At 72.6% G+C, this 56,596-nt stretch carries 50 protein-coding genes and 1 pseudogene (1 of these 51 cut by a window edge); 22 read left to right on the top strand and 29 right to left on the bottom strand.

The window, feature by feature from the left end; all coding sequences use genetic code 11:
* Positions 1–229 carry the 5' portion of a glycosyl hydrolase 53 family protein gene (locus ACIHFD_RS27670; protein WP_397369305.1) on the bottom strand. The gene continues 806 nt to the left of window position 1, outside the view, so only the first 229 of its 1,035 coding nucleotides appear in the window; it begins with the start codon at positions 227–229; the stop codon falls past the left edge of the window.
* Between the two features lie 161 nt (positions 230–390).
* Positions 391–1,326, bottom strand: coding sequence for a hypothetical protein (locus ACIHFD_RS27665; protein ID WP_397369304.1), 936 nt, complete (start codon positions 1,324–1,326; stop codon positions 391–393).
* Between the two features lie 179 nt (positions 1,327–1,505).
* Here ACIHFD_RS27665 and ACIHFD_RS27660 point away from each other — a divergent pair, with 179 nt between their 5' ends.
* Positions 1,506–2,663, top strand: a complete 1,158-nt coding sequence (locus tag ACIHFD_RS27660) for an alkaline phosphatase PhoX (protein WP_397369303.1) — start codon at positions 1,506–1,508, stop codon at positions 2,661–2,663.
* Positions 2,664–2,713: 50 nt separating this feature from the next.
* On the opposite strand, the gene ACIHFD_RS27655 is transcribed toward ACIHFD_RS27660, so the two are convergent.
* Positions 2,714–4,039: a phytase gene (locus ACIHFD_RS27655; RefSeq protein WP_397369302.1), complete on the bottom strand. Its 1,326-nt coding sequence runs from the start codon at positions 4,037–4,039 to the stop codon at positions 2,714–2,716.
* Between the two features lie 116 nt (positions 4,040–4,155).
* Complete coding sequence (locus ACIHFD_RS27650; protein ID WP_397369301.1) at positions 4,156–4,806, bottom strand: TetR/AcrR family transcriptional regulator; 651 nt, start codon at positions 4,804–4,806, stop codon at positions 4,156–4,158.
* 163 nt (positions 4,807–4,969) lie between these two features.
* On the opposite strand from ACIHFD_RS27650, the pseudogene ACIHFD_RS27645 reads away from it, so the two are divergent.
* From ACIHFD_RS27645 to ACIHFD_RS27635, 3 genes and pseudogenes are all read left to right on the top strand, one after another.
* Positions 4,970–6,421, top strand: a pseudogene (locus tag ACIHFD_RS27645) (MFS transporter); the annotation flags it as partial.
* A 231-nt stretch (positions 6,422–6,652) separates the two neighbouring features.
* Positions 6,653–7,264, top strand: a complete 612-nt coding sequence (locus tag ACIHFD_RS27640) for a collagen binding domain-containing protein (RefSeq protein ID WP_397369463.1) — start codon at positions 6,653–6,655, stop codon at positions 7,262–7,264.
* 63 nt (positions 7,265–7,327) lie between these two features.
* Positions 7,328–8,305, top strand: a complete 978-nt coding sequence (locus tag ACIHFD_RS27635; RefSeq protein ID WP_397369300.1) for a YceI family protein — start codon at positions 7,328–7,330, stop codon at positions 8,303–8,305.
* 98 nt (positions 8,306–8,403) lie between these two features.
* On the opposite strand, the gene ACIHFD_RS27630 is transcribed toward ACIHFD_RS27635, so the two are convergent.
* The 3 genes from ACIHFD_RS27630 to ACIHFD_RS27620 form a co-directional block, all read right to left on the bottom strand.
* Positions 8,404–9,369 carry an NAD-dependent epimerase/dehydratase family protein gene (locus ACIHFD_RS27630; protein WP_397369299.1) on the bottom strand — a complete coding sequence of 322 codons (966 nt, stop codon included), beginning with the start codon at positions 9,367–9,369 and terminating at the stop codon, positions 8,404–8,406.
* Positions 9,369–9,803, bottom strand: coding sequence for a MerR family transcriptional regulator (locus tag ACIHFD_RS27625; RefSeq protein ID WP_397369298.1), 435 nt, complete (start codon positions 9,801–9,803; stop codon positions 9,369–9,371). The genes ACIHFD_RS27630 and ACIHFD_RS27625 overlap by 1 nt, the downstream gene beginning before the upstream one ends.
* Before the next feature lie 160 nt (positions 9,804–9,963).
* On the bottom strand, positions 9,964–10,542 hold the full coding sequence (locus ACIHFD_RS27620) for a helix-turn-helix domain-containing protein (protein ID WP_397369297.1): 579 nt from the start codon (positions 10,540–10,542) through the stop codon (positions 9,964–9,966).
* Positions 10,543–10,642: 100 nt separating this feature from the next.
* Between ACIHFD_RS27620 and ACIHFD_RS27615 the strand changes: the two genes are divergently transcribed.
* On the top strand, positions 10,643–11,539 hold the full coding sequence (locus tag ACIHFD_RS27615) for an SDR family oxidoreductase (protein ID WP_397369296.1): 897 nt from the start codon (positions 10,643–10,645) through the stop codon (positions 11,537–11,539).
* Positions 11,540–11,595: 56 nt separating this feature from the next.
* On the opposite strand, the gene ACIHFD_RS27610 is transcribed toward ACIHFD_RS27615, so the two are convergent.
* The 7 genes from ACIHFD_RS27610 to ACIHFD_RS27580 form a co-directional block, all read right to left on the bottom strand.
* The gene (locus ACIHFD_RS27610) at positions 11,596–12,207 is read right to left on the bottom strand and encodes a hypothetical protein (protein ID WP_397369295.1); all 612 of its coding nucleotides are present in this window, start codon (positions 12,205–12,207) and stop codon (positions 11,596–11,598) included.
* Positions 12,208–12,219: 12 nt separating this feature from the next.
* Positions 12,220–13,686 carry a multicopper oxidase family protein gene (locus tag ACIHFD_RS27605; RefSeq protein ID WP_397369294.1) on the bottom strand — a complete coding sequence of 489 codons (1,467 nt, stop codon included), beginning with the start codon at positions 13,684–13,686 and terminating at the stop codon, positions 12,220–12,222.
* Between the two features lie 5 nt (positions 13,687–13,691).
* On the bottom strand, positions 13,692–14,144 hold the full coding sequence (locus ACIHFD_RS27600; RefSeq protein ID WP_355195477.1) for a hypothetical protein: 453 nt from the start codon (positions 14,142–14,144) through the stop codon (positions 13,692–13,694).
* Positions 14,141–14,677, bottom strand: a complete 537-nt coding sequence (locus ACIHFD_RS27595; protein WP_397369293.1) for a hypothetical protein — start codon at positions 14,675–14,677, stop codon at positions 14,141–14,143. The genes ACIHFD_RS27600 and ACIHFD_RS27595 overlap by 4 nt, the downstream gene beginning before the upstream one ends.
* A 76-nt stretch (positions 14,678–14,753) precedes the next feature.
* Positions 14,754–15,395 carry a response regulator gene (locus ACIHFD_RS27590; RefSeq protein ID WP_397369292.1) on the bottom strand — a complete coding sequence of 214 codons (642 nt, stop codon included), beginning with the start codon at positions 15,393–15,395 and terminating at the stop codon, positions 14,754–14,756.
* Positions 15,370–17,694 carry a GAF domain-containing sensor histidine kinase gene (locus tag ACIHFD_RS27585; protein ID WP_397369462.1) on the bottom strand — a complete coding sequence of 775 codons (2,325 nt, stop codon included), beginning with the start codon at positions 17,692–17,694 and terminating at the stop codon, positions 15,370–15,372. Before ACIHFD_RS27585 ends, ACIHFD_RS27590 begins: the two co-directional genes overlap by 26 nt.
* 91 nt (positions 17,695–17,785) lie before the next feature.
* The gene (locus ACIHFD_RS27580; RefSeq protein ID WP_397369291.1) at positions 17,786–18,271 is read right to left on the bottom strand and encodes a DUF1772 domain-containing protein; all 486 of its coding nucleotides are present in this window, start codon (positions 18,269–18,271) and stop codon (positions 17,786–17,788) included.
* A 306-nt stretch (positions 18,272–18,577) separates the two neighbouring features.
* On the opposite strand from ACIHFD_RS27580, the gene ACIHFD_RS27575 reads away from it, so the two are divergent.
* Positions 18,578–21,661, top strand: coding sequence for a BTAD domain-containing putative transcriptional regulator (locus tag ACIHFD_RS27575; RefSeq protein WP_397369290.1), 3,084 nt, complete (start codon positions 18,578–18,580; stop codon positions 21,659–21,661).
* Positions 21,662–21,668: 7 nt separating this feature from the next.
* Here ACIHFD_RS27575 and sulP read toward each other — a convergent pair whose 3' ends face one another.
* A complete protein-coding gene (sulP, locus tag ACIHFD_RS27570; RefSeq protein ID WP_397369289.1) occupies positions 21,669–23,333 on the bottom strand; it encodes a sulfate permease in 1,665 nt (554 codons plus the stop codon).
* Positions 23,334–23,406: 73 nt separating this feature from the next.
* Here sulP and ppk2 point away from each other — a divergent pair, with 73 nt between their 5' ends.
* Positions 23,407–24,201: a polyphosphate kinase 2 gene (gene ppk2 / locus ACIHFD_RS27565; RefSeq protein ID WP_350738001.1), complete on the top strand. Its 795-nt coding sequence runs from the start codon at positions 23,407–23,409 to the stop codon at positions 24,199–24,201.
* On the opposite strand, the gene ACIHFD_RS27560 is transcribed toward ppk2, so the two are convergent.
* On the bottom strand, positions 24,202–25,176 hold the full coding sequence (locus tag ACIHFD_RS27560) for a GlxA family transcriptional regulator (RefSeq protein ID WP_397369288.1): 975 nt from the start codon (positions 25,174–25,176) through the stop codon (positions 24,202–24,204).
* 122 nt (positions 25,177–25,298) lie between these two features.
* Between ACIHFD_RS27560 and ACIHFD_RS27555 the strand changes: the two genes are divergently transcribed.
* The gene (locus ACIHFD_RS27555; RefSeq protein WP_397369287.1) at positions 25,299–26,105 is read left to right on the top strand and encodes an ion transporter; all 807 of its coding nucleotides are present in this window, start codon (positions 25,299–25,301) and stop codon (positions 26,103–26,105) included.
* A gap of 18 nt (positions 26,106–26,123) precedes the next feature.
* On the opposite strand, the gene ACIHFD_RS27550 is transcribed toward ACIHFD_RS27555, so the two are convergent.
* Positions 26,124–26,396 carry a GlsB/YeaQ/YmgE family stress response membrane protein gene (locus ACIHFD_RS27550; protein WP_397369286.1) on the bottom strand — a complete coding sequence of 91 codons (273 nt, stop codon included), beginning with the start codon at positions 26,394–26,396 and terminating at the stop codon, positions 26,124–26,126.
* 300 nt (positions 26,397–26,696) lie between these two features.
* Between ACIHFD_RS27550 and ACIHFD_RS27545 the strand changes: the two genes are divergently transcribed.
* Both ACIHFD_RS27545 and ACIHFD_RS27540 read left to right on the top strand, forming a co-directional pair.
* On the top strand, positions 26,697–27,188 hold the full coding sequence (locus ACIHFD_RS27545; protein ID WP_397369285.1) for a DUF305 domain-containing protein: 492 nt from the start codon (positions 26,697–26,699) through the stop codon (positions 27,186–27,188).
* 243 nt (positions 27,189–27,431) lie between these two features.
* Positions 27,432–28,238 (top strand): isocitrate lyase/phosphoenolpyruvate mutase family protein, encoded by an 807-nt coding sequence (locus ACIHFD_RS27540; protein WP_397369284.1) that lies wholly within the window; start codon positions 27,432–27,434, stop codon positions 28,236–28,238.
* Between the two features lie 21 nt (positions 28,239–28,259).
* Here the strand turns inward: ACIHFD_RS27540 and ACIHFD_RS27535 are convergent, their stop codons facing one another.
* The 3 genes from ACIHFD_RS27535 to ACIHFD_RS27525 all read right to left on the bottom strand — a co-directional run bounded on the left by ACIHFD_RS27535 (position 28,260) and on the right by ACIHFD_RS27525 (position 31,884).
* Positions 28,260–29,924, bottom strand: a complete 1,665-nt coding sequence (locus ACIHFD_RS27535) for a VanW family protein (RefSeq protein ID WP_397369283.1) — start codon at positions 29,922–29,924, stop codon at positions 28,260–28,262.
* A 193-nt stretch (positions 29,925–30,117) separates the two neighbouring features.
* On the bottom strand, positions 30,118–30,528 hold the full coding sequence (locus ACIHFD_RS27530; RefSeq protein ID WP_397369282.1) for a hypothetical protein: 411 nt from the start codon (positions 30,526–30,528) through the stop codon (positions 30,118–30,120).
* A 240-nt stretch (positions 30,529–30,768) separates the two neighbouring features.
* Complete coding sequence (locus tag ACIHFD_RS27525) at positions 30,769–31,884, bottom strand: arabinogalactan endo-beta-1,4-galactanase (RefSeq protein WP_397369281.1); 1,116 nt, start codon at positions 31,882–31,884, stop codon at positions 30,769–30,771.
* A 269-nt stretch (positions 31,885–32,153) separates the two neighbouring features.
* Between ACIHFD_RS27525 and ACIHFD_RS27520 the strand changes: the two genes are divergently transcribed.
* From ACIHFD_RS27520 to ACIHFD_RS27505, 4 genes are read left to right on the top strand one after another with little or no spacing between them, the layout of a single operon-like run.
* A complete protein-coding gene (locus tag ACIHFD_RS27520) occupies positions 32,154–33,206 on the top strand; it encodes a Rieske 2Fe-2S domain-containing protein (protein ID WP_397369280.1) in 1,053 nt (350 codons plus the stop codon).
* A 20-nt stretch (positions 33,207–33,226) separates the two neighbouring features.
* Positions 33,227–33,457 carry a hypothetical protein gene (locus tag ACIHFD_RS27515; protein WP_397369279.1) on the top strand — a complete coding sequence of 77 codons (231 nt, stop codon included), beginning with the start codon at positions 33,227–33,229 and terminating at the stop codon, positions 33,455–33,457.
* The gene (locus ACIHFD_RS27510; RefSeq protein WP_397369278.1) at positions 33,454–34,401 is read left to right on the top strand and encodes a PDR/VanB family oxidoreductase; all 948 of its coding nucleotides are present in this window, start codon (positions 33,454–33,456) and stop codon (positions 34,399–34,401) included. Before ACIHFD_RS27515 ends, ACIHFD_RS27510 begins: the two co-directional genes overlap by 4 nt.
* Positions 34,402–34,415: 14 nt before the next feature.
* Positions 34,416–35,198 carry an IclR family transcriptional regulator gene (locus ACIHFD_RS27505; RefSeq protein WP_397369277.1) on the top strand — a complete coding sequence of 261 codons (783 nt, stop codon included), beginning with the start codon at positions 34,416–34,418 and terminating at the stop codon, positions 35,196–35,198.
* A gap of 62 nt (positions 35,199–35,260) precedes the next feature.
* Here the strand turns inward: ACIHFD_RS27505 and ACIHFD_RS27500 are convergent, their stop codons facing one another.
* Positions 35,261–36,115 (bottom strand): aldo/keto reductase, encoded by an 855-nt coding sequence (locus tag ACIHFD_RS27500; RefSeq protein ID WP_397369276.1) that lies wholly within the window; start codon positions 36,113–36,115, stop codon positions 35,261–35,263.
* A gap of 45 nt (positions 36,116–36,160) precedes the next feature.
* A complete protein-coding gene (locus ACIHFD_RS27495) occupies positions 36,161–37,006 on the bottom strand; it encodes a PP2C family protein-serine/threonine phosphatase (RefSeq protein WP_350742927.1) in 846 nt (281 codons plus the stop codon).
* A 250-nt stretch (positions 37,007–37,256) separates the two neighbouring features.
* Between ACIHFD_RS27495 and ACIHFD_RS27490 the strand changes: the two genes are divergently transcribed.
* A complete protein-coding gene (locus ACIHFD_RS27490) occupies positions 37,257–38,060 on the top strand; it encodes an SAM-dependent methyltransferase (protein WP_397369275.1) in 804 nt (267 codons plus the stop codon).
* Between the two features lie 2 nt (positions 38,061–38,062).
* Complete coding sequence (locus ACIHFD_RS27485; protein WP_397369274.1) at positions 38,063–38,551, top strand: hypothetical protein; 489 nt, start codon at positions 38,063–38,065, stop codon at positions 38,549–38,551.
* Positions 38,552–38,588: 37 nt separating this feature from the next.
* Here the strand turns inward: ACIHFD_RS27485 and ACIHFD_RS27480 are convergent, their stop codons facing one another.
* Positions 38,589–42,563 carry a S8 family serine peptidase gene (locus ACIHFD_RS27480; protein ID WP_397369273.1) on the bottom strand — a complete coding sequence of 1,325 codons (3,975 nt, stop codon included), beginning with the start codon at positions 42,561–42,563 and terminating at the stop codon, positions 38,589–38,591.
* A gap of 154 nt (positions 42,564–42,717) precedes the next feature.
* Here ACIHFD_RS27480 and ACIHFD_RS27475 point away from each other — a divergent pair, with 154 nt between their 5' ends.
* The gene (locus ACIHFD_RS27475) at positions 42,718–43,692 is read left to right on the top strand and encodes a helix-turn-helix domain-containing protein (protein ID WP_364249047.1); all 975 of its coding nucleotides are present in this window, start codon (positions 42,718–42,720) and stop codon (positions 43,690–43,692) included.
* Between the two features lie 9 nt (positions 43,693–43,701).
* Here ACIHFD_RS27475 and ACIHFD_RS27470 read toward each other — a convergent pair whose 3' ends face one another.
* Positions 43,702–44,238 carry a GNAT family N-acetyltransferase gene (locus tag ACIHFD_RS27470; RefSeq protein WP_350742917.1) on the bottom strand — a complete coding sequence of 179 codons (537 nt, stop codon included), beginning with the start codon at positions 44,236–44,238 and terminating at the stop codon, positions 43,702–43,704.
* Positions 44,239–44,289: 51 nt separating this feature from the next.
* Positions 44,290–47,778 (bottom strand): protein kinase, encoded by a 3,489-nt coding sequence (locus ACIHFD_RS27465; protein WP_397369272.1) that lies wholly within the window; start codon positions 47,776–47,778, stop codon positions 44,290–44,292.
* A gap of 90 nt (positions 47,779–47,868) precedes the next feature.
* Between ACIHFD_RS27465 and ACIHFD_RS27460 the strand changes: the two genes are divergently transcribed.
* On the top strand, positions 47,869–48,975 hold the full coding sequence (locus ACIHFD_RS27460) for a sensor histidine kinase (protein ID WP_397369271.1): 1,107 nt from the start codon (positions 47,869–47,871) through the stop codon (positions 48,973–48,975).
* Complete coding sequence (locus ACIHFD_RS27455) at positions 48,915–49,553, top strand: response regulator (RefSeq protein ID WP_397369270.1); 639 nt, start codon at positions 48,915–48,917, stop codon at positions 49,551–49,553. The genes ACIHFD_RS27460 and ACIHFD_RS27455 overlap by 61 nt, the downstream gene beginning before the upstream one ends.
* Positions 49,554–49,579: 26 nt before the next feature.
* On the opposite strand, the gene ACIHFD_RS27450 is transcribed toward ACIHFD_RS27455, so the two are convergent.
* The 4 genes from ACIHFD_RS27450 to ACIHFD_RS27435 form a co-directional block, all read right to left on the bottom strand.
* Positions 49,580–50,563, bottom strand: a complete 984-nt coding sequence (locus ACIHFD_RS27450) for an FkbM family methyltransferase (protein ID WP_397369269.1) — start codon at positions 50,561–50,563, stop codon at positions 49,580–49,582.
* A 51-nt stretch (positions 50,564–50,614) separates the two neighbouring features.
* Complete coding sequence (locus ACIHFD_RS27445) at positions 50,615–51,385, bottom strand: DUF2267 domain-containing protein (protein ID WP_350742909.1); 771 nt, start codon at positions 51,383–51,385, stop codon at positions 50,615–50,617.
* 83 nt (positions 51,386–51,468) lie between these two features.
* On the bottom strand, positions 51,469–51,699 hold the full coding sequence (locus ACIHFD_RS27440) for a three-helix bundle dimerization domain-containing protein (protein WP_397369268.1): 231 nt from the start codon (positions 51,697–51,699) through the stop codon (positions 51,469–51,471).
* Between the two features lie 90 nt (positions 51,700–51,789).
* The gene (locus ACIHFD_RS27435) at positions 51,790–52,149 is read right to left on the bottom strand and encodes a luciferase family protein (RefSeq protein WP_350742907.1); all 360 of its coding nucleotides are present in this window, start codon (positions 52,147–52,149) and stop codon (positions 51,790–51,792) included.
* Positions 52,150–52,373: 224 nt separating this feature from the next.
* Between ACIHFD_RS27435 and ACIHFD_RS27430 the strand changes: the two genes are divergently transcribed.
* The 3 genes from ACIHFD_RS27430 to ACIHFD_RS27420 all read left to right on the top strand — a co-directional run bounded on the left by ACIHFD_RS27430 (position 52,374) and on the right by ACIHFD_RS27420 (position 56,554).
* A complete protein-coding gene (locus tag ACIHFD_RS27430; protein ID WP_397369267.1) occupies positions 52,374–53,777 on the top strand; it encodes an alkaline phosphatase PhoX in 1,404 nt (467 codons plus the stop codon).
* A 251-nt stretch (positions 53,778–54,028) separates the two neighbouring features.
* On the top strand, positions 54,029–55,447 hold the full coding sequence (locus tag ACIHFD_RS27425) for an amidase (protein ID WP_397369266.1): 1,419 nt from the start codon (positions 54,029–54,031) through the stop codon (positions 55,445–55,447).
* A gap of 84 nt (positions 55,448–55,531) precedes the next feature.
* The gene (locus ACIHFD_RS27420) at positions 55,532–56,554 is read left to right on the top strand and encodes a hypothetical protein (RefSeq protein ID WP_397369265.1); all 1,023 of its coding nucleotides are present in this window, start codon (positions 55,532–55,534) and stop codon (positions 56,552–56,554) included.
* Positions 56,555–56,596 lie beyond the last annotated feature (42 nt).

The raw sequence follows: 56,596 nt of genomic DNA, 5'->3' as shown, positions 1-56,596 counted from the left end.
CGTACCCCTTGAGGATGGTGAACAGGTCCTGGGCGGTACCGGCGCCGTTGCGCCAGCTCCGGCCCTGCGCCTCCATCTGCGGCATCCAGCTGATGTCGGCGCCCTTGACGAAGGTCGCCGCCTGAGCCTCCGGCGTTCCCGTGCCCGCGCCCAGTGCGAGCGCGCCGGCGCCGAGGAGGACCGCCCGCCTGCTCAGCCCAGCGGGTACGGACGTGCGCATGTCTGCCATGACCGACTTCCCCTTCCTAGGGTTAAAGCGGTTTAACCGTAAGAATCCAGTCTGGGAGCGTCAAGGTCGGCTGTCAGTGACGTGGTGGGAGCGGGGAGACGGGCCTGCTGGGCCGGGGATGCCCGCTGAAAGTTTCATGCCGCGTGAAAGCGTTTCCGCGCTCACAGAGCCCGGACGCGGACGTCCCGGAGCGCGCTCCGCACGAAGCTCTCGTCGCCCGAGGCGGCCAGGTAGAAGCCCGCGCGGCAGGCGCTGCCCGAGATGGCGTGGCGCGGGTCGAGGACGACGGACGCCGGGCCCTGCCGTTCGCAGTCGGGGTCGTGTCGGCCGACGGGGGCCAGCACCAGCATGCGGCGGCTCAGCCCGCCGAGCCACAGCTGCGGGCCGACGAGCACGCCGTCGCGGATCTCGCCGGGGCGCGACAGGCGCAGCGGCCCGCCGGCCGACAGGGTGAGGAAGCCGTCGGGGGTGAGTGTGCCGCGCAGGTTCTGCGCCCAGGCCCGCCGCTGCTCGAAGGTCATCCCGGCCCGCTCGTCCTGCAACGCGACCCGCCAGTCGCCGAACGCGAACAGCAGGACCGGGCCGGCGGTGTCCACCCCGAGTGGCCCGGGCCAGAGCGTGACGTCACCGGTGAGGCGGCGGATCATCGGCCGGCCGGCGGCGGTCTCGGCCTCGCCGTACAGCGGGGCGGTCAGGGAGCGGAACTCCCCGCCCCTCCCGGCGCCGGTGAGGGTGCCGCTGGTGTACGGCCGGGCCCCCAGCGAGGCCAGGTTCAGGCCGGCCGGGTAGGTCACCTCCGCCCGCGACGCGTCGGGGAACGTGACCCGCAACGTCCTGGTCCCGCCCGTCCCGCTCGCCTCCGGGTAGACGGCGTTGGGATTCACGGTGACCGCCTCGCGCACCGGCTTCGGTTCCGGCGGCTCCGGCGCGGGGCGGCTCGTGTCCCGGCTCGTGAGAATCCCGATGAGCGACCCGATGAGCGACCCGATGAGCGACCCGATGAGCGACACCGCCGCGAGAGCGACCAGCACCGCGATCCCTGCCCGGCGTGGCCTGCGCGGGCCCTGCTCGATGATGTCGACCCGGCCCGCGGTCATCGGCCTTCCTCTGTCGTACGGCTGTCCCCACTCAGTTCAGACCATCGGCGGGTGCGACGCCACGCCGGGCACGGGAATGTGATCCAGCGCACTATTCCCGTTAACTTCTCTGACGGGCGAATGTCGGTTTGATCGACATACTGTCGGCGAGGCCGCACCCCCTCAAGGAGGTTTCGTCGATGGAACGCCGTAATTTCCTGCGCGCGACCGTGCTCGGCGCGGGCACCGTCGCCTTCTCCGGCAGTCTGTGGCAGGGCGCCGCCCTGGCCGCACCGGCGCAGAACGCCCCCGGTCCCTACGGCCCGCTGCAGGCCGCCGACGCCAACGGCATCCAGCTTCCGGCCGGCTTCACCAGCCAGGTGATCGCCCGCTCCGGCCAGTCCGTCCCGGGCACGTCCTACACCTGGCACAACGCCCCTGACGGAGGCGCCTGCTTCGCCGACGGCAGTGGCTGGATCTACGTCTCCAACTCCGAGATCAACCCCGGCGGCGGCGCCTCGGCCATCCGTTTCGACTCCGGCGGAGCCGTCACCTCGGCGAACCGGATCCTGTCCGGCACCCGGCAGAACTGCGCGGGCGGGAAGACGCCCTGGAACACGTGGCTGTCGTGCGAGGAGGTCAGCCTGGGCTTCGTCTACGAGACCTACCCGTTCGACGGCACCGCCGTGCAGCGGCCCGCGATGGGCCGCTTCAAGCACGAGGCCGCCGCGGCCGACCCCGTACGGCAGGTGATCTACCTCACCGAAGACGAGACCAACGGGCGTTTCTACCGGTTCGTCCCCACGACGTGGGGCGACCTGTCCTCCGGCACCCTCCAGGTGCTGGTGGCGGGATCGGCCACGTCGGGCTCGTTCACCTGGGCGAACGTCCCGGACCCGGACGGCTCGCCGACGGCGACGCGCAGCCAGGTGTCCGGCTCCAAGTCGTTCAACGGCGGCGAGGGCTGCCACTACGCCGACGACACGGTCTGGTTCACCACGAAGGGCGACAACCGGGTGTGGCAGGTCAACCTGACCGGCAACACCTACGAACTCGCCTATGACGACAGCCTCGTCAGCCCCGGCACCCCGCCGCTCACCGGCGTCGACAACGTCACCGGCTCCACCTACGGCGACCTGTACGTGGCCGAGGACGGCGGCAACATGGAGATCTGCCTGATCACTCCCGACGACAAGATCTCCGCGTTCCTGCGGATCAGTGGCCAGAGCTCGTCGGAGATCACCGGCCCGGCCTTCAACCCCGCGGGCAACCGGCTGTACTTCTCCTCCCAGCGCGGCACCTCGGGGTCGTCGTCCGGCGGCATCACCTACTGCGTGACCGGCCCGTTCCGGACCTGACCCGGAAAAGGCGGAATGGGTCGCCGGAGTGATCCGGCGACCCATTCATGTCAGCCGCGCGGGTTCCAGCCGGTGACGTCGACGTCCAGCCCGAGGCGGCGAGCGATGTCATCCCACTTCACATACTTGAAGTCGGTGTTCTCGCGCACCTCGCCCTCCGGATCCGTCGCCTCGGGGGTGTTGGCGCCGTCGTGGGTGACGAACAGGCCCTTGGGGAACCGGCGGCCGAGCGGCACGTTGATGACCATCGTCCCGTCGCTGCCCTGCACACCGTCGATGCCGCCGCTCTCGCCGACGCGGAAGGAGCCGAGGTAGGCGTTGTCACCTCTGCGGTCATAGACGGCGAAGGTGTCGCTGCCCTGGCTGGAGGCGATCAGGTAGCCCTTGCCGTCCTTGCCGTAATAGATGGTCAGGCCCTCGGCATCCGCCGTCAGGTTGTCGCCGCCGTATCCGGGGTCGGCTCCGGGGGCACACTCCTCGGTGGCGGGGTCGTAGGTGGCCGGTACGCCGTACTCGCGGACACGGTCGACCAGCTTCGGTGAACCGGTGAGATCGCCGGAGATGCGCCAGATGCCGACGTCCTCCTGGGCCGCGTAGAGCGTGCCGGTCTGGGCATCGACGACCATGCCTTCGATCTGCGGGCCCACGCCCGGCTCGTCGCACGGGCTCCAGCTCTGGCCGTTCGGAAGGGTGAAGCTCGACGGGAGATCGATGGTCCGGAGCGTCGTGTAGCCGATCTTGCCGCCGGGGGCGTCGGTGAGCTTCAGCAGCGCGAGCCGCGTGGTGTGCCGGCGGCTGACCAGGACGTAGGTGCCCGAACCCCGCTTCCACGTCGCGAGGCCGTACACGGTCTCGGCGTCGTTCACCTCCGCCTGGGTCGCGTTGAAGACGAACGGCGCGGCGGGGTCGGTGACGTCGGTGAGCGGCTGCCGGTTCTGGCCCGCCTTCGCCGGATTGATCCGGTAGACGCGCAGCTTGTCGGAACCACGGTCGGAGGCGACGAAGACGTCCGACCGGCCCGCCTTGGACGCGTGCCCGTAGACGACGTCCACGTTGTTCAGCCGGCCCGGCTCGTCGTCCTGACCCGGCGCGGCCGGTGCGGGCAGGTGCTGGAGCTGCCTGCCGTCCAGGTCATAGAGGTACAGACCGCCCTCCTTGGCGGTGGTCGCGATCAGGCTCTCCGCCGGAGAGGTGGGGTGGACCCAGATCGCCGGGTCGTCGCCGTTGGCATTGCCGCCGGCCTCGTCGTCGAACAGCGGCGGGGTCTCGACCCGCGGCTCGACGGCGGGCAGGTCTTGCGCGGTCGCCGGTGGGACCAGGGCACCGAGCAGGCCGATCGTCAGCGCTGCGGACGCCAGCGAGGTCAGGGGGCGCATCGACTTCTCCTCATCAAGGAACCTTGCTGCCTTGATCCTCATGAGCGAAGCCGACCGGACCATGAACCGAACCGGAACTTCCGCCCAAATCGAGGCGCGAGTCGCAGGGGCGCCCGTCAGGGCTCGCGGGTGACGGGCGCGAGCCACATCCCGACGAGCGCGTCGATCAGGCCGGTCGCGGCGTCGTGCCAGGTGGAACGGGGGGTGGGGGCGCCTTCGGCGAGCGCGCGTTCGCGGTCGGCGCACGTGAGCACGATCAGCTGGCGGGCCATGTCGCCGCGCTCGGCCCGCACCTCGGCGGGCAGCTCGGGCAGGCACCGGTTGAACCCCTCGACGGTCTGCCGCAGCGAGGGGGAGGAGCGGGTCTCGTCACCCATGATCGCGCGGAGCGCGGGGTCGGTCATCACCTGGGCGACGAAGCGGGCGTACCAGGTGGGGGAGCCTAGGTCCGCCAGATGCTCGGTGACCGGGCGCACCATGCAGGCGACCCAGTCGCGCACGTCGGCGGAGTCGCCGAGCTCGGCCACCATCCGCTCGCGGATCCGCTCGACCGGCTCGGCGTGCTTGCGGGCGATCGCGCGTACGAGGTGGGTCTTGGTGCCGAAGTGGTAGCCGACGGCGGCGTTGTTGCCCTGCCCGGCGGCCTCGCTGACCTGACGGTTGGAGACGGCGAGCACGCCGTGCTCGGCGAACAACTGCTCCGCCGCCGCGAGAATCCGCTCGCGGGTCACTCCGGCGCGCTCGGCGCGTACGGTCTTGCCGGTCATCGGCACCACCGTACCGGAACGTCACGCCTGCTCACGAGGACCTCCTTCGGGGGCCTGACCGTCGGTTGTGTTCAGTAAATCGACGCTGTTAGCCTTAAGTCAAGCGACTGATTTACTAATACCTCGTCGTTTGCTTCCCTCAACCCCGCAACGGAGACCTCGCATGGCCAACATCCCCGCCCGCCGCGCCCACGCGGCCGACCCCCCGCGGTCGAGCACCTTCGTGGTGGTGCTCGCCTTCGCCGGGATCGTGGTGTCGTTGATGCAGACCCTGGTGATCCCGCTGGTTCCCGAGCTGCCCAAGCTCCTGGGAGCCCCGGCGTCCGACACCACCTGGGCGATCACCGCCACCCTGCTCGCCAGCGCGGTCGCCACACCGGTGGTGGGACGGCTGGGCGACATGTTCGGCAAGCGGCGCATGCTCCTGCTCAGCCTGATCCTGCTCGTCGCCGGGTCGGTCGTGTGCGCCTTCAGCGACTCCCTGACGCCCATGATCGTCGGGCGGGCCCTGCAGGGCCTGGCCTCCGGCGTGATCCCGCTCGGCATCAGCATCATGCGGGACGAGCTGCCCGCCGAACGGCTCGGCTCCGCGACCGCGCTCATGAGCGCCTCGCTCGGCGTGGGCGGCGCCCTGGGCCTGCCCGCCGCCGCCCTCATCGCCGAGAACGCCGACTGGCACGTGCTGTTCTGGACCGCGGCCGGGCTCGGCGCCGTGGCCCTGGTCCTGGTGCTGGCCCTCGTGCCCGAGTCCGCGGTGCGCAGCGGCGGGCGCTTCGACCTGGTCGGCGCCGTCGGGCTGTCGGCCGCGCTGGTGTGCCTGCTCCTGGCGATCTCCAAGGGCGCCAGTTGGGGCTGGGGCGACCCGCTCACGATCGGCCTGTTCGCCGCGGCGGTCGTGGTGCTGCTGCTGTGGGGCTGGTGGGAGCTGAGCACCCGCGAGCCGATGGTGGACCTGCGCACCACCGCGCGGCGTCAGGTGCTGTTCACCAACCTCGCCTCCACCATGATGGGCTTCTCGATGTTCGCCATGTCCCTGGTGCTGCCGCAGTTGCTGCAGCTGCCGGAGGCCACCGGCTACGGACTGGGCCAGTCGATGCTGGCGGTGGGCCTGGTGATGGCGCCGTCCGGCCTGGTGATGATGGTGCTGGCGCCGCTGTCGGCCCGCCTGTCCGCGGCCAGGGGACCCAAGGTCACCCTGATGATCGGCGCCGTCATCGTCGCCGCCGGTTACGCGCTCAACATCGGGCTGATGTCCGAGATCTGGCACCTCGTCCTGGTCTCCTGCATCATCGGGGCCGGCATCGGATTCGCCTACGCCTCCATGCCCGCCCTCGTCATGGGGGCCGTGCCGGTGTCCGAGACGGCCGCCGCCAACAGCCTCAACACCCTCATGCGCGCCGTCGGCACCTCCGTCTCCAGCGCCGTGGCGGGCGTCGTCCTGTCGCAGATGACCACCACGTTCGGCCCCGTCGCCCTCCCCTCCGAGGACGGCTTCCGCGTCGTCATGGGCATCGGCGCCGGAGCCGCCCTCCTCGCCTTCGTCCTGGCCGCCTTCCTCCCGCGCCGGAGCGCCGCCGCCCCCACCACGGCGCACGCCGCCGCCCCGGCGCCTTCCGCGCACGGTTCCGCGCACGGGCCAGCGCACGTGGATGAGCCCGCGTACGCGCCGGTGGGCACCGCCTGGACGGACGCGCCGGACGGCGGCGTCGAGATCCGCGGCATCGTCAGCGGCGACGACGGCCACGCGGTCGGCCACGCCACGCTGACGCTGATCGACTCGCGTGGCCACCAGCTCTCCCGGGCCGTGACCCTGGCCGACGGCGGGTACGCCATCTGGACGCCCGGCATGGGCACCTACGTCCTGATCGCGTCGGCCGCCGAGCGCGACCCGCAGGTGGCCACCCTCGTCGTGGGCGACCGGCCGGTCGACTTCAACCTGATCCTCACCGGCTCGAACAGGCTGACCGGAGTGGTGCGCGACCTGGAGGGCAAGCCGGTGTCCGGGGCGGTCGTCGTGCTGACCGACGTCCGCGGCGAGGTCGTCACCACGGGTGCGACCGACGGGGAGGGCTCCTACAGCCTGTCCGGCGTGACCTCGGGCGGCTACACGCTCGCGGTCAGCGCGGACTCCTTCCGCCCGGCCGCCGTCCCGGTCGAGGTCGCCGGCGCCGGCCAGACCAGGCAGGACGTCGAGCTGCGGCCCGGCGCCCGGATCCGCGGCACCGTACGGGTGGGCGACGGCGGCCCGCTGAACGACGCGCGGGTGACGCTGCTGGACGCGGCCGGGAACGTGGTCGGCACCACGACGACCGGCGAGGACGGCGCGTACGCCTTCGCCGACCTGACCGGCGGCCAGTACACGCTCATCGCCACCGGATACCCGCCCGTGGCCGACACCGTGAGCATCAACGGCCGCGACGACGACGACCGCGACCTGTGGCTGGTCCACGCCGACTGACACCCGACACCGCGACGACTGCTCGAAGGGACGAGCAAGGAAAGCAGGGAGAGCAGGAGCACCATGTACACCAGCCAAGAGCAGGCCGGGCGGAACGCCACGGCGAGCCGGCAGACCGAGCGGAGCGCTCCGGCAGGTCGGCAGGACGAGCGGAGCCCTCAGAGCGCCCCGGCGGGCCGGCAGGGCGAGCGGGGCACTCCGGGGGACCGGCAGAACGCCCTGGCCGCCCGCCGGGGCCTGCACGCCCTGATCCGCACCAAGGACGGGTGGGCCGTGCAGCACGCGATCGTCACGGTGACCGACCTGACCGGGCAGCAGGTCGCGCGGGCCGAGGCCGACGCCGAGGGCGTCGTGTCGACCGGCCCGCTGACGCCCGGCGTCTACACGGCCGTCGCCACCGCGGCCGGATATACACCAGCCGCGATGACGGCCATCGCGACCGGGTCCGGCGCCGCCGAGCTGGGCACGGTGGTGCTGGCCCGGCAGGGCGGCGTCGACCTGCCCCCACCCGGGATCTGGACGCTCGACCCGGCCCACTGCACGATCGCGGCGACCGCCCAGCATCTGGGGCTCAGCACCGTACGGGGACGGTTCACCCAGTTCGCCGGGCGGATCGAGGTCGGCACGGACCCGGAGACCTCGTCGGTGGCCGCCGACATCGTGGCCGCCTCGATCGAGACGGGGAACGGCACCCGCGACGACCATCTCCGCTCGGCCGACTTCCTGAACGCCGCCGCGTACCGGATGATCTCCTACCGCAGCACCGGGCTCACGCCCGCGGGCCCCGACCGGTGGATCGTGCACGGGACGCTGACGCTCGCCGGGGTGCAGCGGCCCGTCGACCTCGACCTGGCCTACCTCGGCACCGGCCCCGACCCGTGGGGCGGCCTGCGGGCGGCGTTCCGGGCCGAGACGGAGCTGCGCCGCGAGGACTTCGCGATGACGTACAACCAGGTCGTGCGGGCCGGGGTCAACCTGATCGGGTCGACGCTGAAGGTGGAGCTGGACATCCAGGCCGTGCAGGGGGCGTCCCTGCCCTAGGCGAGAGTTTCCCGGGACCGGCGGTACCAGGCAGGCAGCCAGACGACGGACGGGCTCGCGGACCGTGCGGAACCCCCGGCGATGGTCGGTTCCGTCGCCTACACCAGGCCGAGGTCGCGCAGGCTCTGCGCCGTCTGCACAATCGTCGTCTCGGCGGGCCGCGGACGCCAGCCGAGCTCGCTGCGGGCCCGGTCGTTGTGGATGATCGGCCGGGGCGGGTCCTCCCCCGGCACCTCCTGCGTGGGTACGCGTGCGCCCGCCGGGCCGAGCCCTCGGCGCAGGATCTGGGCCACCTCCAGGAAGCTCAGCGTCGCGCCGTCGGCGACGGCCAGGAAGCGCTTGCCCGCGGCTTTGGGCTCCGCCATGGCGCGAAGGTGCAGGTCGGCCACGTCGCGCACGTCGACGACGCCGAAGCGCTGGCGGGGCGCGAGGCTCATCGTTCCGTCGAGCATCGCCTTGATCAGCTGCGTCGAGGAGCGCAGGCCGGTCGTGAGGGTGGGCCCGAAGATAGCGGTCGGGTTGACCACGACGAGTTCGGTGTCGCCGCCGTCGCGCTCCATCAGGGCCCATGCGGCCCGCTCGGCGATCGCCTTGGAACGCGGGTATGGCGCCAGGCCCGGCGTGTCGGGATCGGTCCAATCGTCTTCGGTGAACTCGGCGCCCGGCTTGGGCGTGTATCCGACCGCGGCGAAGGACGAGGTGAGCACGACGCGCCGGGCACCCGCGTCGCGCGCGGCACGCAGCACCCGCAACGTGCCCTCCCGGGCGGGGACGATCAGCTCGTCAGGGTTCTCGGGCTGGGTGACCGGGATGGGCGAGGCGACATGATGAACCTCCTCGCAGCCGGCCACCGCGGCGGGCCAGCCGTCGTCGGCCATCAGGTCGGCGGTGACGATCTCCAGGCCGGCGTCGTCGGCGTCGCCGCGGCGCACCGCCGCACGCAGCTCGGCCTCCTGAGCCGTCCGGCGCACCGTGGCGCGTACCGGTCTCCCGGCCCGCAGCAGTGCGGCGATCAGGTGCGTCCCCACGTAGCCGGCCCCGCCGGTGACCAGGACCCGGCTCATCACAGCACCCCCAAGCGACCGGCCGCGTCGATGGAACGCCGCATCGCCTCGGACTCCGCGGCCGTGTCGCCGCGGTCGCGAGCGTCCCACAGCGCCGCCTTCTCTCGCAGATAGGCCAGCCGGGCATGTTGGGCGACGATCTCGGCCTCGATGCGCTCCGCGTGACGCAGCAGCAGATCGCGCTGTTCGGCCGCCGCCACCCGCCCGCGGGTGCGGTTCGCCAGGTAGGTGCGCATGTCTTCGATGCTCACGCCGACCGCGCGAAGGCAGGCCAGCGCCTCGATCACGTGAAGATCCTCGTCGCGGTAACGCCTGTGCCCGCTGGTCTCGTCACGGTCGATCGGGCCGACCAGCCCGACCTCCTCGTAGTAGCGCAGGGTCGGCTCGCTCAGCCCGCTGCGCCGGGACATCTCATGGATGGTCAGAACTGCCATGCGGTCAGCGAAACACACCTCAAGCGCTTGAGGTCAAACGCGGGGTCTGTGCCGTCCGGACCGGTGACGTCCAGGTACAGCGCCCGGGCGCCGCCACCGATCTCAGCGGGTGCCGCCCGGTCCGGCGCACTGAGCGGAGAGCGACCGCGTCAACATCGGGTCACACGGTCTCGGCACGGGTCAGGTCGCTGATGGCGGCGAGACCTTCGCGTTGCAGGTCGAGCAGATCGCGGGTCTCATCGGGTGCGATCCACCGGGCGAAGGCCGTTTTGAACACCAGAACGCCCAGCTCGCCGGCCAGGGAAGCGGTCACCTGGGCGATGCCGCGGGCGGCGAGCGCGGCGGTCACGGCGTGGGAGAGCTTGGCCAGCTTGAGCAGCTCGCGCTCCCGCAACTGCTCGTTCGCCGTGATGATCCCGTTCCGCATGCGGGAGAAATCCCGGCCCCGTCCGTCCTGTAGGACCCGGCCTCCGGCATCGAGCGCCGCGGCGAGCAGGCCGGCCATGGACGCGTCCGCCGGGGCGTCGGCGATCGCGCCCACGAAGGCGGCTTCGAGCTGCTCCCCGCCGGCGAACAGCACCTCGCGCTTGTCCGCGAAATGCCGGAAGAACGTCCGCTCGGTCACCCCGGCCCGCCCGGCGATCCCGGCCACGGTCGTCGCCTCGAAGCCGTCCTCGGCGAACAGCTCCATCGCCGCCCGCTGCAGACGATCCGACGCTCCAGGTGCCCAACGTGCCATGTCCGGATCGTAGCCCGAACCGAGGTGATGACAGAGCCTGACATCACGGCTATGCTGGTGATGTCAGCCCCTGACATCATTCTTGGAAGCGAGCCCAACCATGCACGTTTTCGTCACCGGAGCATCCGGATTCATCGGCCGCGCCGTCGTCGCCGAGCTCATCGCCGCCGGTCACGAGGTGACCGGACTGGCCCGTACCGAGGCATCGGCATCCGTCATCAAGGACCTCGGGGCGGACGTCCACCCCGGCGACCTCGACGACCTCGACGAGATCCGCCAGGGCGCGAACGCGGCCGACGGCGTCGTCCACCTCGCGAACAAGCACGACTTCGCCCACCCCGAGATCTCCAACCGCGCCGAGCGGGCCGCGGTCCAGACCATCAGCGACACGCTCGCCGGGTCCGATCGGCCGTTCGTGCTCGCGGCCGGCCTCGCTCTGCCCGGCCTCGGACGCCCGTCGACAGAGCGGGATCCCAATCCCGCCGTCGGCCCGGACTCACCGCGCGGCGGTGCCGAGAACCTCGCCCTCACCTACGCCGACCGTGGCGTACGGGTGATTTCCGCCCGCTTCGCCCCGACCGTCCACGGCGAAGGCGACCACGGCTTCATCTCCATCATCGCCCAGGCCGCCCGACGGCGCGGAGCCTCCGTCTACCCCGGCGAGGGGCACAACCGCTGGCCCGCCGTCCACCGCTCCGATGCCGCGCGCCTGGTCCGGTTGGGGCTCGAGGACGCCCCCGCCGGCACGATCCTGCACGCCGCCGCAGAAGAGGGCGTGCCCGTCCGGCGGATCGCCGAAGCGCTCGCCGACCGCCTCGGCGTGCCGGCGAAGCCCGCCCCGGCGGAGCAGATCGCCGACGAGATCCCGTTCATCGGCGGGTTTCTGGCCGCCGACTTCCCAACAACGAGCACGATCACGCGCGAACTGCTCGGCTGGCGGCCCACCGGCGCCACCCTCCTGGAGGACATCGCCGCAGGCCACTACGACCAACCCTGAACCGACCGTGATCACGGGCGACGCGGTGCCGGCCGCGCCGCCCGCTCCCACCGGCATCACCGGCGCAGGCCCACGAGCAGCGTCCACGCGGGGAACATCGTCCAGACGACGGCGCCCGGGATCCCGCCGGCGGCCCAGGCCCACGACACGTCGAAGACGACCGTGACGAGGAAGCCGACGCCGAACGCCCCGACGGCGACCGGCAGCCCGATCACGATGGCGCGGCCGAGGCGGGTCACGGCCGGGGGCAGGGTGCCGGTGCGCGCCCCCGCGGCGCTGATCGCGCCCGCCCAGCACATGCCGGCGACGGCGCTCAGGCTCACCGGGACGACCTGGTACTCGAACGGCATCAGGCCCGTGAGCAGCAGCGCCTGCAGCACGACGACCAGGACGGCGGCGACCAGGCCGATCCTGGTCCACCCGCGGGCGCGGGCGTCGCCGGCCATGAGGCGGCCCAGGCCGCGGACCACCGGCACGAGCGCCAGGTACTGGAGCAGGACGAGGACGTCGTTGGCCGGGCCGAGCCAGCTGTCGCCGGGGTCGTCGGCCCAGGGCCGCGCGACGACGTAGAACAGGACCAGGAACGCGTCCGCGACCAGGCCCGTGACCCCGCCGGCCACCGCCTGCCGGCGCAGCGACGCGGGCAGCGGGTGCGGGTCCGTCTTCACCGGTGTTCTCCTTCACTCTCGCGAGTTGCCCGCCGGGTCGCCGATGAGGAACGGGGTGGTGACGTTCTCGTACATGAGGTGGACGAGCAACCCCTCACGCGCGTGCGGCAGGTTGTGGCAGTGATCGACCCAGATGCCGGGGTTGTCGGCGAGGAAGGCGATGTCGTAGGACTCGCCGTCCTCGACGTTCAGGGAGTCGACCCACCAGGGGGTCCCGGTGGCGGGCACGCCGTCGCGGGCCAGCACCACCGCGCGATGGCCGTGCAGGTGCATGGGGTGCACCTCGCCGCTGTCGTTGACGATCGTCATGCGGACGACGTCGCCGTCGGCGACCGTGAACATCGGCACGTCCGGATACATATGGCCGTTGACGGTCCAGTACAGCCCGGGGACGCCGTCGAGGAAGCCCGGCCGGCGGCCCATCTCGTAGCGGAAGGCGCGGTCGGGGTGCGCCGGGTCGAAGCCGAGGGGCGCGGGGGTGCCGTAGGTCAGCAGGTCCAGGGTGGCGGCCGGGCGGGCGCTCGCCGGGACGTCGGACGGGCGGCCGAGCACCACCGACAGCGGCCCGCCGATCTGCACCCGTACGGAGCCGCCGCCGGACGGCATGGTCACCTCGAGGTCGGCCCGGCCGCCCGCCGTCACGAGGACGGCGGCGTGCTCGACCGCCGTGGGGCCGTGCAGATCGGTGCCGTCCACGGCGACCAGGCGCCAGGCGGCGCCGGTGACCCACACCGGGGTGGGGCCGTTGTCGGTGTTGATCACGCGTACCCGCGCCGTGGCACCGGGCGGGGCCGGGACGGTGGCGTCGGACTCGGACCCGTTGACGGTGCGGATCCCGTGGTAGAGGTGCGACAGGGCGACGACGTCGAGCGCGGCCTGCGGGCGCGCGGGCCGCACGACCAGGGCGCCGAAGAGGCCGCCCGCGACCTGCTCGTGCGACAGCTGGTGGGAGTGGTACCAGAACGTCCCGGCCCGGCGGACGACGAACCGGTAGACGAAGTCCCGGCCGATCCGGACCGCGTCCTGGGTGACCCCGGCGACGCCGTCCTGGCCGCCCGGGACGTCCACGCCGTGCCAGTGCAGGGTGACCCCGCCGGGCACCGACGCGTTGACCAGCCGCACCTGTACGAGCTGGCCCGCCACGGCCGTGATCTGCGGGCCGGGGGAGCGGCCGTTGAAGGTGTACCCGTCGATCTCGCGGCCCGACGCCAGCCGCACGCGCTGCTCGCGCGCGGTCAGCGTCACCTCGACGTCCGGCCTGCGCGCCGGGTCGGCGACGAGGGTGGTGATGTCGTGGGTGGCGGCGTTCCGGTGGTGGTGCGGCGCGACCGCCTGCCGGCCGCCGTCGGCGTACCCCATGTCCATGACGGAGTACGACCGCGGCAGCCGGCTCGCCTGCCACAGCCAGCCCAGCGGGACGACGACGGCCAGCGTCGCGGCGCAGGCCGCGACCAGCCGCACGCGACGGGTGAGGACCATGACCCTCACACCGCCGCCGAGGCGGGCGCCTCGGCGGCGACGGGCCGGGCGCGCCGGGCCGCGTGCAGGGCGACCGCGAACAGCGCCATCGCGTTGAGCCCGTGCAGGCCGCCCACCCACGGCAGGTCGTGGCCCGAGTAGCCGAGCATCGCCTGGACGGCGACGAGGAGCAGCACGAACGCGGCGAACTTGACCCCACCCGGGATCCGGGCGAAGAACGAGACGATCAGGAGGAGGAGGGCGACGACCGGAATGACGAGCCCGCCGTTGATGCCGTGCACGATGAGGCCGACGACCTCCGGGAAGGCCAGGTCGTCGCTCTCCATGACGGCCTTGTCGAACACGTTGCCGGCCGAGACCCACTTGCCGAGCCCGGCGATGGCCAGGACGATCGCCGCCGCCTGGACGGCGACCTCGACGGCGACGGCGTACGCCAAGACCTTGTAGACGATTCTCATGGTTCCTGTCCTTTCGACGGGGAGCGGAGCGCCTTGACGAGCAGGGCGGCGCCGAGCGGGGCGGCGCCGAGGAGGTAGGGGACGGCGAGGTCGGCGGTGAGCGCGCCGAGCAGGGCGGCCACCGCCGCGATCCCGCCGATGACCGGGTGCGCCAGCCCGGCCCGGCCCGCCACGTACGACAGTCCCGCGAGGGCGGAGGCCGCGCCGACGGCCAGCGCGGGCGGCAGGACCGGGCCGGCGACGTGGAGCGCCGCCTCGACCGTCGCCGCCGAGGCGACCAGGCCCAGCAGCGCCAGGACCACGGCGGCCGGCGCGCGGCCGGCGTGGCGAGGTCCCCAGGCGGACAGGTCGCGGTACACGAGCGAGACGGCCACGACGGCGAGCCACGCACCGGTGACGCGGACGAACCCGAGGGCCGGCCCGCCCGCCAGGCGTCCGGCCGGGCACAGGGCCGGCTCGCCCGCCAGGCACCCGGCCAGGCAGACCGCCGACGACGCCATCAGGCACAGCCCGCCGGCCACCCGCGTCCTCATGACCGCCAGCGTCGGCGCCACCGCGTCCCGGCGTCACGGGGCAGATGTCCCAGCCGGCCCGGGAGGCCGGGCCCCGCTATCGGGGTTCGCCGCCGAGTCCCGCTTCGCGGGCCCGGACGATGGCCGCGGACCGGTCGGTGACGTGCAGCTTCGTCAGGACGTTCGAGACGTAGTTGCGTACGGTCTTGCCGCTCACGCCGAGCCGCTGGGCGATCGCCATGTTGTCCAGGCCGCGGGCGACGAGCCCCAGGACCTCGTGCTCGCGCTCGGTGAGCTGCGGGAACGGCGACGCCACCGCGGCCCGGGCGAAGTGGGCCAGGATCCGCGCGGCCACGCCGGCGCCGAAGACCGCCTCGCCACGGGCGACCGCGCGTACCGCGGCCACGATCTCCTCGGGCCCGGCGCCCTTGAGCGCGTACCCGTGGGCGCCCGCGCGCAGGGCGGCCAGGACGTTCTCGTCGTCGTCGTACATGGTCAGGATCAGCGAACGGGTGGGCAGGCCGGCGGCGCGCATCCGGGCGGTGACCGTGAGGCCGTCGCCGCCGGGCATGTTCACGTCGAGCACGGCGACGTCGGGCCGGTGCTCGACGGCCAGGCGCAGGGCGTCCGCGCCGGTGGCGGCCACGGCCAGCACGGCCATCCCGGCCTCGGCGTCGAGCAGGGCCCGCAGGCCCGACACGAAGACGGGGTGGTCATCGGCGAGGATCACCCTGATCATGGTCCCCTCCCAGGCTCGTCGGCAGAAAGGCGCGGATGTGGGTGCCGCCGCCGGGCGGGGAGCGCATCGACCAGGCCCCGCCCACTTCGGCGGCCCGTTCCCGCATGGAGCGGATCCCCACGCCGGCCGTCCGATCGGGGTCGAGCCCGCGGCCGTTGTCCCGCACGGTCACCTCCACGCCGCCGTCCGACGGCGTGACCGTGGCCGTGCAGTGGGTCGCCTCGCTGTGGCGGACCGCGTTCGTGATCGCCTCGACGGCGATCCGGTAGGCCGCCGTCTCGACCGCGGCCGGCAGCGCGGGCAGCGGTTCGGCGCCGACGACCTCGATGGACATGGCGCCCGACAGGGCCGCCGCCCGCGCCCGGATCGCGCCGACGACGCCGAGCTCGTCCAGCGCGGGCGGGCGCAGCGCCTCGACCAGGCGCCGCACATCGGTCAGCGACGCGGCGGCCTCCGCGGAGATCTCGTCGAGCAGCGGACGCGCCGCCGAGCCGGCCGGTACGTCCCGCGCGGCGAGGCCGGCCTTGATCCGGATCGCGGCCAGGGTCGGGCCGAGACCGTCGTGCAGGTCGCGGCGTAAGCGGCGGCGCTCGTCCTCGCGCGAGGCCACGACCTCGGCGCGGGACCTGACCAGGTCGTCATGCAGCCGCACGGCCTGCACCGCGGTGCCCACCTGCTGCGCCAGGGAGGCGATCAGGCCGAGGTCGACGGGGTCGAGCGGGTCGTCGCTGCCGCGGGCCGAGACCCGCAGGTGCCCGATGAGCGTCCCGTGGTAGCGCAGCGGCTCGACGTGCACCTCGCCGACGGGGACGCCGTACTGCGTGGCCAGGTGACCGGCGCCGGAGCCGTCCACCAGGTCGATGGCCGCGTGCGGGACACGCAGCGACCGGGCCACGGTCTCGACGATCGCGGGCAGCACGTCGGCGGGCAGCAGCACCGCCTGCAACCGGGTGCCGAGGCGGGTCAGCGCCGCGGACGGGTCGCGGCGGTCGCCGTACATCACCCGGTTGACCGTGCTCTGCGCCAGCGCGCGCAGCGGCGCCAGCGCGAGCGCCGCACCGGCCGCGGTGAGCGCGGCGGCCACCGGCTGCGACAACCCCAGCCCGCTGACCAGCAGCGCCACGACGGCCGCGTACCCGGCGACCAGGATCGCGACCACGCTGGCGTACACGAGCGACCGGTTCGCCAGCCGCTCGATGTCGAACAGACGATGGCGGCGCAGCGCCACCCCGATCCCGGCCACGAACGGCAGCCCCGACAGCCCGAGGGCTCCCGGCGGCAGGGGACGCGCCGCGGCGAGCAGCTCGGGAAGGTGCCAGCCGGCCAGGCTCAGCAGCGTCGCGACCGCGCCGCCCGCCACCAGCCAGCGCATCCTGGCGCGCATCAGCGGATCGGGGTTGCGGCGGTAGGCGGCGAGGCCCCACACCGTGCTGGTGACCAGGACGGCCGCCACGACCGCAGTCTGGCCGCCGTGCACCAGACCCAGCCAGCCGAGTGCGTTGGGCACCAGTGGCGCGGCGAGCGCGCTCCAGAGTGCCATCGCGGCCGGCGGCGCGGCGTACGCGAAGGCCATGGCCCGGCGGCTGCGGGCCGGCAGCGGCCGGGGCGCGGTGAACGCGATCGTGAAGGCCAGCAGCCCTCCCCAGGAGATCGAGTACGCCACGACCGTGTTGAGGTGGAACAGCCACAGCTGGGCGCCGCCGGTGGCCAGGGCCAGGACGGGCAGCCCGGCGGTGACGGTGAGCGTGCTGCCCAGCAGGCCCGCCGCGAGCACGAGCAGCGGAGCCGTCGCGGGCTCCTCGGGCCGCCGCAGGTACAGCGCGACGGCCAGCCCGGCCAGCGTGAGCACGAAGACGAGGTCGCCCCAGCCCTCCATGAGCAGCGGGTACGGATCGGGGCGGCCGACCCGGACCGTCACCGTCGTCGGCCGCTCGCGGACCACGTCGTAGACCAGGGTCGTGCCCGGCCGCGGACGGGGCACGAGGCCCAGACCGTCGGCGAGCCGATGCCCGGCCACACCGGTCACCAGATCGCCGGTCCGCAGCCCCACCCCGCCGGACGCGCCCGGCGCGCTCACGGGGGCGCCGGGGACGCCCACCGGAATGCCACCGTCTGCCGGGGTGCCCGGGACGTTCACCACCACGCCGTCGGCGCGCCAGCCCAGCGGCACCACGCTGCCGTCCGACGGCGCGTCCAGCCCGGCGGCGGTCGCCACCACGCCCAGCAGCACCAGGAGGATCGCCACTCCCGCCGGAATCCGGCGCGACCACCCTGACGGGCCCGGCCACAGTCGCCACATGGACACGCACACATCGTGACCGACACCCCGGCCGGAAAACCATCACCCGGACGCCTACGGTTTGGATGGAAAGGCGTGTCAGGGGCCGGCTCTATTTCCCGGACAACGTGAGAGCCCAGGCGAGCAGGCCGAACGCGGTCGTGGAGGCGACCACGCGGACGAGGTTCCAGCTCCGCCACCGCATCTCGCCGAACGCCTCGCGCGCCACGGCCACGTCGATGCGGCCGGGATCCCCCGCCGCCTTGAGCGCGTCGTTGAGCGGCACGTTGACCACCAGGGTGATGACGAAGGTGATCACGTACAGGACGAGCGCGGCGACGATCCACGGCAGGGCCGGGCGGCCGAGATGGGCCACCGCGGCGAGGAGCGTGAACAGCAGAGCGCCCAGGAAGCCGCCTCCCATGAACCACGGGTTGATGATCGCCCGGTCGAGCGCCTGGAACGCGCCCACGAAGGTGCGGTCGTCGGTCCGCTCGAGGCCCGGCATGACCGTGTGCGCGTACAGGGCGAAGGCCCCCGCCGCGAGGCCCATCGACAGGGTGGCGGCCATCAGCGCCGTGATCCGCAAGCCTTCCACAGAGTCCTCCCAGCGGGCTCAGCGATGTCGTCCGGTCCTCACGATCCCATCGGCTCCTTTCGTGGACCTGTCCTGAACCTGTCGCGCGGGCCACGCCGAAACCCGGCGAAAGGAGGCGGTCCGCGCGACGCAAGGTTTGTGCAAGAACGATGGCATCGCCGGTGGCTACCGTAGTTCGTAGCGGCACGTGCCGATGGACCGGTTGCGGCACGACGACGCCCCACCCGCCCGTGCTGTCGTCCATCACTTCGCGACGTCAGGATGAATGTGGACATAAGGTCGAATGCCGGATTTCGGTTCGGGATTTTGGGCCCGCTCGAAGTCGTACGTGACGGCCGGCCGATCTCCCTTCCGGCGGCCAAGCAGCGGATCGTGCTCGCCACGCTGCTCCTGCGCGCCAACCGGAACGTCTCGCCGGACGAGCTGATCGAGCGGCTGTGGGCCGACGACGTTCCCCACAACGCCCGCAGCGCGTTGTACACCCACGTGGCGCGGTTGCGGCGCGCGCTGGGCGAGGACCCGGGCGGTGACGGCTCCCACCGGCTGATCCGCACGTCCGACGACGGCTACGTCATCGATGTGCCGCCCGAGGCGCTGGACCTGTCGCGGTTCCGGGCGCTGGTCGCGCGCGCCGGCGCCGGCACGGACGCCGCCGGCGCGGCGGATCTCCTCGGCCGCGCGCTGGGGCTGTGGCGCGGCCCCGTGCTGGCCGGCGTTCCTTCGGAGTCGCTGCACCGTGACGAGGTGCCGCCGGTCGTGGAGGAGCGGTTGCGGGTCGTCGACCGGTGGTTCCAGCTCGGCCTGCGGCTCGGCCGTGACGACGAGATGGTCAAGGTGCTCAAGGAGGCGACCGCGGAGCATCCGTTCCACGAGCGGCTGTGGGCGCAGCTCCTGGTCGCGCTGCATCGGTCCGGCCGCCGGGCGGAGGCGCTGGAGACGTACCGGAGCGTCGTCGCCCTCCTGCGCGACGAGCTGGGCGTCGACCCCGGCCAGGAGCTGGTCCGCCTGCACTCCGCCATCCTGGCCGGCGACCCCGACGCGGCGCGCGTGCTCGATGACGGCCACCTCCCGCCGGCCTCCCAGTCGGACGACCCGCCGCCGGGCCCGGTACGCCCGCGGCAGCTCCCCTCCGACCTCGCCTCCTTCACCGGGCGCCGCGACGAGCTCGCGGCCCTGAACGCCCTCCTCGATCGCGAGGACGCTCACGCGTCGCCGCCGATCGTGATCGCCGCCGTCAGCGGCATGGGCGGAGTGGGCAAGACGGCGCTGGCCGTGCACTGGGCGCACTCGGTCGCCGACCGGTTCCCCGACGGCGTGCTCCATCTCAACCTGCGCGGCTTCGGCCCGGGCACGCCCGTCGAGCCCCATGCCGCGCTGGAGCTGCTGCTCAACGCGCTGGGCGTGGTCGGGCAGCGGGTTCCCAAGGAGACGGACGCCCGCTCGGCGCTGCTGCGCAGCGTGCTGGCCGGGCGGCGGGTCCTGATGCTGCTCGACAACGCCCGCGACGCGGCCCAGGTGCGTCCGCTGCTGCCGGGCTCGCGCTCGTTCGTGCTGGTCACCAGCCGCAACCAGCTGCGCGGCCTGGCCGTACGGGAGGGGGCGCGGCCCCTCGTGCTCGGCCGGTTCTCGCCCGGCGAGTCGACCGCCCTGCTGGCCGCGATCCTTGGCCCGGAACGGATCGGCGCCGAGCCGTGGGCCGCCGCCGAGCTGGCTCGGTCGTGCGTCCACCTGCCGCTGGCGCTGACGATCGCGGCCGAGCACGCGATGTACCGCCCGGACAGCCCGTTGCAGAGCCTGGCCGAGGAGGTGCGGGCCCAGCGGACCCGGCTGGACGCGCTGGACACCTCCGACGACCACGAGGCGAGCGTGCGGGCGGTGCTCTCCTGGTCGTACCTGGCGCTGGAGCCGCCGGCGGCCCGGATGTTCCGCCTGCTGAGCCTGCACCCCGGTCCCGACGTCGGCCCGGGGGCGGCGGCCGCGCTGGCGGGCGTCCCGGTCGCCGAGGCGCGGCGGCTGCTCGACGTCCTGGCCGACCGGTCGCTGCTGGAGAGACCCAGCGGTGAACAGGGCCGTGAACAGGGCCGTGAACAGGGCCGGGAACGGCACCGCTTCCACGACCTGCTCCACGCGTACGCCGCCGAGCAGAGCGCCCTCGCCGACGGCGCGGCCGAACGGACGGCCGCCGTCCGTCGCGTGCTGAACTGGTACCTCCACACGGCGAGCCGCGCCGCTGACCTGGTCGAACCCACCAGGAGACGCTTCCCCGACGTGATCGACCGCGCCCCCGCCGAGCCGCCCGCGCTGGAGGGCCCGGAAGGCGCGCTGATGTGGGTGGAGGAGGAACGGGCCGGCCTCGTGGCGGCCGTCGCGCTGTCGGCCGAGCACGGCTGGGACGACTTCACCTGGCGGCTGGCGCATGCGCTCTGGCGGTTCTTCCTCATCACCGGGCACGTCCGCGACTGGATCGACACGCATCTCCGGGCGCTCGACGCCGCGCGCGACACCGGCGATCCCCGCGTCCTGGCCGAGACGATGAAGAACCTCGGCTTCGCGTACTGGCGGGCCGGGCACCTCTCCGAGGCGCTGGATCACCACGGCCGGGCGCTCGTCCTCGACCAGGAGAGCGGCGACGGCTGGGGCGAGGCCAAGACGCGCAACCATCTGGGGTTCATCCACGACCGCGCGGGCCACTTCGCCGAGGCGCTGCGCCAGCAGCAGCGCTCCCTCGCCCGCTACCGGGAGGCGGGCGACCTGTGCGGCCAGGGCCGCGCGCTCGTCGGCATCGGCAACGCCTACCGCCAGCTCGGGCACCACAGCGCGAGCATGGTCCACCTCAAGAGGGCGCTCGCCATCACCTGCGAGATCGGCGACCGCTGGGGCGAGAGCCTGGCCCTCACCGCCATCGGCTTCACCCGCCTGACCGGCGGCTACGGCGCGGAAGCCACCCGCCCTCTCTACCGGGCCCTCACCATCTCCCGGGAGATGGGCGACCGCTGGGGGGAGAGCATGGCCCTCATCGTGATCGGCCTCGGCCTGCTGATCAACGGCGAGTACGGGGACCCGTCCCACCCGCTGTGCCAGGCGCTCGCCATCTCCCGCGAGATCGGCGACCGCTGGAGCGAAAGCCTCGCGCTCACCGCCATGGGGTTCGCCAGCCTGGCCTCGGGGCGGAACGCGGAGACCACGCGCTACCTCCGGCGCGCTCTCACCGTCAGCCACGAGATCAGATGCATCGCCGGCGCCGACGACCTGCTCCACGAGGCGTTCCGCACCGCCATGCCGCGGGCCGGCCACCAGACGCTCGTCTCCACGCTGTCCTTCCACACCCGCCTGCAGCTCAGGCTGGCCGCCGTGGACGCCCCTCGCGCGCTCGGCCCCTCCCCGCGATGAGCGCTGATCAGGGCGTTTCGCGCTCCCACTGCCGGTAGGCGGCGACCGCGGTCGGGAGCGTGGGGAAGAGCCGCTGCTCGCCGACCGTGGCGGTCAGGCCGTAGGCGTCCAGGTACGTGCGCAGGTCCTGCTTGACCCTGGCCATGGCGAAGACGATGCCGCGCCGCTCCAGCTCCTGGCGCAGGGAGTCGACGGCGTCCAGGGCGGTGATGTCCACCTCGACGTTGGCCTCGGTGTTCAGGACGAACCAGCGGACGGGGGTGTCCTGCTGGTCGACGGCGGCCAGGGCGCGGCGGTGGAAGTCCTGGGCGTTGGCGAAGAACAGCGGCGAGTCGTAGCGGTAGATCACCAGGCCGGGAATGGTGCGGGCGGCCGGATAGTCGTCGATGTCGTGCATGCCCGCCAGGCCCGGCACCACGCCCAGGATCGCGTCATGCGGGCGGGCCACCCGGGCGAGCATCTCGGCGACCGACAGGGCCACGGCGAGCAGGATGCCGTACAGGATGTCGAAGATCAGGACCCCGGCGAAGGCGCCGAGGGCGAGCACGAGCTCGGTGCGGCGGAAGCGGGCCAGCCGCACGAAGTCGGGCGGTGAGACGAGCCGGGTGGCGGCGTACACGACGATCGCGCCGAGGGCGGCGGTGGGGAAGTCGGCCAGCAGCGGCCCGGCGAACATGAGCACCGCGACGACGGCGACCAGGCAGATGAGCGAGTACAGCTGGGTGCGGGCGCCGGCCGCGTCGGCGAGGGCGGTGCGGCTGCCGCTGCTGCTGACGGGGAAGCCGTGCAGCGCGGCCGCGCCCAGGTTGGCCGCGCCCAGCGCGAGGAGCTCCTGGTTGGCGTCGACCTCCTGGTGGTGGCGGGCGGCGAAGGAGCGGGCGGTCAGCATGTTGTCGCTGTAGCCGACGAGGAAGACGCCGACGGCGGGCAGCAGCAGGTTCTCCAGCGGGGGCAGCGAGGGGGCGGGCAGCCCGGCGGGGATCGCGCCGACCACCTTGATGCCCCGCGCCTCCAGGTGGAACACCGCCACGCTCAGCGTGGCCAGCAGCACGGCGAGCAGGGGCGCCGGGGCCGCGGGCAGCCGCCACTGCAGCAGGAACAGGAAGGCGAGCACCGCGGCCGCCATGATGACGGTGCCGGGATGAGCGCGGGGCAGCAGATGGACGAACGACGACACCTGCTCGATGAGGGACTCTCCCGTCACCGGGGCGCCGATGAGCTTGCCGAGCTGGCTCGCGATCATGATGACGGCCACGCCGGCGAGGTAGCCGACGAGGATCGGCCTGGACAGCAGGTCCGCGACGAAGCCCAGCCGCAGCAGCCGGCAGCCCAGGCAGAGCAGCCCGACGATGAGGGCCAGCGAGGCGGCCAGGGAGGCGTATCCGGCCGGGTTCCCGGCGGCCAGGGGGCCGATGGCGGTGGCGGTCATCAGCGCGGTGGTCGACTCGGGCCCGACCGACAGCTGGCGGGAGGAGCCCAGCAGTGCGTACAGGGCCAGCGGGGCGAGGATCGCCCACAGCCCGGTCACCGGCGGCAGCCCGGCCACGGTGGCGTAGGCCATGACCTGGGGGACGAGGTAGGCGGCGACGGTCAGCCCGGCGAGCAGGTCGCCACGCAGCCATTCGCGCCGGTAGGCGGTCAGGGTGGCCAGGCCGGGCAGGAAACGGATCACGCCCGAGGATGGCGCATGATGGCACGCGGGCGCCAGCATCACGCGCCCTGACCGGTGGAGGGAGTCCGAAGGCATGAGTTCTGACGGGTTGCGGCGCAAGCCTTACGAGAAGCGGCTGCTCCAGTTGCAGGGTGAGCTGGTGAAGCTGCAGGAGTGGGTGAAGGCGGAGGGGCAGCGGGTGGTCGTGGTCTTCGAGGGGAGGGACGCGGCGGGCAAAGGGGGCACGATCAAGCGGGTCGCCGAATATCTCAACCCGCGCGTGGCCAGGATCGCGGCGCTGCCCGCGCCCACCGAGCGGGAGCGGACGCAGTGGTACTTCCAGCGGTACGTGGAGCACCTGCCGGCCGCGGGGCAGATCGTGCTGTTCGACCGGAGCTGGTACAACCGGGCCGGGGTGGAGCGGGTCATGGGGTTCTGCACGCAGGAGGAGTACACCCGCTTCCTGCACCAGTGCCCGATCTTCGAGCGGTTGCTGGTGGAGGACGGGATCCTGCTGCGCAAGTACTGGTTCTCGGTGAGCGACGACGAGCAGGAGCGGCGGTTCCGGTCGCGGCTGGAGGATCCGATGCGGCGGTGGAAGCTGTCGGAGATGGACCTGGAGTCGATCACGCGGTGGGAGGAGTACTCGCGGGCCAAGGACGAGATGATGATCCACACGCACATCCCCGAGGCGCCGTGGTACGAGGTGGAGAGCGCAGACAAGCGGCGGGCCAGGATCAACATGATCTCCCACCTGCTGTCCACGATCCCGTACGAGGAGGTGCGGCGGGCGCCCCTGAAGATCCCGTCGCGGCCCGCCCCCAGCGGCTACCGGAGGCTGCCGCGGGTGGAGACGCCGGTCCCGGACGTGACCGGAGACCTCACCTGATCAGGGGCCGGGCTCGCGTCCGACGGCCCTGGAGCGGAACTGCGACGGCGAGACGCCGGCCCACGCCACGAACGCCTGCCGTAAGGACTCGGCGGAGGTGAACCCGCACCGGCGGGCGATGGCCGCGACCGGCTCGCGCGATCCGGCCAGCAGCTGGGAGGCCGCCTCCAGCCGCGCGTCGCGGACCAGCCGCGACGGGGTCCGGCCCACGTGCTCGACGAACAGCCTGCTCAGATGCCGCTCGCTCACCCCGGCGAGCGCGGCCAGCCGGGGCACGCTCAGGTCGCCGGTGAGGTTGCTGATCACGTGGTCGATGACCCGCCGGACCAGGGCCTGGTCGGAGCGCGGGATCCGGTTGAACAGGCTCACCTGCGCCTGGTTGCCGGGGCGCTTCAGGTAGGCGACCATGCCCATGGCCACGCGGCGGGCGAGCTCGGCCCCGTGGTCCTCCTCGATGAAGGCCAGCGTGAGGTCGAGGGCGGCGGTGACCCCGCCCGAGGTCGCGACCGCGCCGTCCCGGATGAAGATCGGCGCCGGGTCGACGTCGACCCGCGGGTAGCGCGCGGCGAGCTGCCCCGCGTAGTGCCAGTGCGTGGTGGCCCGGCGGTGGTCGAGCAGCCCGGTGGCGGCCAGCACCGTCGCCCCGGTGCACACCGACGCGACCCGCCGCGACAGCCCGGCGAGCCGCAGGACCTGGCTGACGAACCGGGGGTTGGCGGCGGCGGCCGCGTGTCCCCTCCCGCCGGAGACGACCAGGGTGTCGATCGGACCGTCCATCCGGTCGATCCGGTGCTGCCCGGACAGCTCGAGCCCGGAGTCGCAGCGCACGGGCCGGCCCATCGGCGTCGCGAACACCACCTCGTACGCCGGGTCGGCGCCCTGCTCGTTGGCGTGGTCGAACCCGGTCGTCACGGACGCCACGTCAACCAGCTCGATGCCGTCGTAACCGATCATGACGATCAGCCGTGCCACCATGGCCACATCGTACGGGTGCGCCGCTCGCCACGGCGATCCCGGACCTCCGGCCCAGCCGGCGCGGGCGCCGCGGCCCACTACGATGATCAATAATTGTGGTCGTCACCCGGGGGCGGTAGAAGTTGTCAGGGCCAGAACGCGTTCGTGCCGTCCTGGAGAGCAAGCTCGTGCAGCGCGGCGTCATCGCCGTGATCGTCATCAACGCGATCACCATCGGATGCGAGACGAGCGCGGACCTGATGGCGCAGGTCGGCGGGCTGCTGCACGCCGTCGACCGGATCGCGCTGGCGATCTTCACGGTCGAGATCGCCGCCCGCCTGTACGCCTACCGCAAGTCGTTCTTCGCCGACCCGTGGAACTGGTTCGACGCCGCGATCGTGGGCATCGCGCTCGTCCCGGCCTCCGGGCCCACGTCGGTGCTACGGTCGCTGCGCATCCTGCGGGCACTGCGGCTGGTCTCGGCGGTGCCCAGCATGCGGCGCGTGGTGGGCGCGCTGCTGACCGCCATGCCCGGGATGGCCTCCATCATCGGCCTGCTGGTGCTGATGATCTACATCGCGGCGGTGATCTCCACGAAGCTGTTCGGGGAGCTCGTGCCCGACCGCTTCGCCGACCTGCCGCGCTCGCTGTTCACCCTGTTTCAGATCATGACCGGCGACGACTGGGGCAACGTCGCGCAGGAGGTGATGGAGCACAAGCCGTGGGCGTGGGTCTTCTTCATCGTCTACATCCTGATGTCCACCTTCGTCGCGCTGAACCTGTTCATCGCGGTGGTGGTCAACGCCATGCACGAGACGGAGCCGTCCCCCGCGGAGACCCGCGCGCAGGCGGAGCTGGAAGAGGTGAAGCAGGAGCTGGCGGCGGTCAACGCCAAGCTCGACCAGCTGCTGACGCGCGAGCCCACGCCCGCGGGCGGCAAGGGCCCCTGACGGGGACGGCTGCCGCCGCTACCTTCGCCGCTTGCCGCCGTAGAGGCCGACCGTCAGCGAGACGCCGAGGGCCGCCAGGGCGACCTGGATGGCGAGCTCGATCCAGTCGACGCCGCCGGTCTCGGCGACGCCCAGAACGGAGGCGATCGCGGTGCCGACGAGCGCCGCGACGACGCCGATCGCGATCGTCAGCCAGACGGGGATGCGCTGCCGCCCCGGGATGACCAGCCGCCCGAGGGCGCCGATCACGATGCCGATGATGAGTCCGGAAATGATGCCGGTGATCGCCATGCTGAACTCCCCGACGCTCGGTGGTCCGTCTGCCCCGCACAACGAACGCGCTCCACGGCCGGTTCCTGACGCTCCCAGCACGGTAGCAACGGCCCTTCCCGGGGAACATATGGCCAGGTCAGCCCCGCGTAGACGGCTTGGGCTGACGTGCTGAAATCGGGGGGTTCAGCGGCGATGACCATAAAACCAGCGGCAGTGCACGGCGTCTCACTGGCCACGTCCTTGGCGGTGGGGGCGTTCGCCCTCGCCGCCTGCGGCAGTAGCCCGGCGCGGCGGGACACGACCATGATGTCCGGAGCCGTGCCGGTCGCGACGGCGAGCGCTCAGTCGAAACCCGCTTTCGACGACGCCGACGTGATGTTCGCGCAGATGATGATCGCGCACCACCAGGAAGCCATTGAGATGGCCGAGCTGGCCACGACGCGGGCAACGTACGAGGAGACCAAAGAACTGGCGGAGAAGATCAAGTCCGGGCAGCAGCCGGAGATCGAGACCCTGCAGGGCTGGCTGAAGGAGTGGGGCAAGACTACGCCGATCAGCGAGGCGGGGCACGAGGCGGCGGCCGGCATATCCGACGCGAACATCAAGACACTGCTGGACGCCCGGGGCTCGGCCTTCGACAAGGAGTTCCTCACGATGATGGTCGATCATCACGAGGAGGCGATCGCCATGGCGCGGGTCGAGCGGAAGCACGGGAAGAGTTCGAAGGCGAAGAAGCTGGCCGACCGGATCATGAAGGAACAGCAGGCCCAGGTGACGCAGATGAAGAAGCTCCTCGCCCGGATTCCATGACGCGAGGGTCTCGACCGGGCGGGAGGTCACGGGTGACCGGCCTCGCGTCCGGGCGGGGGACGCCGGTCGGGGCGCGCGACGGGGGAGTTGCCCGTCAGCCGCGCCCTGACTGTTTTCGAGGTCGCGTGCGCTCTGGTGGGCAGCGGCACGGTCACAGCGGGATGTCCGGATATGGCCGGACCTGAGCCTGCGGCGCGGAAGATCCTTTGGTGTCCGTAGAGCTGCTTCGCCAAGGAGATCCGCATGACGCCGACCACGGTCACGCAGGCCGCCCGGTTCAGAGACCTGCACGAGGGCACGGTCCTCGTGCTCCCCAACGCCTGGGACGCCGCCTCCGCAGCCCTGATCGAGGCCGCGGGCGCGCGGGCGATCGCGACGACCAGCGCCGGCGTGTCCTGGGCCAGCGGGGCGCCGGACGCGGAAGGGCTCGGCCGGGAGCGGATGGTGGCCGCCGTGTCCGCCATCGTGGCGGCCGTGACGGTGCCGGTCACCGCCGACATCGAGGGCGGGTACGGCGACGTCGCGGGCACCGTTCGCGCGGTGATCGAGGCCGGCGCGGTCGGCGTCAACCTCGAGGATTCCCCCGGCCCCGACGGCGCGCCGCTCCTGTCACCCGCGGACCAGGCCCGGCGCATCGCCGCGGCGCGGGCGGCGGCCGACGCCGCGGGGGTCGAGCTGTTCGTCAACGTCCGCACCGACGTCTACCTGGCCGGTGCTCCGGGGGACCGGCTCGCCGAGGTCGAGGAGCGGGCGCGGGTCTACGCCGAGGCCGGGGCCGACGGGCTGTTCGTGCCGGGCCTGCTGGACCTGGACGCCGTCGCCCGCCTGGCCGGCGGGCCGCTGCCGCTGAACGTGATGGCCGGGCCAGGAGCCCCGCCGGTGGAGCGGCTGGCGGCGGCCGGCGTGGCGCGGGTCAGCGTCGGCTCGACGATCGCCCAGGCCGCCTACGCGTGCGCCGCGCGGGCGGCCGCCGAACTGCTCGGCGGCGGCACGTACGCGACGCTCGACGGCGGCCTCGACTACGGCGGCCTCAACGCCCTTCTCCGATGAGGACACCGTCCTCGCCCGAGGTCACTTCTCGCAGGTGAGGCGGGGTTCGGCGTCGTAGACGGTGTGGAAGCGCTGCTTGCGCAGGACCTTGCCGTCCTTCTTGAAGATGCGCCACACGTCGATGGCGAAGCCCTCCGAGCCGTCCATGGGGATGCACTCGTCCCCCTTCTCGCTGAGGGTCTCGACGGGCTTGACGTTGTAGCGGTCGGAGCTCTGCGACTCGATGTCGTAGCGCTTGGTGCTCCAGAACTGCACGGTGACCGAGGTGCTCGTGTACGAGGTCTTGATCAGGACGCCGTGACGGGAGTCGTTGCGCCAGCGGAAGTCCGGCTGGGGGAAGGAGACCGTGGACTCGCGCCCGGCCGGGTAGCGGGAGATGTAGTACTGGTGGGCCCGGTGCTGGACGTCCTGGAAGCCGCCGAAGAAGACGGCGTTGAACATGGTGGTGGCGAACTGGGAGACCCCGCCGCCGACGTCGTTGACGAACCGGTTGTTGAGGATCATCGGCGCCTCGACGAAGCCGCGGGCCTTGTCGCGCTTGCCGACCACGTCGTTGAGGGAGAACGTCTCCCCGGGCTGCACCACGTAGCCGTCCACGATGTCGGCGATGGTGTGGATGTTGGTCACGCGGGGCGCGCAGCACGGGTGCTGGGTGGTGAACGAGCTGACCTGCTCCTTCACGCCGAGCTTGGCCGCCTCGGCCGTGGTCACCCGGGGCTGCCGGGCCGTGGCGGGCAGGTCGACGCGGCGGCTGCCCGCCGCGACGGCCTCGGCGATGGCCGGGCCGAGCGTCTTGATGTCGGCGCCGTGGCCGGCCCGGGAGGGGACGACCTTCGGCTTGCCCTTGACGATCGTGAAGGAGGCGTCCTTGGGCGGCGTGATCAGCAGCGACTTGGCCATGTCCGCGGCGATCTTGCCGGCGTCGTACGACGGGCGCAGGCCGTTCTTGCCGTCGGGGACGAAGCGGAGACCGGCGGCCAGCTGCTCCCTGGACACGGTGGCCTGCTTGCCGCCGCTGGCCAGCGTGAGCGGGGAGGCGATCGCGGTGCGCGCGGTGGCGGAGGCGACCTCCTTGACCTGGGCGGCGGTGAGCGCGGGAGGAGTCACCTGGAGCTTCAGCTCGACGGAACTGCGCCCGGCCGCGAAGGCCGCCCGCACCGCCTGGGCCGCTCCGTCGCGGTCCAGCGCGCGTCCGGGCTTGGGCAGGACCGTGCGCGGCTCCAGCCCCTGGTAGCGGACGCCGCCCTGCACCGGCTTGGTATCCACGCTCTTGGCCAGGCCGGCGAGCCCGGCGGCCAGCCGCTGCTCGTCCACGATGACCCGGGGCGGGAGTTGCCGGCTGCCGAAGAGGGAGCGGGCGATGCCGACCGGGGTGGCGGCCCCGGCCATCGCGGCCTCGATGGTGGCCCGGGCGTCGAAGTCGAGCCCCAGCTCGGCGGGCGTGAGCTGGACCCGCTTGCCGCCCGCGACCAGCGTCATCGGCTGCCGTACGCGCTGGGCCAGCTGCCGGTCGAGGTGGGAGCGGGCGGCCTCGGGCGCCAGCCCGCCGATGTCCACGCCGTCCACGCGCGTGCCCGGGGGAACCTTGCCGGCGAGCGAGATGGCGGGCACGGCGTAGCCGAGCACCGCGACCAGGACGACGGCGGCGGTGATGATGAGCACGCGCCGCGAGCGAGGGGCGCTCACGACGGCGCCTGAGTGTGCATGAGGCCCGGGTGCGGGCCGCCGGCCGGGAGGGGCCCGGATCCGGTAACTGTGATGTCCATTTGGTCTTGGATACGGCTGGCGACCCGTTCAGAGTTCTCCGCCGACCTGACCTGCGATGATGCCCGGGGGTCGCGCATAGTGACGGAGTGTACTAGCAGATGTAGTAGGCGCGTCACCGCCGGACGACAGGCACCGGCTGGTCACGGCGGGCGGCCTCCGCCCTGACCCGCTTCCGCAGCTCCTTCGCGTGCCGGACGAACGACCACGTACGGCCCACCGCACCGCCGGCCAGACTCCAGTCGTTCAGCGCCCGCTCCACCTCGACCTCCAGCAGGTCGCCCGAGCCCGTCGTCGATCCCAGCAGCACGACGTTCTCCTGCCCTCCGGTCCCCGAGGACCGGTGGAACGTCAGGCACACCGGCCCCGGCGAGCCCGTCACCCCGGCGGGCAGCAGCACCTCGAACCCCCGCCTGGTGCGGACGACCGAGCGGGCACGCACCGTCACCGGCAGGCCGTCGGCCACCATCGAGACGACGGGGGCGCCGAGGCCCATCGCCCGCGCGGCGTAGGGCCGCCAGTCCACCGGCGGCGCCGACCGGCTCGGCAGCCGGGGCGGGACAGCGTCCGGCGGGCCAAGCACCCCAGGCGACCCACCCGCCAGCGGGACGCACAGGGCTTGTACGCGATCCTCACCACCGGACCGGCTTCCACCGCGTCGCGGCCACCCCCGTACTCCCCCTGGGACAGTACGCAAACGGCCCGCCACGGCCACGCCCGCCCGACTTGCCCGAAATGCTCAGGTAAACATAGAGAATCGCAGACGCTAGGGGGTCCATCTGATGCCGGGGTTGACGCCGCCGGTCCAGTTGAAGGTGGCCATGTTGTCCCACTGGTCGCCGGTGCCGTTGATGTTGGCCGGGTCCCAGCCGTTGCCCTGGATGGCGTACCAGGTCGGCTCCCAGTAGAAGACGCCGATCGCCCCCGCGTTGCGGGCGGTGTTCTGGACGGCGGTGAAGTTGCTCGCCTGCCCCGCCCAGGTGGCCGGGTAGCCGGAGCACGGCGCCGAGCCGTTGATCGCGTTCGGCTCGCTGTCGGCGTTGTTCGCGGTGAACGGGTAGGCGGTCTCCGCCACGATGACGGGCTTGCCGTAACGGGTTCGCACGTCGTTGATCACGCTGGACAGGGTGGACTGCGAGCCGTGCCACATGCAGTAGTACGACAGGGCGGTGATGTCCCACGGCACGCCCTTGGCGCGGATCCCGTCGTAGAACCAGCGGGCGTTCGCGAGGCTGTCGGCGTCCGCGGTGTGGATGATCACCTGGGTGCCGCTGTTGCACGCCTTGGTCGCGTTGTAACCGGCCTTCAGCAGCAGGCTGAGGTTGGTGAAGTCGTTGTTGATGACCTTGCCGTCGTTCCAGAGCATGCCGACGTTGATCTCGTTGCCGATCTGCACGCTGTCCGGCGTGGTGCCCTGCGCCTTGAGGCTGGTGCAGATGTCGTACGTGTAGTTGTAGACGTCCGTCTGGAGCTGGGCGATGCCGTGACTGGCCCACGCCGCCGGCTTGAACTGCTTGCCCGGGTCGGCCCAGGTGTCCGAGTAGTGGAAGTCGATCATCAGGCCGAGTCCCTTGGCCTTGACCGTCCTGGCGTAGGCCAGCACCTTCGCCTTGTTGTTGTAGCCGCTGGCCGGGTTGTTCCAGATGCGCAGCCGGGCGTAGTTGACTCCGGCGCCGATGAGGATGTCCAGCGGGTCGGCGGCCGTCCCGGAGGCGTTGTAGTACTTGGCCCCCAGGTCCAGGCTCCGCTGGAGCGAGGAGACGTCGGCGCCGCGCATGCTCAGCGTGGCGGCCTGGGCGGGCGTCGCCGGCGCGACCGCGATCAGCGCCGCGAGTGTCAGCAGGAGGGTGACCCGGATCCTTCGTAAGTGGTACGTGGTCATGATCGGTCCCGTTGATAGAGCCGAATTCCGGACTGTGTGCACGTTCACGGACGCATGTGGCGACGAGCAGCCCGAAAAATGCGCCTTTGGTGGGCGAAAGCGGCCTTATGCATACTGTGAACGTTCACAGACTGCTTGAGCATGAGGATAAAGAAGAATCCGGCACTCGGGAAGAGCGAGTTTTCCGGCATCCGGGAATCGTTGTTCCGCGCTCCGGGCGGCCGAGCCACCATCGTTCCCACCGGCAGCCGCACCACGAAGGAGTCGCCGTGTCGAGCATCCCCCGCGATCAGTGGTACGTCGCCGCGTACGGGCGAGAGATCGGCCAGGAGCTGTTCACCCGCACCATATGCGGCGAGTCCATCCTGTTCTGGCGCACCCGCGCCGGGACCGTCACCGCCATGTCCGACCGCTGCGTGCACCGCCGGTTCCCGCTGTCGCAGCCGCCCAGCCGGCTCGTCGAGGACCAGGTGGTCTGCGGGTACCACGGCTTCACCTACGGCGCCGACGGCGGCTGCGTCGCCGTCCCCGGCCAGACCAGGGTGCCGCGTACCGCCCGGTTGAAGAGCTACCCGGTCGTCGAGCTGGACTCCTTCGTCTGGGTCTGGATCGGCGACCCCGCCCGGGCCGACGCGGCCCGCATCCCGCGCGCGCCCTGGCTGGACTCGCCCGAGTACACGACGGTGTCGGGGATGGAGCCGCTCCAGGCGCGGTTCGGGCTGCTGGTGGACAATCTCATGGACCTGTCGCACGAGACGTACCTGCACGGCGGGTACATCGGCACCCCCGAGGTGGCCGCCACCCCGATCACCACCACGGTGGACGAGGAGGCCGGGATCGTGCACGTCAGCCGCCACATGGACGACGCCGAATGCCCGCCGTTCTACGCCAAGTCCACCGGGCTGACCGGCCGCATCATGCGCTGGCAGGACATCGAGTACACCTCGCCGTGCCTGTACAAGCTGCACTCCCGCATCGCCCCGCTCGGCGTGCTGCCCAACGCCGACGGCGGCGACCCGGACGCCTTCCACGTCGAGGTCGTGTACGCGATCACGCCCGAGACCGAGCACTCCACGCACGACTTCTGGGCGGTGGCCCGCGACTTCGCCCTGGACGACCAGGGCGTGTCCGACTTCCTGGCCGAACAGAACCGCACGGTGGTGCTGCAGGACGTGGCCGCGCTCGACGTGCTGGAACGGGTGATCGCGACCGAGCCGGCGGGCTACCAGGAGCTGTCGATCAACATCGACACGGGCGGGCTGGCGGCCCGGCGCATGCTGGCCGGACTGGCGGGGCAGGGCGCCCCGGCCCGGCAGGCGTGACGGGCATGGAGCCCGGACGCGTGCCCACCCGGCGTGGGCTGCTCCGCGTGGTGTGGCTGCCGGGGAGCGACCTGCTCCAGGGCACCTGCCACTGCGGCGCCGTACACGTCGCCGACGGGCCCGTCGAGGTCTGGGAATGGCTCCTCGGCCACCCGACCGGCCACGACACCCCCACGAACCCGCCGCCACCCGACGCCCCTGTCGGGACGGCGCGTCCGGACGCCCTGTCGGGGACGGGAGCCGCCCGATGAGCGCTGAGCGCAAGCTGGTCGTGCAGGCTCGGGACCCGGTCGCCGACGGGGTCGTCGCGCTCGACCTGCGCGACCCGGCAGGCGCCGAGCTGCCCGCATGGGAGCCCGGCGCGCACATCGACCTGGTGCTCGGCGGCGACCGCGTCCGCCAGTACTCGCTGTGCGGTGACCCGGCCGACCGCACGACCTGGCGCGTCGCCGTGCTGCGCGAGCCGGACGGCCGGGGCGGCTCGGCGTACGTGCACGAGGACCTCCACCCGGGCACGACGGTCCTCGCCCGAGGCCCGCGCAACCACTTCCCGCTCCACCCGGCGCCCCGCTACCTGTTCGTCGCCGGAGGCATCGGCATCACGCCCATCCTGCCGATGGTGCGGGCCGCCGACGCCGCCGGCGCCCGGTGGCACCTGGCTTACGGCGGTCGTACGGCGGGCTCGATGGCGTTCGCCCGCGACCTCGAGGCCGCGCACGGAGACCGGGTGGAGCTGCGCCCGCAGGACGAGCACGGCCTGCTCGACCTCGACGCCCTCCTGGCGCGGGCCACCCCGGACACCCTCGTGTACTGCTGCGGCCCCGCCCCGCTGCTGGCGGCGGTCGAGAGCCGCTGCGCGGACCGGCCGTCCGGCACGCTGCACGTGGAGCGCTTCGAGCCCAGGGAGGCGGCCGACCTCGTAAGGGCGGAGTCCTTCGAGGTCGAACTGGCCGTCACCGGCGTCACCCTCACCGTGCCCCCGGACCGCTCGATCCTCGACGTCGTGCTGGAGGCCGGCGTGCAGGTCCTATCCTCGTGCCATGAGGGGACGTGCGGCACCTGCGAGACCGCGGTGCTGGCCGGCGCGGTCGACCACCGCGACTCCCTCCTCACCTCCGAGGAGCGGGCGGTGAACGACACCATGTTCGTCTGCGTCTCCCGCGCCGCCTGCCCCAGGCTGGTCCTCGAACTCTGACCAGGGAGCCGCCGATGCAGATCCCAGCCCCCAGGCAAACGGCCGAACGCACCGGCCCGGTCGTGGCCCGCGCGCTGCAGATCCTCGGCGCGTTCACGCCCGACCGGCGCTCGCTCACCCTCAGCGAGCTGTCCCGGCACGCCCGCCTGCCGGTCTCCACGGTGCACCGGCTGGCCGCCGAGCTGCTGGCCTGGGGCGCGCTCGAACGGGATCCGGCCGGGTGCTACCACATCGGCCTGCGCCTGTGGGAGATCGGCTCGCTCGCCCCGCGCGGCCTGGGCCTGCGCGAGGCCGCGCTGCCGTACCTGGAGGACCTGTCCCAGGTCACCCGCGAGAACGTGCAGCTGGCCGTCCGGGAGGGCGCCGAGGTGGTGTTCGTCGAACGGATCGCCGGGAGCAAGGCCGTCCCCGTGCTGACCCGGGTCGGCGGCCGCTTCGCGCTCACGGCCACGGGCGTCGGCCTTGTGCTGCTCGCGTACGCGCCGGCCGAGGTGCAGGAGCAGGTCGTGGCCGGCCCCATGACCCGCTACACCGAACGGACCATGACCACCCCGCGGCAGATCCGCGCCGCGCTCGCCGACACCCGCGCCCGCGGTTACGCCGTCAGCGACCGGCAGGTCACCATGGACGCCGTGTCGGTCGCGGCGCCGATCCACGACGCCCGGGGCGACGTCGTGGCCGCGGTGTCCCTCGTGGTCCACCACGGCGGCACGTCGCCCCACGCGCTCGCCCCGCTCCTGCGCACCAGCGCCCGCGCCATCTCCCGCGCGCTGCCGCCGTCCACCCGAGGCTCGTGACGGGCCCGGTCACTTTCGGCTCGTGACGGGCCCGGTCACGCTCGGGGTCGTGACGGCTGAGGTCAGCCGAGGCGGGCCAGTTCCTCCTCGGTGAGCTCCAGGTCGGCGGCGCCGATGGAGTCGAGGATCGTCTCCGGCCGGCTGGCGCCGGGGATGGGGATGACGACCGGGCTGCGGGCCAGCTCCCAGGCGAGGCAGACCTGCTGGGGGGACACGCCGCGCGTCTCGGCGATCTCGGTGAAGGCGTCCCTCTGGCTCAGCTCCCCGGTGCGGCCGATGCCGCCCAGCGGCGACCAGGGCAGGAACGCCAGGCCGAGCTCGGCGCAGACGTCGATCTCGGGCTCGCTGGAGCGGAAGCGCGGAGAATACTCGTTCTGCACGCTCACCAGGCGCTCACCCAGGATGTCGTGGGCGAGCCTGATCTGCTCGGGGTTGGCGTTCGAGATGCCGGCCATCTGGATCTTGCCGGCGTCGTGCAGGTCCTTCAGCGCGCCGATGGTCTCCGCGTACGGCACCTTCGGGTCGGGCCGGTGGTGCTGGTAGAGACCGATGCTCTCCACGCCGAGGGCCTTGAGCGAGCGCTCGCAGGCCTCCTTGAGGTACGACGGGTCGCCGTTCACGGACCAGCCGCCGCCGGCGACGCGGGTGTGGCCGCCCTTGGTCGCGACCAGCACCGTGTCGGCGTCGCCGCCCCAGCGGGCCAGCGCGAGGGCGACCAGGCGCTCGTTGTGGCCGACGTCGTCGTGCGAAGGCGTGTAGGCGTCTGCCGTGTCGATCAGCGTGACACCGGCCTCCAGGGCCGCGAGCAGGGTGCGGATCGACTGGTCCTCGTCGGGCATGTGCCCGGCCACCGACATGGGCATGGCGCCGAGCCCGACGGCCCCGACCTGGCGGTTTCCGATGGTGCGCGTTCGCATGGCGTTGTGCATGGGTCCACCCTGCCTGCTGGAGCGCGCTCCAGGTCAACTTTCGCGCGCCGGCGTCCAGCGCATGGCCAGGAGCAGGGTGTCGTCGCTGTGCAGCACCTCGCGGCGCATCATCCGTACGAGGGTGTCGGTCAGCTCGTCCACCGGCAGGTCCCGGTGCCGGCCCGCCAGCTCGGCCAGCTCGTCCAGCCCCGCGTTGAGGTCGCGCCGGGCCTCCACCAGCCCGTCGGTGTAGAACAGCACCAGCGTGCCGGGCCCCAGCCACCGCTCGGCCACGTGGTCGCTGCCCGGATCCGGGTAGCCGAGGCCGCGCCCCCACGCCTCCAGGTACGTCGCCGGCTCGCCGGGCGCCACGATCAGCGGTGGCGGGTGGCCGCCGGTGGCCACCCGGAGCACGCCGGTACGGGGGTCGAAGCGAGCCACCAGTACGGTGCCGGCCAGATCGGGGTAGACCGGCTGCAGGATGGCCGCGGCGCGCTCCACGACGTTCTCCAGCGGCAGCCCGGCCAGGGAGAGCACGCGGACGGCGTGGATGATGTTGAGCGCGGCGCGGGTGCTGGCCACGCCGTGGCCGGCCGCGTCCACCACGACGACGTGCAGCTCGCCGCCCGGCATGATCACGACGTCGTAGAGGTCGCCGCCGGTCGGCGCGTCGTCCTCGGAGGAGGAGTAGTAGACCGCCAGCCGCGCCTGCTCCACGTGCGGGATCGGCGGGCGCAGGGCGTCCTCCAGCTCGCGGAAGATCGCCCGGTGGGCCCGCCTGAGCCGTACGTCGCGCTCCTCCAGCTCCGCGACCAGGGCCAGCACGTCCTGGCGGGCGTCGGCCAGCTCGCCCTCCAGCGTGCGGATCCGCCGCAGCGGCTCATCGGGGACGGACTTCACACCGCCCCCCGCCCATGCCGAGGCTGCTCGACCACCAGCCCCCCTGTCCGTAGCAGTCGCGGGCCAGCTCGCTCACCGCCGTGATCAGCTTAGACCGGGAGGCCGGGCCGAAGCCGCCTTCCGGGGCCGCGGCGCGTACGGCGTGCCGCGCGGCGAAGCAGACGGCTGGCGACAATGCGGTGATAAGCGCATTTGTCGGGCCGGATCCGCCCTATGATCCTGATGATCGACTCCGTGAGGAAGGGCACCTGTGGGCGAGAAGTCGGATGAGTGGAAGAGCGCGATCGACACGACCAGGCCCAGCATCGCCAGGGCCTATGACGTCGTCCTGCACGGCAAGGACAACTTCGAGGTCGATCGCGCCTTCGTCGCGGAGATCGTCAAGGTCATCCCGGAGATCTACGACGTGGCGGCCTACAACCGCCAGATCCTGGACCGCGGCGTCCGTTTCATGATCGACCAGGGCATCACGCAGTTCATCGACCTCGGCTCGGGGCTGCCGACCGTGGAGAACACCCACCAGGTCGCGCAGCGCGCGAACCCGGAGGCCCGCGTGGTCTACGTCGACAACGACCCGATGGTGCTGGCCCACGGCCGGGCGCTCCTGGCCGAGAACGAGCGCACCGCGGTGGTCACCTCGGACCTGCGCGACCCGGTGGCGATCCTCGGCGACGAGGCCGTCAAGCAGCTCATCGACTTCGACCGCCCGGTCGGCGTGATGCTGGTCGGCATCCTGCACCACCTGCACGACGACGAGGACCCGCAGGGGATCGTCGATGCGTACATGGCCGCCGTCCCGCCGGGCAGCTACCTCTTCATCACCCACTTCTGCGACTCGAGCCAGGAGTCCCGCGACGCGGAGAAGCAGTACCTCGCGCTCCTCGGCACCGGCAGGTTCCGCACCGTCGCGGAGATCACCGGCTTCTTCGAGGGGTTCGAGCTGGTGGAGCCGGGCGTCGTGCCGCTGCCGTTGTGGCGTCCGGAGGCGGACGTCCCCGAGGAGCTGACCGTGGGCCAGCGCCTCATGTTCGGCGGCATCGCGCGCAAGCCCTGATCGTGTCGTCGCGCCGGGGCACCGAGCCGAGCCGGGCGGCCATGGACCTGGCCCGGCGGCAGGGCGCGGCTCCCGAGCTGATGTACGTGGTGGACCTGCCCGGGTACGAAGTGTCCGAGCAGTCGGTCGGCGTGATCAACGACGACGGTTTCGGCGCGGTCTACACCTCGCCCGATGGCAAGCGGGTGGAGCTGCGGATCGACCGCGGGCCGTATGTGCGCACGGGCACGTGCGAGCGTGACGGCGGCGGCTGGTACGTCGTGAACGGCGGCGAGCAGGAGTACGTCGCCGTGCGCAAGGACCACCACATCCGGCTGATCTGCCCGGTCGGCCAGGTGGACCGGGCGGTGCTGAAGCGGGCCGCGCAGGGCGCCCGCCCGGCGACCGGCACGGGCCCGCCCGCTCCCTCGCCACCGGCTCCGGTGGAGCGCGGCGATCTGCCCCGGAACGGCGACGCCGCTCCCATCCGGCGGAGAGGGCCCGGCGGCTGAGAGCGGGGCCCGGATGTCCCGGCCCCCGCTCCCGCGGTCACTTCACGAGGTAGGCGTCGGAGAGGATCTGCTGGACGGAGTTGCCGTCCTTGTCCTGCGCCTCGACCTTGATCGAGATGCTGCCGGGGCCCTTGGGGTTGAGCACCAGCACCTTGCCGCCGGGCAGCACCGTGGCCCGGGTCCAGTGCGCACCCTTGTCACCGGAGATCCAGACCGCCCGCAGCGACGACGAGCGGCCGCCCTCGGTCCTGACGGTGAAGGCGAACGGCCGGCCGCCCTGGACCGTGTCGTTCTCCGGCAGGCCGAGCTCGTACCGCAGCCGGATCATCGGCACCTGCGCGCAGGGCTGCTTGTCCTCCCACAGCACGGAGTCCAGGCAGGGGTAGGGGTTGCTGTCGCCCGTGGGGCGGGCGGAGCGGAACGTCCAGCTGGTCTCCACGCCGGTGCCGGCGTGCTTCCCGGGGAAGGCGTCCTTCCACGAGCTCGTCAGCCGGTAGGTGCCGGACCCGGCGGGGACGCCGTAGTAGGGCACGCCCAGGTCGTCGTACTGCGGCTTGACCTCGGCGGCACCGCTGAACAGCCGGAGCTCCTCGGTCCCCGGCGCGCCCTGGTACATGTGGGTCGGGTCGGAGGCGTCGGAGTAGTAGCCGAAGCCGATCGGGCTGAGCGCGCGCAGCCGCAGCCGGTCGCCCTGGCGGCAGCCGTCGCAGTAGATGATGGGGGTGACCCAGTCCGGCAGGCCGGCGCCGGCCGCGAACTGCGAGGGCATGATGGCCTCGTTCCAGTCCTCCCGCTCCTTGGTCGCGCGGTTGAAGCCGCGGGCCGAAGCGGCGAAGCGCGCGCCGCCCGAGGCAGGGTCGATGAAGGTGAACTCACGCTCCCACAGCACGTCCCGGCCGGGCGCGTTGTAGTACTCGGTCCTGGCCGTGGGCCCGGCGAAGGCGTGCGAGCCGCGGATGCTGAAGCGCTGCTCGGGGTTGTAGGTGTGGTTGACCTCGGTGAAGTTCGTGTACGGGCCCCACGTGCCGGGCTGGGGGGCGAACCGGGCGTGGTAGGTGGTGTCGATCTCGGTGAGGTCGCGCGCCTTCGGGGCGAAGCTCAGCTTGCCCGCCGTGGTCCCCTTCACGTAGTAGGCCAGCTTGTACTCGAACGGAGTGGTCGGCGTGACGCGCAGGGCGGCGCTCGGGTACGGCTTGCGGGCCAGGGCCTTGCCGAGCCGGTCCGCCTCGCCGCTGTCGATCCACAGCACCGGGATCTTGTTGTGGTCCGTGTAGTGCGAGTCGCTGAGCAGCCAGGCGAACCGGTCGCTGGTGACCACGCCGGCGGCCCCCACCTTGATCGCCAGGTCCACGTCGGCCGTGAAGAGGTCGAGCGAGTCCCTGGCCGGGAGGTAGACGAGCTTGCCGCGCGCGTCCGCGCCGCCGCGCAGGTCGTCGCCCGTGGTCAGGCTCAGGCGCTGGTCGGCGGCGAACTTCGGCACCAGCGGATCGTGCTCGCTGACGTAGTGCGGGTTGAGCCGGAGCCCCGGCACGGCCAGCTCGACCTCGGGCGCCCGGCGGATCTGGTCGAACAGCACCGTGGAGGTGCCCACCGTGGGCGCCTTGCGCACCGGCGTGACCCAGAACCTGCCCCGGTTCACGGGCTCGTAGCTGAGCAGCGACGCGCCCGCGTACATCTGGCCCGAGGCGGTCGTGCGGGCGACCATCAGGTTCATGAACACCGGCTCCGACGTGCGGGGCGTGCTCACCTGGATCTGCTCGAGCTCGGTCGCGTCCAGGGTCACCGTGGTGTCGCCGTCGAGCTTGATCTCGGGGGCGAGCAGCGTGGCGTACTGGATCTGCCGGTCCGGCCTGGTGTACCACCAGGGCATGTCGCCGATGGAGTAGACGCCGCCGTGCGCGAGCTTGAGCTCGGTCTCCACCGTGCCGGGCGTGTCGGTGGTCCGCCAGTTCGCGGTGGCCGTGGTCATCGGCTCGCCCTGGAGGAGCGGGTCGGTGTCGCTGACCCGGAGGGCGGTCAGGACCCCCGGGTTGAGCGTCCATTCCGGCTTTCCGACCAGCTTGACGCGTACGGTGTCCAGCTTGGCGCCCTTGTGGAGGGCGATCGGCGCGGTCAACCGGGTCGTGCCCGCGGTGGCCGTCAGGCGGCCCTCGTACCAGCCGGGGTCGCCGAGCGTGGGCTCGATGGTGAGGTCCGCGCTCGCGTCGCCGCCCGCGGGGACGGTCAGCGACGACGGGGTGAGCGTGGCCATCCCGGCGGGCGGCTGGGCGTCACCACGCTTGAGCGTCATCGACAGGGCCAGCGTGACGGGGTCCTTGCCGGTGTTGCGGAAGGTCACCTTCCTGGCCAGCGTCTGGCCCGTGTACGGGTCGGTGAACCCCGCGTGCACCGTCGCCAGGTCGTCGAAGACCTGCTGGGTGACGGCCTGCCCGATGTCCAGCCGGCCCGAGCCCTGGTCGTAGACCGTGCCGTCGGTCGGCTTCGCGGTGCCCGTCAGCGCGGTCTTGAGCTGCTCGGGCGTCCAGTCGGGGTGCTGGACGGCGAGGATCGCGGCGGAGGCGGCCACGTGCGGGGCGGCCATCGAGGTGCCGGACGCCGCGGTGTAGTTGTCGTCGATCGGACCGCCGCCCGGGACGCTGCTGCCCTCGCCCAGCGAGGTGCCCGCCGCGCGCGCGGCGATGATGTTCACACCGGGAGCGGTGATCTCCGGCTTGATCGCGAAGTCCTCGCTCAGGCGCGGGCCGCGGCTGGAGAACGAAGCGATCTTGTCGGCCGAGTCCACCGCGCCGACGGTGAGCGCCGAGGTCGCCGCGCCGGGGGAGGCGATGGTGTACCGGCCGGGGCCCGAGTTGCCCGCAGCGACCACGAACAGCGTGCCGTACTCGGCGGTCAGCTCGTTGGCCGCCTGGCTCAGCGGGTCGGTGCCGTCGGTCGGGCTGCTGCTGCCCAGGCTCATGTTGACCACCCGGACGCGCTCGGTGGCCGCCTGCCACTGCATCGCCGCGATGATCTCGGAGTTGTTACCGCTGCCCGTGTCGTCCAGGGCCTTGGCGATGGTCAGCTTGGTGCCGGGGGCGACGCCCTTGTACTTGCCGCCGGAGGCGGCGCCGCTGCCGGCGATGATCGACGCCACGTGGGTGCCGTGGCCGACCCGGTCGGTGACCTCGTCGGGGTTGCCGCCGCCCGGCATGCCGGCCGGGACGAAGTTGCGGGACGCGACGATCCTGCCCTGCAGGTCGGGGTGCGCCAGGTCGATGCCGCTGTCGATGATGCCGACCTTGGCGCCCGTGCCGTCGTAGCCGGCCGCCCAGGCCGCGGGGGCGCCGATCTGCGGGTTGCTGACGTCGTCGAGCGCCTTGGCCTTGCCGTCGAGCCACACCTTGCGCAGGCCGCTCGTCAAGGCCCTGGCGTCGTTCCGGCCCCCTCCCAGGGACTGCCAGAACGCGGCGGCCTGCTTCTTGTCCACCTTGATCGCGGCGCCGTCGATGCTCTCCAGCACCATCGGCTCCGTGCCGCCCTTCAGCGACCTGGCCTTGCCCGCCAGGTCGGCGGCCTTGGTCTGCGGCTGGTACTGGACGATGAGCGGCAGCTGCGCGGTCTTGGCGTCGCCGTAGCCGTTGGCCGCCAGGTAGTCGACGTTGAACAGCTCCTTGTCCAGCAGGCCCCCGCTGACGTAAGGGGCGGCGTCAGCGGGGATCACGTAGTAGCCGTGGTCGTCCTGCTGAGCCTGGTACGTCCGCGCCTCCGCACCCTCGACGGGCTCCAGCGTGGCCGAGGCGCGGCCCGAGGCGTCCTTCGCGTAGGTGACGGTGTCCCCGGTGATCAGCGTGATCTTGACCGCCGGCAGGCCGGTCACCGGCGCGTTCGCCCTCGTGGCCGCCCCCGTGGTCGCCGTCGTGGTCGCCGTCGTGACGGTCGCCGCGACGGCCGCCTGCGGGACCGCGGCGAGCGGCGCCGCGAGTAAGGACGCGAATAAGGCCACGAGTCCGCGGCGCCGGGGGGTGGACAGCATACGCACACCTTTCTCCAGACCTGGGAAACGCCGGAGATCGTTTCCTCGCTGACCTAATCTGGGATTGAGTCAGGGCACAAGTCCGCCGAACGGGCCAAAACCCGCCAGGTGGCGGTAACCCGCCATCCCTGCGGCGGGAGGAAGGGCGTCGCCGATGCTCAAAGCGATCGGCCTGTCACCGGCAGAGAGCCGCCTGTACGCGACGCTCGTCGAGAACCCGCGATCATCCGCCGCCGAACTCGCCACCCACTGCGGCGTCTCGACGCCCCTGGCGGCCCGGACGCTGGCGGCCTTCGCGCGGCGCGGCCTGGCCAGCAGGTTGCCGGGCCGCCGCGCCCGTTACGTCGCCGTCGCCCCCGACATCGCCTTCAGGCCGCTGCTCACCCGCCAGGAGGAGGAGCTCCACCAGGTCCGCACGGCCATCCACGAGCTCACCACGTCGTTCCACCTGGCCTCCCGCTACGCGGCGCACCCGGCCGAGCAGGTCGAGGTCGTCACGGGGACCGACAACATCATCAGCAGGGCGTACGCGCTCCAGGACAGCGCGCAGACCATGTTCCGCAACATCGACAAGCCCCCGTACGTCATGCGCGGCCACGCCGACAACGTCGAGCGCGAGCGGCGCATGCTCAGGTCGGGCATCGACTACCGCAGCGTGTACGACCTGGAGTCGCTGGCTCTGCCCGGCAAGCTGCGGCTCGTCCAGGACTCCGTGGCCCACGGCGAGAAGGCCCGCGTGGTGGCCGGGGCGGCGGCCAAGATGTGGATCGCCGACGACGCGCTCGCGCTGATCCCCATCCGCAACGGGGCGTACTCCATCGACGCGGCGTTCATCCTGCACCGGTCCGCCCTGCTCGACGCGCTGATCGCGCTGTTCGAGCTCGAGTGGCGGCGGGGGTTCCCGCTGCGCGGGGAGCCCCGGCCCGCCGCCGGCCCCGGCGAGCCCGACGAGCTGACCAGGGACCTGCTCGCGCTGCTCGCGGGCGGCCTGACGGACGAGGCCATCGCGCGGGCGCTGGGGCTCGGGCTGCGCACCGTTCAGCGCCGCATCCACGCCGTCATGCAGGAGCTGAACGCCATCACCCGCTTCCAGGCGGGGCTGGCGGCCCGGGAGCGCGGCTGGATCTAGACCCGGGCATCACGCGTCCGGACGGGTCAGGGTGAAGACCGACGCCCGCGACTGCGGGTAGAAGCCGGCCGGCAGCGGGCCCGCCTCCCGCCACCCGAGCCTGCGATAGAGGCCGGCGGCGGGCGCGCCGGGGTCGGTGATGAGCCAGGCGGAGGGCCGGCCGGCGGTCATCCCGTCGAGCAGCCGCGCGCCGATCCCCTGGCCCTGGTGGCCGGGGTGGACGAAGAGCTCGACGACCTCGAAGGCGCCGCGGGTCAGCGCGGTCGCCGCGGGCAGGCCGAAGGCCGTGACGAGGGCGTCATAGACGCGGTTGCCGCTCAGCTCGTCCGGGGTCGGCCAGCCGTAGCAGACGCCGGTGAGCCGGTCGGCGTCGTCGGTCGTGGTCAGCGCGCTGAAACCCGGTTTGGCGGCACCCGCGGCGAGCTTGGCGGGGTAGCGGCCGAGCTGCTCGGGAGTCTCCGACCACGGCGGGGCGGCGTAGCAACGCTGGTAGAGGTCGATGATCTGGGCGGATATCGCGGTGATGCCAGGTCCGTCGTGATGCATACGCGAAGCCTAATTGCGACTAGTTCGCAAGAGCAAGTTACTTGCATTCTGTCACCGGGCCGCGCACACGTCCTGGTACGGCACGTCCGGGAGGTACCGGTCCCATTCGGCGGGCGTGAGCGTGCGACCCGCCCGCGCGCACACCTTCCCGATCATCAGCGCGTCGCCGACGGGCACCTCGCGCACGGCCCCGGCCTCCAGGCCGTCCTGCATGCCGACGTACAGGACGCTCCCGTCGGCGCCGAAGGCCATGGACGAGGGGGCGAACTCCCCGACCCGGTACGAGCTGCCGAGCCGGCGCCTGGACCGGACGTCCCAGAGCTCGAGCACGCCCTCGTCGGTGGACGTGGCGAGGGTCCTGCCGTCCGGCGAGAAGACGATGACGTCGCTGGCGCCGGCGGCGCGGGGCAGGACGGGACGCAGCGGGGTCGGGCCCTTGACGTCCCACAGCCCGATCCGGTGGGTGGCGGACTCCTGGACGGCCAGGAGCCCGTCACGGCTGACGGCCAGCGTGCCGGCGTCGCCGAGCCCGGAGCCGACGGCCTTGCCGGTCATCACGTCGACGAGCCTGCCGTCTCCCGAGACGAACACCTGCCGTCCCGGAAGGAAGGGGCCGATGCTCAGCCGGGTCTTGTACGCGGCCACCGCGCGGCCGTCGGCGGCGTCCAGCACGACCACGCTCATCAACGGACTCTCGCCCAGCAGGAGGGTGACGGCGATCCTGCGCCCGTCGGGGGTGAAGTTGACGTACGCCGGCTGGTAGTCGCCTTCCCCCACCCGCTTGGACCAGAGTTTCCTCCTGCTCGCCAGGTCCCACAGGGTGATCGTGCGGTCCATGCCGGCGACGGCCAGCCTGGTGCCGGCGTCGTCCATGCCCAGGATGGACCCTTCCTCCCCGACACGCAGGCGGCCCGCCTCCTTACGCGTCCGCAGGTCGAACACGCTCAGCTCGGCACCGTTCGTCCAGGACACCGCCCAGTGGGCGTCGCGGCTGAGCGTCGGGGTGTCGGGCACGGCGACGGACGGGGTGCGCGGCACGAGGTCCACGCTGATGACGGTGTCGTCGACGAGGTAGCGCAGCGTCCTGCCGTCGGGGTCGAAGCGGACGTCGCCGAACTCGCCCTCGGCGCGGTAGCGCAGGACGGTCCGCTGGTCGCTGATCCGCATGACCTCCAGGTCGCGGCCGTAGAAGCCGGCGATGTAGCGCCCGTCGGCGCTGAACCGGAGCCGTCCGGAGTCGTGGCAGATCCCGCAGTTCAGCGTTTCCTTCAGCTTGTGCGGGCGCCCGGTGACGGCGTCCACGAGGACGATGTCGCCCGCGACGTCGGAGCAGGCCAGGGTCTTTCCGTCCGCGCTGTAGGCCGCCAGGACGTGGCTCTTCACGCAGGCGGGGAAGGGGCGCTCGGTGGTCCAGCCGGGCAGGCCGATCTGGTCGAACCGGTAGCCGGGCAGCAGCAGGTGTTTCCCCGTCGGATCCACGAGCGGCGCGGGGGTCTGCGCCATCGTCCGGTCCGCGTAGACCAGCCGGCCGAACTGCTTCCCGGTGGTCACGTCGATGAGGAAGGGGACGTCGTCGGCCATGGTGACGACGAGCGTCGTCTCGTGCTCGCCGAACACGACGCCGTAGCCGCCGTTCCCGGTCGGCTCAAGAGATCTGCGCACCAGCGTCCTGCCGGTCTTCAGGTCCCAGACGCCGAGCTCGTCCGAGGTGGTCTGGGCGAGCAGGCGCCCGCTGCGGCTGAGCGCGGGGCCCTGGATGATCGTCCCGCGCAGGGTCATGCCGGGCCAGCTCGCCGTCCGCCTGCCGGTGCGCACGTCGTAGACGTTGACGCCGCCCTCGCTGAAGCTGACCAGCGTGCGCCCGTCGCGGCTCAGCGTCCGCCGGCCCATGCCCTTGACCGGGGGGTCGCGGAAGGCGGCCGTCTCCAGTTGCTGGAGCGAGCCCATCAGGCTGGAGCGGGCCTCCGGCTGCGGCGAGACCCGGTACGCGGCCACGCTGAGCAGCATGGCGAGGCCCGGATCGGCGGTGCGCATGCGGTCGGACTCGGCCGCCACCTGCTTGGCGGTCAGGATGTCGAGCCGCTCGACGGCCTGCCGGCGCTGCCACACGGCCAGCCCGCCCGCCACCAGCGCCACCGCCAGCAGCCCGGCCAGCGCCGACGTGACCAGCGTCCTGCGCCGGCTGCGCCTCCTGGTCAGCTCGGTGCCCGCACGCAGGAAATCGCGCTCGAACGGGGTCAGCGTCAGGTGCCTGCGGCCGGTCGCCGCCCAGCTCAGCGCCTGCTCCAGGCGGCTGCCCTGCAGCACGTCGCCGTCGCGCCGGCCGTGCTCCTCCCAGTGCCGCGCCGCCGCGTTGATCTCGTCCAGCATCGCCAGCCCGGCGCGCTCGGCCTCCATCCACGTCCGCAGGCGCGGCCAGGCCCGCACCAGGCCGGGACGCGCCAGCGCCACCGACCCGTCCCGGGTGGTGACCACGTACGAGAACGCCTCCAGGATCCGCTGGACGGCCGCCGCCTCGTGGTCCGGCCGGCCGCCGAACAGCTCCTCGTGGCCGGCCCGCCGCAGCGTCTCCTGGCCCTCGGCGTTCACCGCCACCAGCCGCAGGAACACCTCGGCCGCCAGGTCGCGCGCCTCCGGGCCGAGCGAGCCGTAGGCGTCCTCGGCGATCGCGCCCAGCGCGGGGTCGTCCCGGTCGGGCGCCCGCATCCCCCCGGCGCGGCGGCTGCCGGCCGCCAGCAGCCCGCCCACGTCGGACCCGTCGCCGCTGACCAGCGCCAGCAGCAGGTCGCGGGCGGACGGCCGGGCCCGCGGATCCTTCTCCAGCGCGGCCTCGATCAGCGTGGCCAGCCCGGGGGGCAGCGCGCTCACGTCGGGGTGGTGCGTCAGCACGCGGTGCATGACGCCGCCCAGGTTCTCGCCGCCGAAGGCGTCCTGCCCGGTGGCCGCGAACACCATGATCGCGGCCCACGCGAAGACGTCGGCCGCCGTCCCCGCCCGCTGCCCGGTCAGCACCTCGGGCGCCATGTAACCGGGCGTTCCGGCCAGCTCGCCGGTCCTGGTCAGCGACATCTCCGCCGTCCTGGCGATGCCGAAGTCGATCACGCGTGGCCCGTCCGGGCCGAGCAGCACGTTGTCCGGCTTCAGGTCGCGGTGGACGACGCCCGCCTCGTGGATCGCGGTGAGCGCCGTGGCCACCGCCGTCGCCAGCCGGTGCAGGTCGTCGCCGGTGAAGCGCCGCCCGTCCCGCACGGCCTCGCGCAGGCTCGGGCCCGCCACGTACTCCGAGACCAGGTACGGTTTGCCGCCGTCGAGATCGGCCGCCAGCAGCCGGGCGGTGCAGAACGAGGCCACCCGCTCCGCCGCGGCCGCCTCCTTGGCGAAGCGCCCGCGGTCGCCCGCCGCGTGCAGCACCTTCACCGCCACCCGCCGCCCGTCGGGGTCGTAGGCGTCGTAGACGACCCCCTGACCTCCCGCGCCGAGCCGCCCGGCCAGCCAGTAGTCCCCGATCTGCTGCGGATCCCCCGCGATCAGCGCCTCCACGGCGGGTTAGATGCCCCAGGATCCGCCAAAGTTGCGGTGAGCACGCGGGGAGTTCCGGTCGGTGTCCGGTCTGCGCGTATCGTCTGTCCGGTGAGCTTGATGTGGGTCGCCGACGCCGTACCGGCGTTGGCCGCGGTCTCGTTCGCGGCCTCCACGTCGTTCCGCCCGCGGCTCAGGTCGCGCCTGCCCGAGCTGACGCTCCTGGCCGCGGCCGTCTCCCTGGCCGTCACGCTCGCCCACGTCATGGGCGCGGTGGAGGCGGCGCCGGGCGCCGACGCGCTGGGGATGGCCGAAGGGCTGGCGCTCGCGGCGCTGGCCGGCCTGGTCGTCCGGTACGCGCCGCCCCGGCGGGCGGCCCCGGCCGCGTCGGCGGCGGGCCTGGCCGGGGCCGTCTGGCTGCTGAGGTTCTTCTTCCCGGTCTCGTGGCTGGAAGCGGTGGGCGCGTCCGCGTTCTGGGGCCTGGGCGCGCTGCTGGCCGCCGCCGTGGGCGGCTACCTGCGCTTCCTCGACGTACGGCAGGCGCGCGCGGCGGCCGACGCCCGGACCGAGCTGCGGCTGCGGCTGGCCCGGGACCTGCACGACTTCGTCGCCCACGACATCAGCGAGATGGTGGCGCACGCCCAGGCGGGCATGGTGGCGGGCGATCCGCTGGACGCCCTCGAACGCGTCGAGGCGGCCGGCCAGCGCGCCCTGTCGATGCTGGACCGGACCCTGGACACGCTGCACCACGACCGGCCCCTCACCCCCGCGGGCGACCTCGACGGCATCCGCGCCGCCGCCGAGCGCTTCTCCGAGGCGGGACCCGCCGAGGTCCGCCTGCGCATGGACACGTTGCCGACGGTGCCCGCGGACACCGGGGCCCTGGCCTACCGGATCGTGATCGAGGGGCTGACCAACGTGCGGCGGCACGCCCCGGGGGCGGCCCGGGTCGATCTCGCCGTGACCGCCGGGTCCGGCGCGCTCGAGATCACCATGACCAACGACGGCGTGGCGGGAACGCGGGGCGGCCGGCGAGGCGGCTCCGGCCTGCCGGCGCTGGCCGCGCTCGTCCGGGAGCAGGGCGGTGACCTGGTGGCGCGGGCCGTACCGGACGGGTGGTCGCTGGCCGCCCGCCTGCCGCTGGCACAATCGCCGGGGTGGCCATCCGCATCCTCATCGCCGACGACCAGGAAGGCATCCGCGCCGCCTTCCGGCTGATCCTCGACGCCCAGCCCGACATGACCGTCGTGGCCGAGGCCGCCGACGGCCGGGCCGCGATCGAGACCGCCAGGGCGATCGGGCCCGACGTCGTGCTCGCCGACATCCGCATGCCCGGGGCCGACGGCATCGAGGTGGCCGGCGCGCTGGCGGGCAGCGGCATCCACGTCGTGATCGTCACCACGTTCGGGCTGGACGAGTACGTCGACGCGGCGCTGCGGAACGGCGCCTCAGGGTTCATCCTCAAGCGCTCCGGCCCCGCGCTGCTCGTCGAGGCCGTCCGGGCCGCGATGAACGGCGACATGCTCATCAGCCCCCAGCTCACCGTCCGGCTGCTCCGGCAGCGCGGCCTGCCCGAGACGCCCCCCGGGACGCCGCACGTCGTCCTCACCGAGCGCGAGGACGAGATCGTGGCGATGGTGGCGCACGGCAGGACCAACGCCGAGATCGCCGCGGAGCTCTTCCTCGCGCCGGGCACGGTCAAGAACCACATCGCCGCGATCCAGCGCAAGATCGACGCCAGGAACCGGGTCGCCATCGCCGCGTGGGCCTGGGCCACCGGCAGAGCCGAGCCGTGATCCCTCAGCGATCCCTCAGCGATCCCTCAGGGTGAGCCGAGGCCGTGCCACTGCCGCAACGCGTCGAGGTGCTCCGGCCTGCCGACGGCGGCGAGGTTGGAGCGGTAGAGGCCGATCGCGTGCGGGTCGTCGAGCTCGGCCCGCGTGCACGGCCGCAGGACGTTGTCCAGCTCGTCGATCACGAAGACCCAGGGGTAGCGGTCGAAGACGAGGTCGAGCAGCTCGCCCGCGGCGCAGCCGCAGTTCTCCTGGAGCTCGGGATGCACCTCGAACAGCAGCGCCGGCAGCGCGGCCAGGCTCTCGGCCGCGCCCCGCAGCACGAAGCCCTCGTACCCCTCGACGTCGATCTTGATGAGGTCGGGCGGGCCGAGGCCGCCGTCGGCGAGGTAGGCGTCGATCGAGGTCATGGGCATGATGAGGGTGCCGGCGGCGGTGCCGACGTTCGCCGCGGCGGCCGAGTGCTTGCCCGTCTGCTCGCCCGACAGGTGCACGGTCAGCCGGCCCGGCGCCGCCCCCACGGCCACGGGCTCGATGGTCACGCGGGCGGCGAGGTCGTTGCGCTCCACGTTGCGCCGCAGGTAGCCGATGTTCTCCGGCACCGGCTCGAAGGCGATCAGGCTGCCGTCCTCGGGCAGGCGCGCCGCGCCGGTGCAGGTGTAGACGCCGATGTTCGCCCCCACATCGAGGACGGAACGGCTGATCGAGGCCAGCCGCTCGAAGACGCCGACCTCGAACTCCTCGTAGTACCCCGCCGAGACCGAAGGCATGATCGTCGCGTCCCACGCGGGGCCGGTCAGCACGACGCCCCGGTAACGCGCCTCGGCGTCGCGGTCGCCGGTGGCCACCCCCAGCCGGAACACCGTGTGGTAGAGCCGGTTGACCAGGGCGAAGCGCCGGATGCTGCGACCGCGCAGGAGCCTGCGGGCCAGGGGACTCCGGTTCGCCGCCCTGGCCGCCCGCATCACCCGGATGGCGAGCCCCTGCCGTAGCCGCTTGATCAAGGTGACCATGACAGGCATTCTGCTCGAACAGCCGCCAAATATTCGTGTAAATGGTGATTGTCAGGGACGTGGTAGCAGGGTCCGGTATTCGTCGGGCAGCCGGCCCGCCAGGTCGGCGTACTCCTCGCCGGCGATCGACTCGCGCAGCATGGTGAAGACCGCCTTGGCGTGCTCGCGAGCCCGCTCGGGGGAGACGCCCTCGCGCGCGGCGATCCGGCGGACGAACTCCTCCAGCGGGACCTCCCGGCCGGAACCCCCGCCCACCCCGCGCTTCAGCGGCGCGTGCAGCTGGACGGGCAGCTGGCCGACCAGGTCCTCGACCTTGCCCGGGGCGATGCGCTCGGCGAGCGTCTCCAGCGCCGCCTCGGTGGCCCGGCGCGCGCCTGAGTAGTCGAGCCCGGCCCGTTCCGCGACCCCGGCCAGGAACTCCCCGGCCGGCACGATCTCGACGTACCCGCGTCCGGCCTCCGCGACCAGGGCCTCGAAGTCGTCCGGGAGGTCGGCCGCCATGTCGGCGAACTCCTCGGGGCTCACCGCCTGCCCCATCGCCCAGAAGACCGCGCGGGTGTGCCGCCCGGCCGCCTCGACGTCGACCCCGGCGCGCTCGGCCACCCGCCGCAGGAACTCCTCGACGCCGAAGGTCTCGGGGTCCCGTTCGGTGTAGAGCCAGGGCATCGCCTCCGGGGGCAGCTCCCTGAGCAGATCGCGGCTCTCGTCCTTGGAGAGCCGCTCGGAGAGCGTACGGAGCGTGGCCTGCACGGCGCGTTCGGCGGCCTGGGGTCCCGCCCCGGTCTGCTGCTCCACGATCTTGAGCAACTGGTCGTAGTACATCCCCGCTCCCCGCGCCGAGCCTGTCGTGTTCCGCCGGCTCAGCTACCCCGGAAAGGGAGACCGTCACCCGTCAGGCGGCCCCGTCAGCCGGTGCCGCCGCGCAGCAACTCCTTGGAGCCGCGCAGCAGCTCCTTGGAATCGTGTTCCACCAGCACCGGGATGAAATCGCGCACCGGGCTGTCGGCGAATCGGTCATAGGCCGTCCGCACTGCCGCCTCGACCTGCTCGGCCGAACGCGTTCCGGTGAATCTGGCGACCAGCCTGGTCACCACGTCCTGGATCGCCTCACGTTCGAGGCGCTCGTCGTACGCCATGACTTTGTCATAGCACGCTCCAAAGCCCGCACCATAGGGCACTTTTTCGGTATAAATCAGTCACCTTGGGCGGGCGGCCCATGCCCGATATCAGGCGACCTCCGAGGCGGCGTGCGCCTTGATCGCCACGCTGGTCAGCGCCAGCAGCAGATCGAGGTCCGGCTCGGCCTCGACCCTCAGGGTCACCCACGCGTGGTCGGCGTCCACCTGGACCTGATCGCAGTCGCGCAGGTACGGCTCCAGCCGTTCGATCGCGGGCTCCGTCAGGCACAGGCGCACCTCGTCCGCGCCGGTCAGGCGCAGGATCTCGGTGCCGCGGACGGTGAAGGCCATGCCACGCCTGGTGTCGCTCAGCTCCAGGGCCGGCCAGGACAACAGCTGGGCCACCGCGCGGGCCACGTACGGCCCCCGGCGCCCGGTCGATCGCCGCCTGGCGGAAATGACTGTCACGTTTCCATGCTGATGCACCGCACCACGGACCCGCCATCGTCCGTTCTTCAACTGTTATCCGCGTCGTGAGAATTTCGAACCCCGACCCGCTCACCAGGGCGCCGGACGGAACCGGTTGTTCATCCGGCGTTCATCATGCGGACTGCGGGCGGCGCGGCGGCCGTCTCCGTGGCATCGTTGGGTCGGCTGGTGTACAAGCGCCCAGACGCTAGAGGAGATGTCCCGTGTCCTCACCTGTTTCTCGTCGTTCCTTCCTCGGCCGCACCGCGGCGGGGAGCCTTGGCATCGCGTTAGCCGGCAGCATCGAGACCATCGCCGGTCCGGCCGCGCTCGCCGCCACCCGGCCCCCGCTCGGCTACGGCCCGCTGGTCTCCGACCCGGCCGGCATCCTGGCCCTGCCCGCCGGATTCTCGTACCGCGTCGTCGCGGAGGCGGGGGTGACGCTGCTGGAGAGCGGCGAGCCGACCCCGAGCGACGCCGACGGCACCGCGGCCTTCCCGCACGGCCGGGGTGCCACGCTGGTCAACAACCACGAGATCGGAGGCAGCGAGCCGTATCGGGTGCCGGCGCTGCCCGGCCTCACCTACGACCCCGGCGCCGGGGGCGGCACCACGAACATCGACGTCGACGCGCACGGCGAGCGGATCCGCGAATACGTCAGCCTGGCCGGCACCCACAACAACTGCGCCGGCGGTAAGACCCCGTGGAACACCTGGCTGACCTGCGAGGAGACAGAGCAGCGCGCCGGCGGGGCCTACCAGAAGGACCACGGTTACGTCTTCGAGGTCGACCCGTTCGACCGCGAGGCCAACCAGGACCCGGTGCCGCTGAAGTTCCTCGGCCGCTACTCGCACGAGGCCGTCGCCGCCGACCCGAGGACGTCGGCGATCTACCTGACCGAGGACGCCGGCGGTCCGAACGGGCTCTACTACCGGTGGACCCCGCCGAGGAGGTTCCACGGTCGCAAGGGCGCGCTGCGGGCGCTGGCGCTGTCCGAGGGCGGCGACACCGCGGGCAAGCTGGAGGCGCTGAGCTGCTACCGGGACGACACGCACATTGCCGACCTGTCGGAGGCGACCGAGCCGGGCACGCGCTTCAAGGCCCGCTGGGTCGAGGTGCCCGACCGTGACGCGAAGACCCAGTCGGTGCGCCTGCAGTTCGCCAACGACCAGGTCACCCGCAGCCGCAAGCTGGAGGGCGCCTGGTGGGGCGACGGCGGCGCGTACTTCGTGGCCAGCTTCGCCCGGCACACCGACGGCAGCGTCAACGAGCACGACGGCCAGGTGTGGTTCTACGACCCGCGCACCGAGACGGTCACGCTCAAGGTCATCTTCGGCGTCAACCCCGACCCGAGCCAGGACACCAACTACGACGGACCCGACAACATCACGGTCTCCCCGTACGGCGGGGTGATCCTCGCCGAAGACGGCGAGGGCATCCAGCACCTGGTGGGCGTCAGCGCGCACGGCAAGTCGTACCCGCTGGCCCGCAACGACCTCAACGACAGCGAGTTCACCGGCCCGACCTTCAGCGCCGACGGCCGCATCCTGTTCGCCAACATCCAGTCGCCCGGCCACGTGTTCGCCATCACCGGCCCGTGGAAGCGCTCCGGGCACGCCGCCGACTGACGCCGGCCCGCCCTCCCGGCGCACGAGCCGTGCGCCGGGAGGACCCCGGTCGCGGGGAAAACCGCTCGACGGCCCTGGGCGTCACCCGCCACCATGGGTCCTGATGTACCGAGCGTAGAAGCACCTCGATCACAGCAGGGGATGGCCCCCGATTCGCGGCCATCGCCGCTGTTCAGGCTGTTCGTCATCGGCGGCGCCCCGGGCGCCGCCCACCGCCACATGTGATCGAGGACGCCAGAAAGAGGCTCTTCATGGAGCTTGACGAATACGCAAGGTACGACGCCGTCGGGATCCGCGACCTGATCAGGTCGGGCGAGGTCACCGCCGGAGAGGTCGAGGCCACCGCCAGGCGGGCCCTGGAGCAGGCGGACGCGCAGGTCAACGGCCTGGCCCTGCCAATTTTTAGGCCGGTGCTGGACCACGCCGGGGACGGGCCGTTCGCCGGGGTGCCGTTCCTGATCAAGGACCACGGGCCGGTGGCCGAGGGGGTGCCGTTCACCCTCGGCAGCCGGGCCCTGCCGGGCATCGTCCCCGGGCGCGACACCGAGCTGATGGCCCGCTTCCGGGCCGCCGGCCTGGTCACGCTGGGCCTGACCACCGTCCCGGAGCTGTGCCTCAGCTTCGCCACCGAGTCGCTCAGGTACGGGCCCACCCGCAACCCCTGGGACCTGGACAGGGGCGCGGGCGGGTCGAGCGGCGGCGCGGCCGCCCTGGTCGCCGCCGGCGCGGTGCCCGTCGCGCACGCCAGCGACGGAGCCGGGTCCATCCGCGTCCCGGCCTCATGCTGCGGGCTGGTCGGGCTCAAGCCGAGCCGCGGCCGGATCACCTGCGGGCCCGACGCGGGCGAGGCGATGCTCGGCATGTCGTACGAGTTCGCGCTCACGCGGACCGTCCGCGACGCCGCGCACCTCCTGGACGCCGTCCAGGGACCCGGCATCGGTGACAAGTACACCGCGCCGCCCCCGCGGCGACGCTACGCCGACGAGGTCGGGGCCGACCCCGGCCGGCTGAGGGTGGCGGTGACCACCAAGGCCTGGTCGGGGGCCGAGGTGGACGGCCGGGTGGCCGAGGCGGCGCTCCGCGTGGGCCACGCGCTGGAGCGGGCGGGGCACCACGTCACCGAGGCCGCCCCGGACGTGGACCAGGAGGCGGTCATGCGCAGCCTGGTGGCCGAAAGCGTGGCGATCGCCTCCACGCTGCTCCTGGCACCCAGACAGCCGGACCCGGCCCGGATGGAGGCCGTCTCCCGGCAGGCCCTGCGGGTGGCGCGGGAGTACACCGGGCTGGACCTGCTGGCCGCCTTCGACGTCCAGAACCGGGTCACCCGCTCCGCGGGCGCGTTCTTCACCGAGCACGACCTGCTCGTCACCCCCACGCTGGCCCGCCTGCCCGCGCCGCACGGCACGCTGCGCTACGACGATCCCGAACACACGCTGACGAGCTGGCTGGAGTCGCTCGACGGCTACGGGCCGTTCACGGTGCTGTTCAACGTCACCGGGCAGCCCGCGATCAGCCTGCCGCTCGGCCACGCCGACGGGTTGCCCGTCGGCGTGCAGATCGTCGCCCCTTACGGCCGCGAGGATCTGCTGTTCCGGATCGCCGCCCATCTGGAACAGGCGATGCCCTGGAAGGACCGGACTCCTCCGGTCTTCGTGGGAAACCGTTCCTAGGTGCCGAACGGCACGGTCGCCGGGGTCAGGAGGTGCCGAACGGCATCTGGCCCCGGCGACCGGGCCCCCGCGAGGCTTGATCGCATGGAAACCCTCACTTCCGGCCGTCGCGGCTACGCGGCGGCGCTGTGGGCGCTGGGCTACGGCCTGCTCGGGGCGGCGTGGGCGCTGGGGACGCCCGGCTTCCCCTGGGGCGCCTCGGACCCCGACCCGGACGGGGCGCTGTCCGTCCTGGCCGGCGCGACGCCGAGCTTCGGCTGGTGGATCGCCGCCGTTGCGCTGCTCGCCCTGGTGACGGCGCTGGCGCTGGCCCGCGGTGACGGCGGCCGCGCGCCCCTCTACCTGGCCTGGCCGATCGCCGTGCTCCTGATCCTGGTCGTCCCCGACTCCCGGCTCATGATGGGCCTGGCCTACACGCCCCTCCTGCTGGTCGCGCCGCTGTTCGGCTGGAGCCTGGGCGGCGTCACCCTCGCCGACGCCTGGCCGTGGCCGGTGCTCAACCAGCTCGTCTGCGTGCTCGGCGGGCTGCTCCTGGCCGCCGCGGCGCTGTCGTACGGCCGCGGCCAGGATGCCGCGCGCTGGTTCACCCCCGAGCGGGGGCGCCGGGCCGTGTACGTGGCGGTCGCGGTGCCGCTGGTCTACTGCCTGACCCGGTGGGCCTGGGCCCTGGGCATCCCGCTCGGCGTGACCCCGGAGTTCCTCGCCCAGGGAGAGGACGGCCTGTGGCTGGCCGGCGCGTACCTGGCGACCTTCGGCGCGTTCGGCGGCGTGCTCACGCTCGGGCTGACCCAGCGGTGGGGCGAGGTCTTCCCGCGCTGGATCCCCGGCCTGCGCGGCAGGCGGGTGCCGCCCCTGCTGGCGGTCATCCCCGCCGGGTTCGTCTCGATCGTCGTCACCGTGGCCGGGCTGACCTACATCAGGTCCACGATCGCCGGCCGGTTCACCCTGGACGAATGGGGCGCCTGGCTCCCGGAGTGCTTCTGGCCGATCTGGGGCGCCGCCCTGGCCACCGCCACGATCTGCTACCGGAATCGTCGGCGGTGCTCCGGCCTTCAGGACCCCGTTGGGGATCTCTCATCTCGCGCATCGGTGGAGCAATCGGGATAAATGGGTTCTTCGTGTTGGCTCCGGTGGAATGCCGTGTTCCCA

This window comes from Nonomuraea sp. NPDC051941, assembly GCF_044593615.1.
This window is presented reverse-complemented; position numbering and strand designations above follow the sequence as displayed.

Coding starts and splice junctions, on each gene's coding strand:
- ACIHFD_RS27470 (WP_350742917.1), bottom strand. CDS start 44,238: ATGCATCACGACGGACCTGGCATCACCGCGATATCCGCCCAGATCATC.
- ACIHFD_RS27480 (WP_397369273.1), bottom strand. CDS start 42,563: ATGCTGTCCACCCCCCGGCGCCGCGGACTCGTGGCCTTATTCGCGTCC.
- ACIHFD_RS27525 (WP_397369281.1), bottom strand. CDS start 31,884: ATGACCACGTACCACTTACGAAGGATCCGGGTCACCCTCCTGCTGACA.
- ACIHFD_RS27425 (WP_397369266.1), top strand. CDS start 54,029: ATGGAGCTTGACGAATACGCAAGGTACGACGCCGTCGGGATCCGCGAC.
- ACIHFD_RS27640 (WP_397369463.1), top strand. CDS start 6,653: ATGGGCACCTACGTCCTGATCGCGTCGGCCGCCGAGCGCGACCCGCAG.
- ACIHFD_RS27585 (WP_397369462.1), bottom strand. CDS start 17,694: ATGTGGCGACTGTGGCCGGGCCCGTCAGGGTGGTCGCGCCGGATTCCG.
- ACIHFD_RS27650 (WP_397369301.1), bottom strand. CDS start 4,806: ATGACCGGCAAGACCGTACGCGCCGAGCGCGCCGGAGTGACCCGCGAG.
- ACIHFD_RS27440 (WP_397369268.1), bottom strand. CDS start 51,699: ATGGCGTACGACGAGCGCCTCGAACGTGAGGCGATCCAGGACGTGGTG.
- ACIHFD_RS27445 (WP_350742909.1), bottom strand. CDS start 51,385: ATGTACTACGACCAGTTGCTCAAGATCGTGGAGCAGCAGACCGGGGCG.
- ACIHFD_RS27510 (WP_397369278.1), top strand. CDS start 33,454: ATGAGCGCTGAGCGCAAGCTGGTCGTGCAGGCTCGGGACCCGGTCGCC.
- ACIHFD_RS27595 (WP_397369293.1), bottom strand. CDS start 14,677: ATGAGGACGCGGGTGGCCGGCGGGCTGTGCCTGATGGCGTCGTCGGCG.
- ACIHFD_RS27540 (WP_397369284.1), top strand. CDS start 27,432: ATGACGCCGACCACGGTCACGCAGGCCGCCCGGTTCAGAGACCTGCAC.
- ACIHFD_RS27420 (WP_397369265.1), top strand. CDS start 55,532: ATGGAAACCCTCACTTCCGGCCGTCGCGGCTACGCGGCGGCGCTGTGG.
- ACIHFD_RS27655 (WP_397369302.1), bottom strand. CDS start 4,039: ATGCGCCCCCTGACCTCGCTGGCGTCCGCAGCGCTGACGATCGGCCTG.
- ACIHFD_RS27450 (WP_397369269.1), bottom strand. CDS start 50,563: ATGGTCACCTTGATCAAGCGGCTACGGCAGGGGCTCGCCATCCGGGTG.
- ACIHFD_RS27600 (WP_355195477.1), bottom strand. CDS start 14,144: ATGAGAATCGTCTACAAGGTCTTGGCGTACGCCGTCGCCGTCGAGGTC.
- ACIHFD_RS27605 (WP_397369294.1), bottom strand. CDS start 13,686: ATGGTCCTCACCCGTCGCGTGCGGCTGGTCGCGGCCTGCGCCGCGACG.
- ACIHFD_RS27625 (WP_397369298.1), bottom strand. CDS start 9,803: ATGGCAGTTCTGACCATCCATGAGATGTCCCGGCGCAGCGGGCTGAGC.
- ppk2 (WP_350738001.1), top strand. CDS start 23,407: ATGAGTTCTGACGGGTTGCGGCGCAAGCCTTACGAGAAGCGGCTGCTC.
- ACIHFD_RS27630 (WP_397369299.1), bottom strand. CDS start 9,369: ATGAGCCGGGTCCTGGTCACCGGCGGGGCCGGCTACGTGGGGACGCAC.
- ACIHFD_RS27560 (WP_397369288.1), bottom strand. CDS start 25,176: ATGGTGGCACGGCTGATCGTCATGATCGGTTACGACGGCATCGAGCTG.
- ACIHFD_RS27590 (WP_397369292.1), bottom strand. CDS start 15,395: ATGATCAGGGTGATCCTCGCCGATGACCACCCCGTCTTCGTGTCGGGC.
- ACIHFD_RS27500 (WP_397369276.1), bottom strand. CDS start 36,115: ATGCGAACGCGCACCATCGGAAACCGCCAGGTCGGGGCCGTCGGGCTC.
- ACIHFD_RS27550 (WP_397369286.1), bottom strand. CDS start 26,396: ATGGCGATCACCGGCATCATTTCCGGACTCATCATCGGCATCGTGATC.
- ACIHFD_RS27660 (WP_397369303.1), top strand. CDS start 1,506: ATGGAACGCCGTAATTTCCTGCGCGCGACCGTGCTCGGCGCGGGCACC.
- ACIHFD_RS27635 (WP_397369300.1), top strand. CDS start 7,328: ATGTACACCAGCCAAGAGCAGGCCGGGCGGAACGCCACGGCGAGCCGG.
- ACIHFD_RS27475 (WP_364249047.1), top strand. CDS start 42,718: ATGCTCAAAGCGATCGGCCTGTCACCGGCAGAGAGCCGCCTGTACGCG.
- ACIHFD_RS27620 (WP_397369297.1), bottom strand. CDS start 10,542: ATGGCACGTTGGGCACCTGGAGCGTCGGATCGTCTGCAGCGGGCGGCG.
- ACIHFD_RS27665 (WP_397369304.1), bottom strand. CDS start 1,326: ATGACCGCGGGCCGGGTCGACATCATCGAGCAGGGCCCGCGCAGGCCA.
- ACIHFD_RS27615 (WP_397369296.1), top strand. CDS start 10,643: ATGCACGTTTTCGTCACCGGAGCATCCGGATTCATCGGCCGCGCCGTC.
- ACIHFD_RS27505 (WP_397369277.1), top strand. CDS start 34,416: ATGCAGATCCCAGCCCCCAGGCAAACGGCCGAACGCACCGGCCCGGTC.